At 62.9% G+C, this 55326-nt stretch carries 54 protein-coding genes and 3 pseudogenes (2 of these 57 cut by a window edge); 37 read left to right on the forward strand and 20 right to left on the reverse strand.

Annotated elements, in window-relative coordinates; translation table 11 throughout:
- A protein-coding gene (locus ACE10Z_RS10455; RefSeq protein WP_375787846.1) for a bifunctional acetate--CoA ligase family protein/GNAT family N-acetyltransferase crosses the window boundary here: on the forward strand, window positions 1-532 show its 3' end. 2240 nt of this gene lie to the left of the window's left edge; only the last 532 of its 2772 coding nucleotides appear in the window; the start codon falls outside the window, past its left edge; the stop codon is at window positions 530-532.
- On the opposite strand, the gene ACE10Z_RS10460 is transcribed toward ACE10Z_RS10455, so the two are convergent.
- Entirely contained in the window at window positions 502-912 is a 411-nt protein-coding gene (locus tag ACE10Z_RS10460) for a hypothetical protein (protein ID WP_375787847.1), read from the reverse strand. The genes ACE10Z_RS10455 and ACE10Z_RS10460 overlap by 31 nt on opposite strands.
- 182 nt (window positions 913-1094) lie before the next feature.
- On the opposite strand from ACE10Z_RS10460, the gene ACE10Z_RS10465 reads away from it, so the two are divergent.
- The 3 genes from ACE10Z_RS10465 to ACE10Z_RS10475 are packed head-to-tail and all read left to right on the forward strand — an operon-like array spanning window position 1095 to window position 4070.
- The gene (locus tag ACE10Z_RS10465) at window positions 1095-2207 is read left to right on the forward strand and encodes an MlaE family ABC transporter permease (RefSeq protein ID WP_375787848.1); all 1113 of its coding nucleotides are present in this window, start codon (window positions 1095-1097) and stop codon (window positions 2205-2207) included.
- Window positions 2208-2209: 2 nt separating this feature from the next.
- Window positions 2210-2947: an ABC transporter ATP-binding protein gene (locus tag ACE10Z_RS10470; RefSeq protein ID WP_375787849.1), complete on the forward strand. Its 738-nt coding sequence runs from the start codon at window positions 2210-2212 to the stop codon at window positions 2945-2947.
- Window positions 2948-2963: 16 nt separating this feature from the next.
- Window positions 2964-4070: an MlaD family protein gene (locus tag ACE10Z_RS10475; RefSeq protein ID WP_375787850.1), complete on the forward strand. Its 1107-nt coding sequence runs from the start codon at window positions 2964-2966 to the stop codon at window positions 4068-4070.
- Between the two features lie 82 nt (window positions 4071-4152).
- Here the strand turns inward: ACE10Z_RS10475 and ACE10Z_RS10480 are convergent, their stop codons facing one another.
- The 3 genes from ACE10Z_RS10480 to ACE10Z_RS10490 form a co-directional block, all read right to left on the reverse strand.
- On the reverse strand, window positions 4153-5337 hold the full coding sequence (locus tag ACE10Z_RS10480; protein WP_375787851.1) for an acetate/propionate family kinase: 1185 nt from the start codon (window positions 5335-5337) through the stop codon (window positions 4153-4155).
- 28 nt (window positions 5338-5365) lie between these two features.
- Window positions 5366-7777 (reverse strand): phosphoketolase, encoded by a 2412-nt coding sequence (locus ACE10Z_RS10485; RefSeq protein WP_375787852.1) that lies wholly within the window; start codon window positions 7775-7777, stop codon window positions 5366-5368.
- A gap of 260 nt (window positions 7778-8037) precedes the next feature.
- On the reverse strand, window positions 8038-8295 hold the full coding sequence (locus tag ACE10Z_RS10490) for a hypothetical protein (RefSeq protein WP_375787853.1): 258 nt from the start codon (window positions 8293-8295) through the stop codon (window positions 8038-8040).
- 193 nt (window positions 8296-8488) lie between these two features.
- Between ACE10Z_RS10490 and ACE10Z_RS10495 the strand changes: the two genes are divergently transcribed.
- Window positions 8489-8737: a hypothetical protein gene (locus ACE10Z_RS10495; protein WP_298365122.1), complete on the forward strand. Its 249-nt coding sequence runs from the start codon at window positions 8489-8491 to the stop codon at window positions 8735-8737.
- Window positions 8738-8964: 227 nt separating this feature from the next.
- On the opposite strand, the gene fixJ is transcribed toward ACE10Z_RS10495, so the two are convergent.
- The 4 genes from fixJ to ACE10Z_RS10515 form a co-directional block, all read right to left on the reverse strand.
- On the reverse strand, window positions 8965-9573 hold the full coding sequence (fixJ, locus tag ACE10Z_RS10500) for a response regulator FixJ (protein WP_375787854.1): 609 nt from the start codon (window positions 9571-9573) through the stop codon (window positions 8965-8967).
- On the reverse strand, window positions 9570-11000 hold the full coding sequence (locus ACE10Z_RS10505) for a PAS domain S-box protein (RefSeq protein ID WP_375787855.1): 1431 nt from the start codon (window positions 10998-11000) through the stop codon (window positions 9570-9572). The genes fixJ and ACE10Z_RS10505 overlap by 4 nt, the downstream gene beginning before the upstream one ends.
- 100 nt (window positions 11001-11100) lie before the next feature.
- Window positions 11101-11262, reverse strand: a complete 162-nt coding sequence (locus tag ACE10Z_RS10510; RefSeq protein WP_207835330.1) for a hypothetical protein — start codon at window positions 11260-11262, stop codon at window positions 11101-11103.
- Window positions 11263-11329: 67 nt separating this feature from the next.
- Window positions 11330-11686, reverse strand: coding sequence for a hypothetical protein (locus ACE10Z_RS10515; protein WP_375787856.1), 357 nt, complete (start codon window positions 11684-11686; stop codon window positions 11330-11332).
- 598 nt (window positions 11687-12284) lie between these two features.
- On the opposite strand from ACE10Z_RS10515, the gene ACE10Z_RS10520 reads away from it, so the two are divergent.
- From ACE10Z_RS10520 to ccoS, 13 genes are all read left to right on the forward strand, one after another.
- Window positions 12285-12413, forward strand: a complete 129-nt coding sequence (locus ACE10Z_RS10520) for a hypothetical protein (protein ID WP_375787857.1) — start codon at window positions 12285-12287, stop codon at window positions 12411-12413.
- Window positions 12414-12543: 130 nt separating this feature from the next.
- The gene (locus ACE10Z_RS10525) at window positions 12544-13293 is read left to right on the forward strand and encodes a CBS domain-containing protein (protein ID WP_375787858.1); all 750 of its coding nucleotides are present in this window, start codon (window positions 12544-12546) and stop codon (window positions 13291-13293) included.
- Window positions 13290-13499: a hypothetical protein gene (locus ACE10Z_RS10530; protein WP_375787859.1), complete on the forward strand. Its 210-nt coding sequence runs from the start codon at window positions 13290-13292 to the stop codon at window positions 13497-13499. The genes ACE10Z_RS10525 and ACE10Z_RS10530 overlap by 4 nt, the downstream gene beginning before the upstream one ends.
- A 215-nt stretch (window positions 13500-13714) precedes the next feature.
- Window positions 13715-13942: a hypothetical protein gene (locus tag ACE10Z_RS10535; protein WP_375787860.1), complete on the forward strand. Its 228-nt coding sequence runs from the start codon at window positions 13715-13717 to the stop codon at window positions 13940-13942.
- A gap of 110 nt (window positions 13943-14052) precedes the next feature.
- Window positions 14053-14550, forward strand: coding sequence for a hypothetical protein (locus ACE10Z_RS10540; RefSeq protein WP_375787861.1), 498 nt, complete (start codon window positions 14053-14055; stop codon window positions 14548-14550).
- Between the two features lie 26 nt (window positions 14551-14576).
- Window positions 14577-16199 carry a cytochrome-c oxidase, cbb3-type subunit I gene (ccoN, locus tag ACE10Z_RS10545; RefSeq protein WP_375789800.1) on the forward strand — a complete coding sequence of 541 codons (1623 nt, stop codon included), beginning with the start codon at window positions 14577-14579 and terminating at the stop codon, window positions 16197-16199.
- Window positions 16200-16207: 8 nt separating this feature from the next.
- Entirely contained in the window at window positions 16208-16942 is a 735-nt protein-coding gene (ccoO, locus tag ACE10Z_RS10550; RefSeq protein ID WP_375787862.1) for a cytochrome-c oxidase, cbb3-type subunit II, read from the forward strand.
- Between the two features lie 10 nt (window positions 16943-16952).
- Window positions 16953-17117 carry a cbb3-type cytochrome c oxidase subunit 3 gene (locus ACE10Z_RS10555; protein ID WP_375787863.1) on the forward strand — a complete coding sequence of 55 codons (165 nt, stop codon included), beginning with the start codon at window positions 16953-16955 and terminating at the stop codon, window positions 17115-17117.
- Window positions 17118-17123: 6 nt separating this feature from the next.
- Complete coding sequence (gene ccoP / locus ACE10Z_RS10560) at window positions 17124-17996, forward strand: cytochrome-c oxidase, cbb3-type subunit III (RefSeq protein WP_375787864.1); 873 nt, start codon at window positions 17124-17126, stop codon at window positions 17994-17996.
- A 96-nt stretch (window positions 17997-18092) separates the two neighbouring features.
- Complete coding sequence (gene ccoG, locus ACE10Z_RS10565; protein WP_375787865.1) at window positions 18093-19550, forward strand: cytochrome c oxidase accessory protein CcoG; 1458 nt, start codon at window positions 18093-18095, stop codon at window positions 19548-19550.
- A 15-nt stretch (window positions 19551-19565) separates the two neighbouring features.
- Window positions 19566-20066 carry a FixH family protein gene (locus ACE10Z_RS10570; RefSeq protein ID WP_375787866.1) on the forward strand — a complete coding sequence of 167 codons (501 nt, stop codon included), beginning with the start codon at window positions 19566-19568 and terminating at the stop codon, window positions 20064-20066.
- A gap of 11 nt (window positions 20067-20077) precedes the next feature.
- Complete coding sequence (locus ACE10Z_RS10575; protein WP_375787867.1) at window positions 20078-22264, forward strand: heavy metal translocating P-type ATPase; 2187 nt, start codon at window positions 20078-20080, stop codon at window positions 22262-22264.
- Window positions 22264-22431 carry a cbb3-type cytochrome oxidase assembly protein CcoS gene (ccoS, locus tag ACE10Z_RS10580; protein WP_212313114.1) on the forward strand — a complete coding sequence of 56 codons (168 nt, stop codon included), beginning with the start codon at window positions 22264-22266 and terminating at the stop codon, window positions 22429-22431. Before ACE10Z_RS10575 ends, ccoS begins: the two co-directional genes overlap by 1 nt.
- Window positions 22432-22839: 408 nt before the next feature.
- Here the strand turns inward: ccoS and ACE10Z_RS10585 are convergent, their stop codons facing one another.
- The 4 genes and pseudogenes from ACE10Z_RS10585 to nthA all read right to left on the reverse strand — a co-directional run bounded on the left by ACE10Z_RS10585 (window position 22840) and on the right by nthA (window position 24856).
- On the reverse strand, window positions 22840-23112 hold the full coding sequence (locus tag ACE10Z_RS10585; RefSeq protein ID WP_375787868.1) for a hypothetical protein: 273 nt from the start codon (window positions 23110-23112) through the stop codon (window positions 22840-22842).
- 324 nt (window positions 23113-23436) lie between these two features.
- Window positions 23437-23560 (reverse strand): annotated as a pseudogene (locus tag ACE10Z_RS10590) (nitrile hydratase accessory protein); the annotation flags it as partial.
- A gap of 1 nt (window position 23561) precedes the next feature.
- Window positions 23562-24218: a nitrile hydratase subunit beta gene (nthB, locus tag ACE10Z_RS10595; protein WP_375787869.1), complete on the reverse strand. Its 657-nt coding sequence runs from the start codon at window positions 24216-24218 to the stop codon at window positions 23562-23564.
- A complete protein-coding gene (nthA, locus tag ACE10Z_RS10600) occupies window positions 24218-24856 on the reverse strand; it encodes a nitrile hydratase subunit alpha (protein WP_375789801.1) in 639 nt (212 codons plus the stop codon). The genes nthB and nthA overlap by 1 nt, the downstream gene beginning before the upstream one ends.
- Before the next feature lie 442 nt (window positions 24857-25298).
- Between nthA and ACE10Z_RS10605 the strand changes: the two genes are divergently transcribed.
- Entirely contained in the window at window positions 25299-26477 is a 1179-nt protein-coding gene (locus ACE10Z_RS10605; protein ID WP_375787870.1) for an NnrS family protein, read from the forward strand.
- A gap of 22 nt (window positions 26478-26499) precedes the next feature.
- Here the strand turns inward: ACE10Z_RS10605 and ACE10Z_RS10610 are convergent, their stop codons facing one another.
- Window positions 26500-27075 (reverse strand): hemerythrin domain-containing protein, encoded by a 576-nt coding sequence (locus ACE10Z_RS10610; RefSeq protein ID WP_375787871.1) that lies wholly within the window; start codon window positions 27073-27075, stop codon window positions 26500-26502.
- A 103-nt stretch (window positions 27076-27178) separates the two neighbouring features.
- On the opposite strand from ACE10Z_RS10610, the pseudogene ACE10Z_RS10615 reads away from it, so the two are divergent.
- Together ACE10Z_RS10615 and ACE10Z_RS10620 are read left to right on the forward strand one after the other, a co-directional pair.
- Window positions 27179-27418: pseudogene (locus ACE10Z_RS10615) on the forward strand (filamentous hemagglutinin family protein); the annotation flags it as partial.
- Window positions 27411-27533 (forward strand): hypothetical protein, encoded by a 123-nt coding sequence (locus ACE10Z_RS10620; RefSeq protein WP_375787872.1) that lies wholly within the window; start codon window positions 27411-27413, stop codon window positions 27531-27533. The pseudogene ACE10Z_RS10615 and the gene ACE10Z_RS10620, both read left to right, overlap by 8 nt.
- Before the next feature lie 51 nt (window positions 27534-27584).
- Here the strand turns inward: ACE10Z_RS10620 and ACE10Z_RS10625 are convergent, their stop codons facing one another.
- Window positions 27585-29894: a tetratricopeptide repeat protein gene (locus ACE10Z_RS10625; RefSeq protein WP_375787873.1), complete on the reverse strand. Its 2310-nt coding sequence runs from the start codon at window positions 29892-29894 to the stop codon at window positions 27585-27587.
- Between the two features lie 385 nt (window positions 29895-30279).
- The gene (locus ACE10Z_RS10630; protein ID WP_375787874.1) at window positions 30280-31575 is read right to left on the reverse strand and encodes an MFS transporter; all 1296 of its coding nucleotides are present in this window, start codon (window positions 31573-31575) and stop codon (window positions 30280-30282) included.
- 95 nt (window positions 31576-31670) lie between these two features.
- On the opposite strand from ACE10Z_RS10630, the gene ACE10Z_RS10635 reads away from it, so the two are divergent.
- Window positions 31671-32267, forward strand: coding sequence for a TetR/AcrR family transcriptional regulator (locus ACE10Z_RS10635; protein WP_375787875.1), 597 nt, complete (start codon window positions 31671-31673; stop codon window positions 32265-32267).
- A gap of 66 nt (window positions 32268-32333) precedes the next feature.
- Here ACE10Z_RS10635 and fabF read toward each other — a convergent pair.
- Window positions 32334-33597, reverse strand: a pseudogene (gene fabF / locus ACE10Z_RS10640) (beta-ketoacyl-ACP synthase II).
- A gap of 214 nt (window positions 33598-33811) precedes the next feature.
- On the opposite strand from fabF, the gene ACE10Z_RS10645 reads away from it, so the two are divergent.
- The 3 genes from ACE10Z_RS10645 to ACE10Z_RS10655 all read left to right on the forward strand — a co-directional run bounded on the left by ACE10Z_RS10645 (window position 33812) and on the right by ACE10Z_RS10655 (window position 37203).
- The gene (locus tag ACE10Z_RS10645; protein WP_375787876.1) at window positions 33812-36595 is read left to right on the forward strand and encodes a UPF0182 family protein; all 2784 of its coding nucleotides are present in this window, start codon (window positions 33812-33814) and stop codon (window positions 36593-36595) included.
- Between the two features lie 139 nt (window positions 36596-36734).
- Window positions 36735-36941, forward strand: coding sequence for a hypothetical protein (locus tag ACE10Z_RS10650; protein ID WP_375787877.1), 207 nt, complete (start codon window positions 36735-36737; stop codon window positions 36939-36941).
- Complete coding sequence (locus ACE10Z_RS10655; protein ID WP_021077090.1) at window positions 36922-37203, forward strand: BrnA antitoxin family protein; 282 nt, start codon at window positions 36922-36924, stop codon at window positions 37201-37203. The genes ACE10Z_RS10650 and ACE10Z_RS10655 overlap by 20 nt, the downstream gene beginning before the upstream one ends.
- Before the next feature lie 205 nt (window positions 37204-37408).
- Here ACE10Z_RS10655 and ACE10Z_RS10660 read toward each other — a convergent pair whose 3' ends face one another.
- Complete coding sequence (locus tag ACE10Z_RS10660) at window positions 37409-37852, reverse strand: hypothetical protein (RefSeq protein ID WP_375787878.1); 444 nt, start codon at window positions 37850-37852, stop codon at window positions 37409-37411.
- A 376-nt stretch (window positions 37853-38228) separates the two neighbouring features.
- On the opposite strand from ACE10Z_RS10660, the gene ACE10Z_RS10665 reads away from it, so the two are divergent.
- Window positions 38229-39536: an ABC transporter ATP-binding protein gene (locus ACE10Z_RS10665; RefSeq protein ID WP_375787879.1), complete on the forward strand. Its 1308-nt coding sequence runs from the start codon at window positions 38229-38231 to the stop codon at window positions 39534-39536.
- A 1-nt stretch (window position 39537) separates the two neighbouring features.
- The gene (locus tag ACE10Z_RS10670) at window positions 39538-41031 is read left to right on the forward strand and encodes a radical SAM/SPASM domain-containing protein (protein ID WP_375787880.1); all 1494 of its coding nucleotides are present in this window, start codon (window positions 39538-39540) and stop codon (window positions 41029-41031) included.
- 226 nt (window positions 41032-41257) lie between these two features.
- Here ACE10Z_RS10670 and ACE10Z_RS10675 read toward each other — a convergent pair whose 3' ends face one another.
- Both ACE10Z_RS10675 and ACE10Z_RS10680 read right to left on the reverse strand, forming a co-directional pair.
- The gene (locus ACE10Z_RS10675; RefSeq protein ID WP_375787881.1) at window positions 41258-41524 is read right to left on the reverse strand and encodes an HGGxSTG domain-containing protein; all 267 of its coding nucleotides are present in this window, start codon (window positions 41522-41524) and stop codon (window positions 41258-41260) included.
- The gene (locus ACE10Z_RS10680) at window positions 41521-42180 is read right to left on the reverse strand and encodes a hypothetical protein (protein ID WP_375787882.1); all 660 of its coding nucleotides are present in this window, start codon (window positions 42178-42180) and stop codon (window positions 41521-41523) included. Before ACE10Z_RS10680 ends, ACE10Z_RS10675 begins: the two co-directional genes overlap by 4 nt.
- Window positions 42181-42499: 319 nt before the next feature.
- Between ACE10Z_RS10680 and ACE10Z_RS10685 the strand changes: the two genes are divergently transcribed.
- The 4 genes from ACE10Z_RS10685 (at window position 42500) to ACE10Z_RS10700 (ending at window position 48603) form a co-directional block, all read left to right on the forward strand.
- On the forward strand, window positions 42500-43816 hold the full coding sequence (locus ACE10Z_RS10685) for an ISNCY family transposase (RefSeq protein WP_375783413.1): 1317 nt from the start codon (window positions 42500-42502) through the stop codon (window positions 43814-43816).
- Window positions 43817-44186: 370 nt separating this feature from the next.
- Window positions 44187-46508 carry a molybdopterin guanine dinucleotide-containing S/N-oxide reductase gene (locus ACE10Z_RS10690; RefSeq protein ID WP_375787883.1) on the forward strand — a complete coding sequence of 774 codons (2322 nt, stop codon included), beginning with the start codon at window positions 44187-44189 and terminating at the stop codon, window positions 46506-46508.
- Between the two features lie 150 nt (window positions 46509-46658).
- Window positions 46659-47702 (forward strand): alpha/beta fold hydrolase, encoded by a 1044-nt coding sequence (locus tag ACE10Z_RS10695; protein ID WP_375787884.1) that lies wholly within the window; start codon window positions 46659-46661, stop codon window positions 47700-47702.
- 25 nt (window positions 47703-47727) lie between these two features.
- Window positions 47728-48603 carry a PhzF family phenazine biosynthesis protein gene (locus ACE10Z_RS10700; protein WP_375787885.1) on the forward strand — a complete coding sequence of 292 codons (876 nt, stop codon included), beginning with the start codon at window positions 47728-47730 and terminating at the stop codon, window positions 48601-48603.
- Window positions 48604-48608: 5 nt separating this feature from the next.
- On the opposite strand, the gene ACE10Z_RS10705 is transcribed toward ACE10Z_RS10700, so the two are convergent.
- Window positions 48609-49121 (reverse strand): helix-turn-helix domain-containing protein, encoded by a 513-nt coding sequence (locus ACE10Z_RS10705; RefSeq protein WP_298366994.1) that lies wholly within the window; start codon window positions 49119-49121, stop codon window positions 48609-48611.
- A gap of 208 nt (window positions 49122-49329) precedes the next feature.
- On the opposite strand from ACE10Z_RS10705, the gene ACE10Z_RS10710 reads away from it, so the two are divergent.
- The 6 genes from ACE10Z_RS10710 to ACE10Z_RS10735 all read left to right on the forward strand — a co-directional run.
- Window positions 49330-49968, forward strand: a complete 639-nt coding sequence (locus ACE10Z_RS10710; RefSeq protein WP_375787886.1) for a 2-hydroxychromene-2-carboxylate isomerase — start codon at window positions 49330-49332, stop codon at window positions 49966-49968.
- Between the two features lie 86 nt (window positions 49969-50054).
- Window positions 50055-51569: a class I adenylate-forming enzyme family protein gene (locus ACE10Z_RS10715; protein ID WP_375789802.1), complete on the forward strand. Its 1515-nt coding sequence runs from the start codon at window positions 50055-50057 to the stop codon at window positions 51567-51569.
- A 52-nt stretch (window positions 51570-51621) separates the two neighbouring features.
- Entirely contained in the window at window positions 51622-52359 is a 738-nt protein-coding gene (locus ACE10Z_RS10720) for an SDR family oxidoreductase (protein ID WP_375787887.1), read from the forward strand.
- 12 nt (window positions 52360-52371) lie between these two features.
- A complete protein-coding gene (locus ACE10Z_RS10725) occupies window positions 52372-53553 on the forward strand; it encodes an acyl-CoA dehydrogenase family protein (RefSeq protein WP_375787888.1) in 1182 nt (393 codons plus the stop codon).
- Window positions 53554-53624: 71 nt separating this feature from the next.
- Complete coding sequence (locus ACE10Z_RS10730; protein ID WP_375787889.1) at window positions 53625-54755, forward strand: acyl-CoA dehydrogenase family protein; 1131 nt, start codon at window positions 53625-53627, stop codon at window positions 54753-54755.
- Between the two features lie 16 nt (window positions 54756-54771).
- Window positions 54772-55326 carry the 5' end (the start) of an acetyl-CoA C-acyltransferase gene (locus ACE10Z_RS10735; protein ID WP_375787890.1) on the forward strand. Its footprint extends 633 nt past the window's final position, so only the first 555 of its 1188 coding nucleotides appear in the window; it begins with the start codon at window positions 54772-54774; the stop codon falls past the right edge of the window.

Below are 55326 nucleotides of genomic sequence, written 5' to 3' on the forward strand. Positions count from 1 at the left end.
GCGGCCGGAAGATGAGCCCATGGTCGAGAGCTTCTTCAAGCGAGTGAGCGCCGAGGATCTCAGGCTTCGCTTCTTTCAGGCGATGAAGAATTTTTCGCACGCGTTTATTGCGCGGCTGACCCAACTCGACTACGCGCGTGCGATGGCCTTTGCGGCGCTGGATCCAGGTACGGGTGCTATGGTCGGAGCGGTCCAGCTTCATTCGGACTCGCTCTATGAGAATGCCGAGTATGCTATCCTGTTGCAGTCTGATCTCAAGGGCAAAGGACTTGGATGGGCGCTGATGCAGCTCCTGATCCGTTATGCGAAGTCGGAAGGGCTGAAGCGGCTGTCCGGCGAAGTACTGGCCGAGAACGCCACCATGCTGTGCATGTGCCATGAGATCGGGTTCACCGCGGCCACGGAGCCGACCGATCACAGGATCGTCAATGTCGTCCTCGACCTCTCTCTTCCGGCGGTGGATGCCTTGGGCGTCGACATCCTGATCCGGCGCAGTCGCGATCAAAGCGGCGTGACGGCAACGACACGATAGGGATGCATGCCATCCGCCTCGCGGACGGAGACATACTCGCCGAGCCGGAAGCGCTCATTGCCGAAATGATAGCCGGCTTCATCGGCTGTCGAACCGGTCACGTCGTAATGGAAGCGCCAGTTGCCGCCCGGACCATGAACGAGGTGACCGAGCTGGTCGTCTTCCGCGGGGCGCTGACGAACGACGCGGCACGCCTCGCGGTGGGCTTTCCAGGCTTCGACATCGATCCGCGATGCCGTGTCGAGCGGGGCGACGATGATATAGCCGATCGCGGACGTGCCTTCGGGGTGATCATGCTCGCGCGCGCGTTCGAGCCGAACCTGCCTGAACGAGTGCGGCAACGCAGTGTTTTGCAGAGGCGTGAAGGCGGCGCGATTCATCAGAAGTCTCCCTGAACATGCCCGAGGCTGCCGGGCAACCTATCCAATTCTAGTGCCGCGGCTCGCCAAGCCGTTGATTTGGCTCAAGCGCATGTCCGGGGGGCACCGCGAGGCCGGTTGCGCTGGGTCAAACACAGCCGTCTCCAGCAGCCTAAGGTGAACTGCAAATTGGAGTCCGAATCTTGCTCAACGCCCCGGCCCTGACAGCGAATGCGGACGATCCGCGCGTGCTTACCGCATGTGGGGCCTGGAACGTTGCCAACGTCGAAGCGCTGGAGCGGCTGTGTGCGAACGCCGCGCGTACCGATATCGGCTCGATCGATGTACGTCGCGTCACCGCGCTCGATACCGTCGGGGCTTGGCTTCTCGAAAGGCTGGCCCGCGGCGGTGCGGCCAGGGCAGCGCTCACCGGAGCCGATGGTCCATATGGCGACCTGCTGGAAGAGGTGCGCGGGCTGAACCGTTCCGGCCCCGGCGAACGCAGATCAGTCAACCCGTTGCTGCAGAGGCTCGACCAGCTCGGCCGCGGCAGCAGGCGGCTGGCGTCCGATTCGGCGGCATTCCTGCATATGCTCGGCGCCTTCAGCGCAGCGCTGCTCGGCATTCTCAGGCATCCGCGATCGTTCCGATTGACGTCGACCGTCTATCAACTCGGCCGGGTGGGCTGGCAAGCGGTGCCGATCATGGCGCTGATCACATTCCTGATCGGCGCCATCATTGCTCAACAGGGGATCTTCCATTTCCGCCGCTTCGGCGCGGAATCCTACGTCGTCGACATGGTCGGCATCCTCGTGCTGCGCGAGATTGGCGTGCTGATCGTGGCCATCATGGTGGCCGGACGCTCGGGCAGTGCCTATACCGCCGAGATCGGTGCGATGAAGATGCGCGAGGAGATCGATGCGCTCAGCACCATGGGGCTCGATCCCGTCGCAGTCCTGATCCTGCCGCGAATCCTGGCACTGGTGGTGGCGCTGCCGATCCTCGCCTTTCTCGGCTCGCTCGCGGCGCTCTATGGCGGCGGGCTCATCGCCTGGCTCTATGGCGGCATGAGTCCGGCGATCTTCATCGCACGCCTTCACGACGCGGTTTCAATCACTCATTTCGACGTCGGCATCATCAAAGCGCCATTCATGGCACTCGTGATTGGGCTTGTCGCGGCGGTGGAGGGATTGAGTGTCAAGGGCAGCGCGGAATCGCTGGGACAGCAGACGACAGCCTCGGTCGTAAAATCGATCTTCCTGGTGATCGTACTCGACGGGTTGTTCGCGGTCTTCTTCGCCTCGATCGGGATGTAACCATGGCCGACACGCCAGCGATCCATATCCGCGACCTCGTGGTCGGCTTCGGCGAGAAGATCATCCTCGATCATCTCGATCTCGACGTGAACGACGGCGAAATTCTCGGCCTCGTGGGCGCGTCGGGCGGCGGAAAGTCGGTGCTGATGCGGACATTGGTCGGCCTGCTTCCGAAGCGGAGCGGGCAGATCGATTTCGCGGGCGACGGCGATGACGAACGTCGCTGGGGCGTGCTGTTCCAGCAGGGCGCGCTGTTCTCGGCCTTGACGGCTCGCCAGAACATCCAGTTTCCGCTGCGCGAGCGCGCGCGGCTGTCGCCAGGGCTGCTGGACGAAATTGCGGACGCGAAGCTCGAGATGGTCGGGCTTTCGCGCGAAGACGGGGACAAGTATCCGTCCGAGCTCTCGGGCGGCATGACCAAGCGGGTTGCGCTCGCGCGGGCACTGGCGCTCGACCCCTCGCTCCTGTTTCTCGATGAGCCAACGTCCGGGCTCGATCCCATCGCTGCGGGCGAATTCGATACCTTGATCCGGACGTTGCACCGGACGTTGCGTTTCACCGTGTTCATGGTGACGCACGACTTGAACAGCCTGCAAGCCGTCTGCGACCGCGTCGCCGCGCTTGCCGACGGCAAGATCGCAGCAATCGGGCGGCTGTCATCGGTACTCAAGTCCGATCACCCCTGGGTCCAGGCTTACTTTCACGGAGCCCGGGCGCAGAAGCTTGGCCTCGGCAATTAGGCAGAGAGAGACGCATATGGAAATCCGCGCGCCCTACATTGTCATTGGTGCATTCGTATTATCGGCAATCGTCGCCGTGTTCGGCTTTGTCTACTGGCTGAACAATTTCGGTGGAATCGGAAAGCGGGAGACGTATCAGCTCGTCTTTACCGATCCCGTGCCGGGTCTGCTCGTCGGGGCAGGTGTTCTCTTCAACGGTATCCGCGTCGGCGAGGTCACAGCCCTTGAACTGGTTCCGGAACGCCCGCGCGAGGTTCGCGCCAGGATCGCAGTCGCCGAGCGGACGCCGGTGCATACCGACACGCGTGTCGGCCTCGATTTCCAGGGGTTGACCGGTGTCCCGGTGATCGCGCTGGAAGGCGGTGACGATCTCCAGGCGCCGCCGGCGCGCGAACCGCTGGTGGCTGAAAAGGGGGCCGGGCGGAGCATGACGCAGGCTGCGCGCGATGCGCTACGCCGGGTCGATACCGTCCTGTCCGAGAACGCCGCGCCGCTGCACAGCACGATCGACAATCTCAGCACGTTCGCCGAAGGGCTTGCGCACAACACGCCGAAGCTCGATGGAATTGTGGCCGGACTTGAGCGCATGACCGGCGGTGCGCCCGCGCCGCGCAAGGTGGCGTACGACCTTCACGCGGTGGACAGCTTCGGCGCGCAACGCCATGCGAATCTGCCCGAGCAGCTGGTCATGGCGGAGCCGACCGCGATCGCCCGCCTCCAGACCCAGCGCTTTTTGTTCACGCCGGATGAGGAAACTCAGGGATTCGAAGCTGCGCAGTGGAGCGACAGTCTCCCGGTGCTGGTGCAGGCACGGTTGCTGCAGAGCTTCGAGAATTACGACGTCGAGCATGCGCCACTGCGCGCCGACAGCGGCGTAGAAGGCGCGCTGCGTCTGCTGATCGACCTGCGCCGGTTCGAAATTGTGCAGGGACCTCAACCGCGCGCGACGATCTCCTTGTCCGCGAAGATCGTGGATCGAAATGGTCAGGTCAAGGCTGCAAGGCTTCTCGAGCAATCTGAAGGAATCAACTCGCTGACGCCGTCCGAGGCGGCCGCCGCATTCGATAAGGCTTTCGGGACCCTCGCAAGGGAGCTCGTGACGTGGATTGCGGCGACGGACTGAACCAGACCGTTGCAGCGTCGCACAATGATCATCCTGGACCAGACTTGCCCGGCGGCAGCCGCCAAGCCAAGGTCGTCGCGACCTAACGACCTGTGACCAGCAGGCTGCGGCAGTGCCGCGCAATACTGACTTCCTCATTGGTCGGAATGATCAGTACATCGACCGGGCTGCCCTTCGCGGCGATACGCTGCGCGCCCTGAGCATTTGCGGCCGTATCGATGCTGACGCCGAGCCATGAGAGGCGATCGCAGACGCGCTGCCGGATTTCCACGGCATGCTCGCCAATGCCGCCGGTGAACACGAGGCCATCGAGGCCGGCAAGCGAATTCGCCATCACGGCGACTTCTGCGGCGACACGAAATGTGAAGAGATCGACGGCTTCGCGAGCCGCAGGATCGTGGCTAGCCAGCAGGGCGCGCATATCGGCTGACACCCCGGAGACGCCGAGCAGACCCGAACGTTCGTACAGCAGGTGCTGCACGTCATCGACCGACATTTTCTCTTGCTGCATGAGATAAAGCAGCACGCCGGGGTCGATCGTTCCACAGCGTGTCCCCATCACGAGACCGTCGAGTGGGGTCAATCCCATGGTGGTGTCGACGCTGCTGCCCTTCTGCAAGGCACAGAGGCTCGCGCCATTGCCGAGATGCGCCACGACGACGCGCTTGTCGGCCCATTCCGGCGCGATCACAGCGATCCGGCTCGCGACGTATTCGAAGGAGAGGCCGTGGAAACCGTAGCGGCGGATGCCGCGCTGCTCAAACTGCCGCGGGATGGCAAAGCGGCTCACCGGCGGCGTCAGGCCGTGATGAAAGGCCGTGTCGAAGCAGGCGATCTGCGTCAGCCTGGGTTGCAGTGACTGCACGGCCCGGACCGGCACCAGGCAGCGCGGCTGGTGCAGCGGCGCCAGCGGCGTCAACGCCTCGAGCGCGGCGAGGGTCTGCCCTGTGATGACGACCGGCCCGTAGAACTCGCGGCCGCCATGGACGATGCGATGGCCGACGGCGGCGAGCCTGCCGCCGTCGAGATAGTCCTCGATCCAGGCAAAGATATCGCCGAACAGGCCGTTGTCTTCCGGCGTGCCGCTCGCGCGGCGCTTCTCGAACAGCTGCCCGCCCGAAGCGTCGCTCACCACGATGCGTGGGACTTTCTCCTGCTCGTCAAGCAGGCCTTTGCATTGCAGCTTTGGCTCGGCCGGCGCGATGTCGAACAGGCCGAACTTGATGCTGGACGAGCCGGCGTTGAGCACCAGGACGCTGTCGGACATAGACGGTCTCTCTCGCGTGTTCGCTGTCTCAGTCAACGGATTTGTGGTCTGTTGTGCCGTAGGGCCAGACCCAGTCACGGATCTGCGGCATGTCCTCGCCATGCTCGCGCACGTAGCGCGTATGCTCGATCAGGGCGTCACGGAATTGCTGCTTGACGTGCGCGGCTGCGATGTCGAGCCCCGGCACCCGCTCGATCGCTTCGATGGCGAGATGGAAGCGGTCGAGCCCGTTCAACACCACCATGTCGAACGGCGTCGTGGTGGTGCCTTCCTCCGCAAAGCCCCGCACGTGCATTCCATCGTGATTGGTGCGGCTGTAGGTCAGGCGATGGATCAGATAGGGATAGCCGTGATAGGCGAAGATGACAGGCTTGTCGCTGGTGAACAGGCTGTCGAAGTCGCGGTCGGACAGCCCGTGCGGATGCTGCTCCGCCGGCTGCAGCGTCATCAGGTCGACCACGTTGACGACGCGGATCTTCAGGTCCGGCAATGTCTTGCGCAGCAGGTCGACGGCGGCGAGGGTCTCCAGCGTCGGAACATCGCCTGCGCAGGCCATCACCACGTCGGGCTCTGTGTCGAGAAGCTCGGTGCCGGCCCAATTCCAGATGCCGATGCCGGCTTCGCAGTGGGTGATTGCTTCGCGCATCGACAGCCATTGCGGTCCCGGCTGCTTGCCCGCGACGATCACGTTGATTCGGTCATAGGTACGCAGGCAATGATCGGCGACCCAGAGCAGGGTGTTGGCATCCGGCGGGAAGTAGACGCGGACGATGTCGGCCTTCTTGTTGGTGACGAGATCGACGAAGCCGGGATCCTGGTGGCTGAATCCATTGTGATCCTGGCGCCAGACATGAGAGGTGAGGAGATAGTTCAACGACGCGATCGGCCGCCGCCAGGGCAACTCGCGCGAGACCTTCAGCCATTTGGCGTGCTGGTTGAACATCGAATCCACAATGTGGATGAAGGCCTCATAGCACGAGAAGAAGCCGTGGCGGCCGGTGAGCAGATAGCCTTCAAGCCAACCTTGGCAGAGGTGTTCGCTCAGGACCTCCATCACTCGCCCGTCATGAGCCAGATGGACGTCATAGGGCTCGATGCCCTCCATCCAGACCCGGTCGGTGGCCTCGAAGACTGCGTCGAGCCGGTTGGATGCGGTTTCGTCCGGACCCATGATGCGGAAATTGCGCGCCTCCGCATTCAGCTCCACGACTTCGCGCAAGAACTTGCCGAGTTCTCGCGTGGCTTCGGCGACGGCGTCACCCGGAGCGGTGACCTCGACCGCATACGCACGGAAATCCGGCAGCTTCAGCTCCCGCTTCAGGAGGCCCCCATTGGCGTGCGGGTTCGCCCCCATCCGACGGTCGCCTGCGGGCGCAAGGGCTTGCAGTTCAGGTACGAGCCGGCCATTCGAATCGAACAGCTTGTCGGGCTCGTAGGAGCTCATCCAATGTTCGAGCAGTTTCAGGTGCTCGGGGTTGCCGCGCGCGTTGGCGATCGGCACCTGATGTGCACGCCAGAAGCCTTCGACCTTCAGCCCGTCGACTTCCTTCGGTCCGGTCCAGCCCTTCGGGCTGCGCAGCACGATCATCGGCCATCGCGGCCGCTTGAGGCCGCCGGCCTGCTGGCGCGCGGCTTGTTGGATCGAGCGGATGCCGGCGAGCGCGGTGTCGAGCGCGTCGGCCATCAACCGATGCATGGCACGCGGATCGTCGCCTTCGACGAATAGCGGCTCGTAGCCGTAGCCGATGAAGAGGCTGCGGACTTCCTCGTCATCCATCCGCCCCAGCACGGTGGGATTGGCAATCTTGTAGCCATTGAGGTGCAGGATTGGCAGCACTGCGCCGTCATGTACCGGGTTCAAGAACTTGTTGGAATGCCAGGACGCCGCGAGCGGGCCGGTCTCCGCCTCGCCGTCGCCGACGACGCAAACGGCAATCAAATCGGGGTTGTCGAACACTGCGCCATACGCGTGAACCAGTGCATAGCCGAGCTCGCCGCCTTCGTGGATCGAGCCGGGCGTCTCAGGCGCCGCGTGGCTCGGAATACCGCCGGGGAAGGAGAACTGGCGGAACAGTTTGCGCAAGCCATCCGCGTCGCGCGTCACCTCCGGGTAAACTTCCGTGTATGTGCCTTCGAGATAGGTGTTGGCGACCATGCCGGGACCGCCATGGCCGGGACCGCAGATGTAGATGACGTCGAGGTCGGAAGCGCGGATTGCGCGATTGAGGTGGGCATAGATGAAATTGAGCCCCGGCGTGGTGCCCCAATGTCCGAGTAGGCGCGGCTTGATGTGCTCGGGCTTCAGCGGCTCTCTCAACAGCGGATTCGCCAGCAGATAGATCTGTCCAACGGAGAGATAATTGGCGGCTCGCCAATATCGATCGAGCAGCTCAAGATCATCCGTGCGTGCTGGCTCGTTTGGAGTGGTCGCAGATTGCATGTCGTTCTCCCGGGATTCGAAGATGACCTCGGACGCCGCTATCGGTTCCACGTTAGAGGGCGAATATGACGGGAATGGCTTGAGCCAGCTCAAAGATGCAGGCCAATTCCGGCCGCAACGTCCACAAAAAGATGCCCGGCAAGGGCCGGGCATTGAATATCGAGACAACCTCACGGGAGTATGGGGTGCTCGTCTTAGTATGCGAGCATGCGGCGGCCCGCGGCGTTTTGATCCAGCGCAAGAAATCGCAAGATTGCCCCTCACCGCAAATGGGGAGCGGATGGTTCTTGCTCCAGGTCATTTGGCACCATGCCATATGTCCTCAGCACGGTCGTTTTCGTCTCCGGATGGCCGGTACGGACGATTGCCGCAGCACCAGCGTGGCCGAACGTCTTCCATAAGTGTTTGGCGTGCTCAATCGCCGCGGCTGGGCTGGCGCATTTGGTCTGCTGGCCCGGAACGAGCCCGCCATCGGCCCGGTCGTACGGCAGGGCAATGAAATGCGTGATCTCGTCCATCGATGCCCCTTTCTCGTTCGCTCAACCTCACCAAGCAGAGCATTGTGTGGTGGCGGCTATCTTGATCTGCCTCAGCTCATTTCGTTTGATCCGGATCAAGGCGAAACAGGCGCATCTCGTTTCTGCTGGTGGCTCGTAAGGGAGCTTGCTTGCCATTGAGCTTCCTCCTCTCGAATATGGGCTGGTCAGGGCAATGGGAAACCTCGTGCACTTTCCGGAATCGCGTCGGGCGAACCGCGAAGAGGTGGCGTCGGGAGCGGACATTCGCCATTCCTTCCGTCAAGTGTTGTTGATGCTCGAACTGCAACTGCTCCAGATCAGCGGCTTGGTCGCCGGGTGTCCGGCCGGAGCGGTCAGGACGAAGCTGCAGCAGCAGCACGACCAGCTACTCGGTCGCCTTGCGGTCGCGCGACAGCATGCACGAGCGCTGATCGGCGATTGATGTCGGCCCACATGGTGGGCAGCCCCATTAGCCCGCACATAACGCTCACTTTCGCGGAAATGACCGATGTCGGCATAGGCCTGCAGTTCGAGCGCGGGCGGATGCAGAGAGGCCGTCGAAAAGCATTTGCTGTAACTCGATTGGGCGATCCGCGGATTATTGTACCGGCGGCGCCCAATTGAAATGACGTACAATTACTTATGCCTCGGGAAGCGTTGGCTGCTCGGCTAGAGTCCGGCAGCGATCGCGATCCGCATCAGCTCCGACATGCTGCGGACATTGGTCTTGGCCATCAGGTTCGCCCTGTAGACTTCGACCGTGCGCGGGCTGATGCCAAGGTCGTGGGCGATCACCTTGTTGATCTTGCCTGCAACGAGCCCTCGCAGGACGTCACGTTCGCGCGGCGAGAGGTCCACCAGACGAGCTTCGGCCTCGCGCTTGACCGTACCGTCGGCCGGTCCCGCCGACTGCGTTTGCAGGGCTTCGCCGATCGCACGCAACAGCGCTTCGTCCTCGAACGGCTTTTCGATGAAGTCAACCGCGCCAGCCTTCATCGCCTCGACCGCGAGTGCGACGTCGCCATGGCCAGTCATCAGGATGACGGGGCATGCCGCTGCGTCAGCCTTGAGTTTGCGGACGAGCTCAAGGCCGCTCATGCCGGGCATGCGGATGTCGGATACGATGCAGTCGACCGTGCCATTGGCGAAATGATCGAGAAATTCGGTTGCCGTTTCGTAGGTCGTGACGGCAAAGCCGTTGACATCGAGCAGGAAGGCCAGTGAGTCCCGCATCGCCGGATCGTCGTCGATGACAAGAATTGTACGCCGCGTCGTCATGCTTCTTCTCCGTCCTCCGCGAACGGGAGGATGAACTGAAAAACCGTGCCGCCTCCAGAATTTGGCATCACATCGATGCGTCCACCATGGGATTCGATGATGGTCCGGCAGATCGAGAGGCCGACGCCCATGCCATGCTCCTTTGTCGTGATAAAGGGCTGAAACAGGCGGTCGGCGATGTCAGGGCTGATGCCGGGACCGGTATCGGCAATGGTGAACGTCGCTACACCGTTAGCCTTGGTGACGCCGACGGTCAATTCGCGGCGCGGGCTGGAGGCCATCGCCTCGATCGCATTGCGAACCAGGTTGAGCACGACCTGCTGAATCTGGATCTTGTCGACGATAATCGAGGGCATGTCCCGGTCGCTGCGGATCGCCACCCGAATCCCCTGCTCCTTGGCGCCGAGCAGCGCAAGCGCGACGGCCTCTTCGAGCAGGGTGGCGGGGCTCTCCAGGGAGTGTTGCGTTTCGCCCTTGGCGACGAATTCGCGCAGGCGCTTGATGATGTCGCCGGCCCGTAGCGCTTGCTGCGCGGCCCGCTCGAGCGCGTCGCGGATGCGGGCAGCTTCCGGCGTTTCCGGCGCCAGCAGCGCCCTCGCACCGCGCATGTAGTTCGTGATGGCCGAGAGCGGCTGGTTGATCTCATGCGCGATTGAGGACGCCATCTCCCCCATGGCGGTCAGTCGCGACACATGGACCAGCTCGGACTGCAGCTCCTGAAGCCGCCGTTCCTGCGCGCGGCGCTCGGTGAGATCGCGGATAAAGCCGGTGAAAAAGCGCTCTCCGCGTACCTTGGCCTCGCCGACGGCGAGCTCCATCGGAAAGGTCGAGCCGTCGCTCCGTTCTCCGACCACGATGCGGCCAATGCCGATGATGCGCCGTTCGCCCGTCGTAAGGTAACGTTCGAGGTACCGGTCGTGCTCGCCGCGATACGGTTGAGGCATCAGGCTCGAAACGTTCTGTCCGACGACCTGGTCCGCCTTCCAGCCAAACAGGCGCTCGGCTGCCGCGCTGAAGGAGCGAATGATACCGTGGTCGTCGATGACGATCATGGCGTCAGGGACCGTGTCCAGAATCGATTGCAGATGGGCCTGTCGATTTCGCGCCTGATCGCTTTCCCTCAACAGCCGGTCGCCCATGAAGCCGAGGACCGGGCCGAGGATGGCAAAGCAAGCGATATCCATCAGATTCGCGGGTTCAGTGACCAGGCTTTTGCCGAGGAATTTGGCGCTGACGATGAGGCAGAGCAGGGTGGTGAGGATCGCCGGGCCACGGCCGCCAGTGAATGCCGCAAACAGTACGGCGGGCACGAAGATGATCGTGAAGGTCCGGTCTTCGAAATAATTATCGAGCCCCGCGCGCACCGCGAATACGAGCGCGGCCGCTGCCACGGCAGTGCCATAGCGGTACCAGATGCGATCGGACATATTTCCCCGGCGAAGCCCTCAGCTGGATCGATACTACAACGTTCGGACGGCCGAAGCCATCGGCGCTCGGCACGAGCCGGCCACGGCGGCGGGGACAGGTCTATCTGATCCAGGCACGCCAATGCGTCGGCTGCACCATGATGCGTTCGGCGGTCTCCGCCTTTACCCAGCCGCCCGGGATGCGGCGGCATGGAAAGACGAGCTTGTGAATGGCGTTGCCCTCGATCACGGCGAGTTCAAGATCTCGACCGAAGGGGGCCATCGCGACCCCCTCCCATGTCGCGCTGACGCCTGCCTCAGGGCGTTCGGGAGCGTCGCGTGCCGGCACGTCAGGCGGCCTTCTGAGCAGCCTCGTCGAGACTGCTGGTCTTTCGTGCGAGCAGGTTCAGCTCGATCGTGCCCAGCGAACGTGCGGTCTCGATCGCGTACGTCGCGTCGTTCGCGCCGCGCGCGGTGACGCCCTTGGCCCAGTCCTGCAGAGCCGTGATCTTCTCGGCCACCGAGGCGGTGGAATTGAACTTGCGGAAAAGCTCCCAGGCTTCGTTCGATTCGATCTGCATCTGCTCGAACCAGTGCCGGTTTGCCTCGATCAGTTTCTCCGAGAATTCCGACTGGACCGCCATCGCCCGCTTCGCGTAGCTCTGGATGGCGTCGGAGACGGGACGGGCTTCGCTATGGTCTGTCATGTCCAACATCCTTCGTTGAGGGAAGTATTGTTTCTCATCCGGGCGGCGCCTGCGCGTTGACGCGCGTCAACTTGATGGCTTCCGGCCTGCGCTGGTTCTCGCGACCAGGCTAGTGTGCTGAATGCGAAGTTCGTGCGATTTCGCGGCAGCCGCTTTCACGAACTTCGCATTCATAAAGCACACTAGAATCATAAATTTGCTAGTGTCCTTATCGAATCCGAAGTTCGCTCCGAAGGTGCGGCGAATGATACGAACTTCGGATTCGGGACACTAGCTGCGCTTGGGACTGACGACGGCACCGGTTCGCAGATTGATGAAGTGGACGCCGTCGCAGGCAGCGCAGGAGATCGAGTGCAGCTCGTCAGCCAAGGGCTCGGATGCGTCGTCGGGTAGCAAGCCTTGAACTCGATCGCCGGTATTTGGACACGAGAAGATGATGGGGCGCCAAGCCCTTATGTCTGCCATTTGCACGATCCTGACGGATGAGCATCTTAACGGTGGCGCGGCGCTCCGTTTTGACGCAGGTCAAAATTCCGGTCGGGTGGTCGGATCGGGGCAGGCGGCGGCCTAGAACGGTCGGCGCCGACGGAGCTGGTGGGTGCTTGACCTGGCGGGCTGCCTTAGCGGCCGCCTTGGCGGCAAGCGCATCCTGGCGAACGTCACGACGACAATCGCCAGCACTCCCATCGAGGCAAGCAGGTTCTGCAACATGATTTCGATCTCCTGACAGGACGTCAGCATCGTCGATCATCGGTCGCGTCGCCTTGATTCCCGTCAAGCGCAGGCGTTGAGGGAAATCAAAGCAGATGAGCCGATTGCGTGTGACCTTGGTGGCAGGCGATGGAAGGAGAACAGCAATGCGTGCACATCAGATCATGGCGAGACACGTCATCACTGTCGGAACCGAGACATCCATTCTCGACGCCGCGAAGCTGATGATGGATCACCATATCAGCGGCTTGCCGGTGGTCGATGCGGCTGGAAGGCTGGTCGGAATCCTGTCGGAGAGCGATTTTCTGCGGCGAAGCGAGATCGGCACGCAACGCCGGCGTGGCCGCTGGTTTCAGTTCCTTCTCGGCTCCGGCCATGCAGCCGCGGACTTCGTCCACGAGCGCGGGCGGAAGGTCGGAGAGATCATGTCGTGCGATCCCGTCACCGTGACGGAAGACACGCCCTTGCCTGATCTGGTCGATCTCATGGAGAAGAAGGGCGTCAAGCGGCTGCCGGTGATGAACGACGGGCGGCTCGTTGGCCTCGTGACACGCGCGGACCTGCTGAGGGCAGTAGCGTCCATCGCGCACCAGATTCCGGATCCCACGGCGGATGACGAGCACATCCACGATCGCATCGTACGGGCACTCGACGGTGCAAACTGGTGTCCGCTCGGACTGCAAGTCTCGGTGCGCGACGGCGTGGTGCATCTCCGTGGGGTCATCATGGATGAGCGGGCGAGGCAGGCGGCGATCGTCGCCGCGGAGAATGCCGCCGGCGTCAAGGAAGTGCACGATCATCTGTGCTACGTCGACACCTATTCCGGCTTCTATATCCAGTCTGCGGAGGACGAGCGAGCGGCTGCCGCCAAAGCGGCGAAGGAGATGGCAGGATGATCGTTCGCCCCGCATTCATACTGATCCCGTTGATCGCGACCGCGGTGGTCAGCGCCGATGTCGTGGGATTCGCCGCAACGCTGCTTGCGATCTGCGCGATCGTGGGCTTCGCGATCGTTGCCGCCGGATGGACCGTTAGCCGAAAGGCGACATCAATACCGGCAGTCCAGCCGTCATCCGCAAACTGGAAATCTCGCCACAAATAGTACCTCGTCCGGTCCGGTTGTCGTTCCTGATCACCGTGAGCCGCACGAAATGCGCGTGGTCCGCGCGATCGAGATCGTTCAAGGCTCTGCTCGCCGTCGATATTCTCTGCAAAGAGACATCCGCAACACAGAGCAAGCCGTTGCGACAGATCAATACGGGCGTGCCGCACTGATGGCAGCGTCAGCAACAGGGAATCAGCCCATGCGAGGGTGCCATGCCATCATTTGACGTTCGCTTCATCAAAACGGTTTGCGACGATACCGGCCACGAACATCGCGCCTGCCAGGCAGCGTTCAAGGTCGACGCTGCCTCGCTTTCTGCGGCCGCACAGCTGGCCGAGGCCGACTTCTGCAGACAGAAGGGTGTTCGCGACTGGACGATCTTTGCCGACTCCATGGAGCTTCGAACGCCGCCGGCATTGCAATCAGCCTGGGGCGGCTAACGATCTTAGGCGGCGGTCGCGATCGATTGCCGCGACAACGCGCGTTTGACCAGGATCAAATCGGAGATCGGGTCCTTCCGCTAGAGGTAGACCAAGATGGGGCTTGAGAAATGACCGACCGATCAGCTGGCAATCGCTCGCCGCAATTCGAGAATCTTCTAGCCCGCTTGCGAGCATTTCTTGCTCGGCGACACGAATTCGATCTGATGACTCCTCGAGAGGTCGACGAGATCGCTCACGAGCTCAATCTCTCGACGTCGGACCTTCGTTTGCTTGCCCGCGAGCAAGGCTCGCCGGAGTTGCTGAGCAAACGTCTCGAGCACGCAGGTCTGTCCGAGCAGATGCTCGCGTCTTCCCATTGCGATGTGTTGCGTGATCTGCAGCGGGTGTGCGGTCTATGCCGTGAGAAGGCACGTTGTGCCGAGGATCTCGCGCGGGAGCGGCGGGCCAGCCCGGCAAAATATTGTCCGAACGAATTGACCCTGACCGCGCTGAGCCGCGGCGCCACCGGCACGCGGCATGGCGCGGGAATTGATACCGATCAAGCGGCTGGCAGGGAGATTGTGGTTTCCATGACGTCATCGCAGCCAAAGAAAGCCTCCACATGACAGGTCCATCATCCGTTTCAAAGTCGATGACGATGGGCGAAGCCGGCTTGACGTCGGCACTCGCAGTTCTCGCCTTCGTCAGCTTTCTCGGCGCGGCGATGGGGCACGATGCGGCGTTCAGTTTTCACGCGTCGCTTGCTTGCGTCGCCAGCCTGATCTCCGTGATCGTGATTGGCAATCGCTACCTTGACCGGCCGGCCCAGCTGCCTCCGGCGGAGATCGGCGGGCGCCCCAATTACAATCTCGGCCCGATCAAGTTCGCTTCCGCCATGGCGATGTTCTGGGGTATCGCGGGTTTCACCGTCGGTCTCATCATCGCGATGCAGCTGGCGTGGCCGGCGCTCAATTTCGACCTGCCCTGGACGACATTCGGCCGCCTGAGGCCGCTGCATACGTCGGCCGTGATCTTCGCGTTCGGTGGTAACGTCCTGATCGCGACGTCGTTCTATGTCGTGCAAAAGACCTGCCGCACGCGCCTTGCAGGCGACCTGTCGCCCTGGTTCGTCGTGGTCGGCTACAACTTCTTCATCCTGATCGCCGGCACCGGCTACCTGCTCGGCGTGACCCAGTCGAAGGAATACGCCGAGCCGGAGTGGTACGCCGACCTCTGGCTGACGATCGTCTGGGTGACGTATCTGCTCGTGTTCCTGATGACGCTGGTGAAGCGCAAGGAACCGCATATCTTCGTCGCGAACTGGTTCTACCTCGCGTTCATCATCACGATCGCGGTGCTGCATCTCGGCAACAACCCCGCGCTGCCGGTCTCCTTCCTCGGCTCGAAGTCCTACATCGCCTGGGGCGGCGTGCAGGATGCGATGTTTCAGTGGTGGTACGGCCACAATGCGGTTGGCTTCTTCCTGACCGCCGGCTTCCTGGCGATCATGTACTACTTCATTCCGAAGCGGGCCGAGCGTCCGGTTTATTCCTACCGGCTTTCGATCATTCATTTCTGGGCGCTGATCTTCCTCTACATCTGGGCCGGCCCGCACCACCTGCACTACACGGCGCTGCCGGACTGGGCGCAGACGCTCGGCATGACGTTCTCGATCATGCTCTGGATGCCGTCCTGGGGCGGCATGATCAACGGCCTGATGACGCTGTCGGGAGCCTGGGACAAGCTGCGCACCGATCCCGTCCTGCGCATGATGGTGGTTTCGGTCGCCTTCTACGGCATGTCGACCTTCGAAGGCCCGATGATGTCGATCAAGGTGGTCAATTCGCTGAGCCACTACACCGACTGGACCATCGGCCATGTGCACTCCGGTGCATTGGGCTGGGTCGGTTTCGTGTCGTTCGGCGCGCTGTACTGCCTCGTCCCGTGGCTCTGGAATCGCCAACTCTACAGCCTGAAGCTCGTCAACTGGCACTTCTGGATCTCGACGATCGGCATCGTGCTCTACATTTCCGCGATGTGGGTGTCGGGAATCCTGCAGGGCCTGATGTGGCGTGCCTACACCTCGCTCGGCTTCCTCGAATACTCCTTCATCGAGTCCGTCGAGGCCATGCATCCCTTCTACATCATCCGCGCGGCCGGCGGCGCGCTGTTCCTGGTCGGCGCCCTGATCATGGCCTTCAATCTCTGGATGACGGTCAATGCTGGCCGAGCCAGCGAAACCGAGGGCGCCGCTGCTCTCCAGCCTGCCGAATAGGTCACGACATGTCTCTCTGGAACAGACACAAGATCTTTGAGAAGAACTCGATCATCCTGATCGTCGGCATTCTCGTCGTCATTGCCATCGGCGGCTTGGTCGAGATCACGCCGTTGTTCTACCTGAAGAGCACGATCGAGGCGGTCGATGGCGTACGCCCCTATACGCCGCTCGAGCTCGCCGGCCGCAACATCTACGTCCGCGAGGGCTGCTATCTCTGCCATTCGCAGATGATCCGGCCGCTGCGCGACGAGGTCGAGCGCTACGGCCACTATTCGCTCGCTGCCGAGAGCATGTACGACCATCCGTTCCAGTGGGGCTCCAAACGCACCGGACCGGACCTTGCGCGCGTCGGCGGCAAGTATTCCGACGACTGGCACGTCACGCACCTGATCAATCCGCGCTCGATCGTGCCGCAGTCAGTGATGCCCGGGTACCCGGCGCTCGCCAAGACGGAGCTCGACCCGTCCGACGCTGCGGCTCATCTGCGGACCAACCGCGCGGTCGGCGTGCCCTATACCGACGAGCAGATCGCCAACGCGGCCGCCGATCTGAAAGCACAGGTCGATCCCGACGGCCCCGGCTCCGACGCGTTCCAGAAGCGCTATCCGAAGGCGGTGGTCCGTAACTTCGACGGCAAGGCCGGCAATCCGACCGAGCTCGACGCGCTGATCGCCTACCTGCAGATGCTCGGCACGCTCGTCGACTTCAAGCTTTACAACGAAAAAGCCAATCTGCGCTGAGGGCACGAGCATGAAAGCGATCATTCAAGTCGAGAATATTGCATCGAGCCTGGTCGGCACTCTCTGGACGCCCATCTTCGTTGGAATCTTCATCGCCATCGTCGCCTACGCGCTGTGGCCCCGCAACAAATCTCTCTTCGACGCCGCAGCCCGGATGCCGCTGCGGGAGGACTGACCGATCATGAGCGAGCACAATGAGATCGACCGCGTTTCCGGCCGCAGCACGACCGGTCATGAGTGGGACGGCATCAAGGAGCTGAATACACCGCTGCCACGGTGGTGGGTCCTGACATTCTATGCGACGATCGTCTGGGCGATCGGCTACTGGGTCGTCTATCCGGCCTGGCCGCTGGTCTCGGGCTACACCACCGGTCTGTTCCAATATTCCACCCGTGCCAGTGTCGCGACCGACCTTGCCGATCTCGAGAAGCTGCGCGGCGAGAAGATGGCGGTGCTCGGCAACGCGTCGCTGGCCGACATCGAGAAGGATCCGGCCTTGCTGGCGCTGGCGCGTGCCCGCGGCAAGACCGTGTTCGCCGACAATTGCGCTCCCTGCCACGGCAGTGGCGGCGCGGGCGCAAAGGGCTATCCGAATCTGAACGACGACGACTGGCTGTGGGGCGGTTCGCTTGACCAGATCATGCAGACCATCCAGTTCGGCGCACGCTCGGGACACGCAAAGGCCCACGAAGGGCAGATGCTGGCATTCGGCCGCGACGGCGTCCTCAAGAGGGACGAGATCGTGACCGTCGCCAACTATGTGCGCTCGCTTTCCGGCCTCTCCACCGCGCCGAAGTTCGACCCCGCTACCGGAAAGAAGATATTCACCGAGAACTGCACCAGCTGCCACGGTGACAACGGCAAGGGCAACCCGGAACTCGGCGCGCCGAATCTGACCGACCAGATCTGGCTCTATGGCTCCGACGAGGAGACGCTGGTCGAGACCATCACCAACGGCCGCGCCGGCGTCATGCCGGCCTGGGTCGGCCGGCTGGACCCGGTCACCGTCAAGGCGCTGACGGTCTATGTGCACTCGCTGGGGGGCGGCAAGTAGCCGCCACCGCGAGGGAGTCCGGGTTCATTGACCGAGGTCAAACCCGGACATGGTGCGGGGATGTAGGTTTCAACCAGAGCCTCACTCGAGCAACCCATGAACAAGCCCGTGCCGCCTGATGAACTCATAACCGACGAAGACGGGCCGCTCTACGCGCCCCGCAAGAAGGTATATCCGCAGAGCGTCTCGGGCCGATTCCGCTCGATCAAATGGCGGCTGATGGCCGTCTGTCTCGGCGTCTACTATCTGCTGCCGTTCGTGCGCTGGCATCGGGGCCTCGGCGCGCCCGACCAGGCGGTCCTGATCGATTTTCCAAACCGACGCTTCTATTTCTTCTTCATCGAGCTGTGGCCGCAGGAAATCTACTATTTCACCGGCCTTTTGGTGCTGGCGGCGCTCGCCTTGTTCCTGATGAATGCGCTGGGTGGGCGGATCTGGTGCGGCTATCTCTGTCCGCAGACGGTCTGGACCGATCTGTTCTATGCGGTCGAGCGGCTGGTCGAAGGCGACCGCCGCGCGCAGATGAAGGCCGACGCCGGCCCAATGACCGCTAAGCGAGCCGGTCGCCGTGCGTTGAAGCACGCAATCTGGCTGATGATCGCCTGGTGGACGGGTGGCGCCTGGGTGCTCTACTTCGCCGATGCGCCGACCCTGGTGCGCGACCTTGCGACCTTTCAGGCGCCGGCGATCGCCTATGTCTGGATTGCGATTCTGACCGCATCGACCTATCTGCTGGCCGGCTATATGCGCGAGCAGGTCTGCGTCTATATGTGCCCGTGGCCGCGGATACAGGCCGCGCTGACCGACGAGTGGGCACTCAACGTCACATACAAATACGATCGCGGTGAGCCGCGTTGCTCGGTCAAGAAGGCGTTCGACATTCGCTCGCTCGGCGAGAAGGCCGGCGATTGCATCGATTGCAACCAGTGCGTTGCCGTGTGCCCGACCGGAATCGACATCCGTGATGGCGCGCAGCTTGGCTGCATCCAGTGCGGCCTGTGCATCGATGCCTGTGACGCCGTCATGACCAAGGTCAGCCGCAAGACCGGTCTGATCGGTTACGACAACGATATCAACGTTCAGCGGCGCGTTGCCGGCAAGCAGGAGATTTTCAAGCCCGTTCGCGCCCGTACCGTCGTCTACGCCAGCCTGATCACCATCGTCTGCGCCGTGATGCTTTACGCGTTGATGTCGCGGACCCTGCTCGACGTCAATGTGCTGCACGACCGCAACCCGATCGCGGTGCGTCTCAGCGACGGCTCGATCCGCAACGGATACACGCTGCGCTTCCTCAACAAGCGCGGCTTTGATCGCGTGATCGCGATCGATGTCGATGGACCGGCCGACGCGAAGCTGCACGTCATCGGTGCGGACTCAGTGACGCCAGACCGTCCGATGATCGTCCTTGGCCGCGACACCACCACCGAACTTCGCGTGCTGGTGACGGCACCGCTGGATGAAAAGGCGGAAAAGTCGGTGCCGGTCACGTTTCGCGTCACCGACATCGGTCTCGGAGAGGTCGCCTCCGCGACCGACCACTTCGTCCTTCCATAACGATGGAATCTACCCATGGCAGCCTCAAGTCCAGTCGCGCGACCCATCACCGGACGTTTCGTCCTGATCACGACGATCGCGTTCTTTGCCGTCGTCATCGGCGTGAACATGGTCATGATGCGCCTTGCCATCACGACGCTTCCGGGCACTGAGGTCGACAGCGCCTACAGCGCCAGCCTCGCCTATCAGCGCGAGATCGATGCGGCAAGACAGCAGAACGAGCGCGATTGGCAGGTCCAGGCGCATATCGATCGGCGGCCTGATGGGACGGCCGGAATCGCACTCGAGGCGCGCGACCACGCCGGCGCACCTCTGACCGGATTGAGCTTCCTCGCTCGCCTCGAACGACCGATCGATCGTCGCGCCGATCGGGCGATCGAGATCGGAGAGGCGGGCGTTGGCACCTATCGCGGCCGCGCCGACGGCGTCGCCGCGGGGCAGTGGGACCTCGTGATCGAGGGCGACGCGGATGGCCGCCGCATGTTTCTGTCGAAGAACCGAATCCTCCTGAACTGAGGGTGCATCCCATGCAGGCGGATATCGATTTCTCTCACTATCTGAAGAGCGCGGGCACCGGGCTCATCCATCTCGATCTCGCAGTCGAGGGCATCAATTGCGCGGGCTGCATGGCCAAGATCGAGCGCAACCTTTCGACCATACCGGACGTCACCTCGGCCCGCGTAAACCTGACCGACAGCCGCCTGGCACTGGAATGGAAGGCGGGTGCACTTGATCCGGCGCTGTTCGTAAGCCGGCTCGCGGAGCTCGGCTACAAGGCCTATCCGTTCGAGCGGAATGATGCCGAAACGCTGGAAGCGCAGCGCGCGCAAGGCTTGCTGCGACGACTGGGCGTCGCGGCCTTTGCCGCGATGAATGTCATGATGCTGTCGGTCCCGGTATGGTCCGGCAACGTCTCCGACATGCTGCCGGAACAGCGCGACTTCTTTCACTGGCTGTCGGCGCTGATCGTGCTGCCGGCCGCCGCCTATTCGGCGCAGCCCTTCTTTTCGTCGGCGCTGTCAGCACTGCGGGCGCGCGGCGTCAACATGGACGTGCCGATCAGCATCGGCATCGTGCTCGCGCTGGCGACCTCGGTGATCGAGACCCTCAATCACGCCGAACACGCCTATTTCGATGCCGCTATCATGCTGATCGCATTCCTGCTCGCTGGCCGCTACCTCGACCAGAACATGCGGCGGCGTACCCGTGCCTTTGCCGGCAACCTGGCTGCCCTCAAGGCGGAGACGGCGACGAAGTTCATCAGTCCGACCGAGATCAGAACGGTTCCGGCGGCTGCGATCCGGCCCGGCGACATCGTGCTGCTGCGGCCCGGCGAACGCTGTTCGGTCGACGGCAACGTGATCGAGGGCCGCTCGGAGATCGACCAGAGCCTGATCACGGGCGAGACCTTGCCGGCGATGGCGACGCCTGGCAGCGCTGTGTTCGCGGGCACGCTGATCCGTACCGGAACATTGCGCGTCCGTGCATCGGCCGCCTCGGGCGGTACATTGCTGGATGAGATATCCCAGCTGCTCGATCGCGCGCTGCAGGCGCGCTCGCGCTATCTTCGATTGGCGGAGCGGGCTTCGAGGCTCTATGCCCCGGTGGTGCACGCGACCGCGTTGCTCACGATGCTGGGCTGGCTGGCCTATGGCGCGAGCTTTCATGATTCGATCGTGACAGCGATTGCCGTCTTGATCATCACCTGTCCCTGCGCACTGGGTCTTGCCATTCCGGCGGTGCAGACCGTCGCGTCCGGCGCGCTGTTCGGCTCTGGCGTGCTGCTCAACGCCGGCGATGCGATCGAGCGGATTGCCGAGATCGACCGGGTGATCTTCGACAAGACAGGTACATTGACGCTGCCCGAACTCGATGTCGCCAATCTCGCGGAAATCCCGGACGATGTCGTGAAGCTTGCAGGCCGGCTGGCGCTCTCGAGCCGTCATCCGGTCGCTGCCGCGGTCGCGCGCAAGGCGGGTGCGGCCTCACCGTTGCCCGATATCCAGGAAGAGCCGGGGCAGGGTGTCTACGGTCTTTACGAGGGGCGTCCGATCCGGCTGGGCCGCCCGTCATTCTGCGGCGCCGATGATCTCGCCAACGAGATCCTGTGCCACGATACGGAAGCATCCGTCGTCGCATTCAGGTATGGCGAGAGCAGATATGCCTTCGCGGTTCGGCAACGGCTGCGGCCGGACGCGGCCGAGGTGGTGGCAGGGCTGGCGCGCATGGGGATCGCCGTCGAGATCGTGTCCGGAGATCGCGAACCCGCGGTCCGGCTCGCGGCCGAGGTGCTCGGCGTGCATGAATGGCGTGCCGGGGTGTCTCCGGTCGACAAGATCGACCGGATCGAGGAGCTGGCGCGCCAAGGCTGCAAGGTACTGATGGTCGGCGATGGCTTGAACGATGCGCCGGCGCTGGCTGCCGCACACGCCTCGATGTCGCCCGTTACGGCGACGCATATGAGCCAGGCGGTCGCCGATGCGGTCTTTCTCGGCGAACGTCTCGCGCCAGTGCTGGCCGCCGTCAAGGTGTCCCGCAAGGCGCTGCGGCTGATGCGGCAGAATCTCTGGCTTGCCGTCGTCTACAACGTGCTGGCCGTGCCGATCGCGATCGCCGGCCTGGTCACACCGCTGATCGCCGCGGCGGCGATGTCGGGCTCATCGGTGATCGTGATGCTGAACGCGCTGAGAGCACGAACGACGGAGACGGGCTGATGGAAGTTCTGGTCATTCTGGTGCCGCTGGCGCTCGCGCTTGGCTTTGCCGGGCTACTCGGCTTCCTGTGGTCGCTCAAGAGCGGCCAATATGACGACCTCGATGGCGCGGCATGGCGCGCCATCGCCGACGATGAGCCCGTCAGCGGTCAGGGTCAGTCCAAATAATGAAAATACACGAGTGAAACCGCCGATGCGATGGTCAACGCGGTGCAGGCGAGCGCCAGCAGGAGTGTCCAGTCCGTCCGCCGCGATTGCGGCACCCGAGACCGCAGGAGCAGGACCGCGACCAGCCGGTTGATGGCACCAAACCGCGCCATTATCAGCAACAGCACATCGGCAGCACGTCAGGCTGCCAGTAGCGCCAGTGTGTCGCGGACACTGTGACGGGTTGCATCGTGGTGGCATCGAACCATCCGTCAGCCTGCCGGACACAGGGGAAACCGAGCGGATGTTGATCGTCATCGATTACGGCAAGCTGGATCGCGCAGCCGAACGGGGCGGACGCGATATCCCGCCATCCCAACAAAGTCAGCGCTCGAATCGTCGAGGTCAAGAGCCTACGCATATCGCAAGTCACTCCGCTGAAGCATTGATCGTGACACGCTCACTCGCTGGAACGGTTGACGTGGCGCAATTGCGCAGCTGGAATCCGACGCTTTCGATGAAACGATTGAGGCTTTGCTCGAGCATCTCGGCTGCGAAGGCGCCGCCACAGCTTACCTGGTCCGGTAATTCGGCCCGCAATGTCCCCAAAATGGGGAAGTCCCCCAAGCCTTGTGCCAGGTCAATGCGCTTCCATCGATCCGCGATAGATTGACATTCTAGTTCGACCAATTCCCGTTCCATCGCTGGAACCTGTCGTCTCAAATAACGAGGCTCGTCAGGCACGTCGAGAGAGTGATGATACTGCTAGCCGATGCCGAAGCAATACTCGACGAAATTGAGCGCGACACTGCCGAGTTGCTATCCGCTGAGCTTCGGCAATCAGTGCGGCAATACGTCGACGAACAACGCGCAGCCCTCAAAGTGCTTCGCAAACTCTATCAACAGGAGCGTGGCTCGACCAAGCAGAGGTACACGTGGTCGCGCGTTGGAGGCGACTGAAGCTTGTCGCGCAGGCAGGCGCACGAAGGAACAGGTTGAAAGAGCGGTCGAGCAACAACATCTCTCTAGCGCCATGGCGAAGGCCTGCGGCCTCCCAAGGTTCACGGAACACCGGCCCTTCGGCGGCGCACGGGATACCGGGTATTGCCAGCGTTGCGCGCTCCGCGGCGGCCGGATCGATGGATGTCATGTCACGCCGGATCGAGATAAGGCTCGAACGCGTCGATCGTGATCGTGATCGTCGGGTCGGCGTCGGGGCCCCACAGTTCCTGGCCGATAAACACCACGGTGTAGAGCCACTGCGGATCAACGCCACGATCGGCTGCGAAAGAGTCGGGATAGACTTGGCAGCCGCGGCAACTCTCGATCACGCCGAGCTTGTCGCGCGCATAGCGAGGCAGCCGCGTGTGGGTGACGGGGTGGAGGTTTCTGGTACGAACGCGATCACCCGGCTTGAAGCGCTGCGGAGCCTGCTGTTGCCGATGGAACGACGGGCGCGCCAGACCGGCGCTGACCACATCGAGGGTTAACTTGCGCTTGAGTGGCTTCCCTGGTTGCAGTGCGTGGCCGGTGGCGAGTTCTTCGGCCGTTACGTACCCCCGCTCCAGTAGGTACTTTTCCATCCCCAGTTGCCAGCGCTGGTAATAGGACGCGCCCAGATAGGTCGTCGGCGGGAGCCGCTCCTGTGCAAAGCGGGAATGGTCGGCGCTGTACACGCCGGCGTATCCCATCGAGCGCGACATCGCCAGCACGCGGCCCTCCCAAGGCGCGTGGAAGACAGGCTCGCCCCGCTCGGCCTCGACTTTGCCGAAGCCGTCCATGCCGCCCATGTCGTGAACACCGTCCATCAGGGCTTCTCCCCGGGATTGAGGGCGAGGCCGGTGCCGATCATCGAATTGCGCGTCACCAGATCGGCGAGCCGTTCTGTACTCCAGCCTTCAGTGCCGGCGGGCCGCATCGGCAGCACGATAAAGCGCGTTTCGGCGGTCGAATCCCACACCCGAATTTCCGTGTCGCTCGGCAGCGTAACGCCGAAGTCGGCCAGCACGCTCCGAGGGTCCTTGACGGTGCGGGAGCGGTACGGCGCGGACTTGTACCAGGTCGGCGGCAAGCCGAGCAGCTCCCACGGGTAGCAGGAGCACAGCGTGCACACGATCATGTTGTGGCGCTTCGGCGTGTTCTCGACCGCCACCAGATAGTCGCTGACCCCGCTCAGATAGCCCATCGAGGCGACCGCTTGGGTGGCGTTATCCAGCAGCGCCTTCTTGAATGCCGGATCGGCCCAGGCCTTTGCGATCACCGCGGCGCCGTTGCGCGGACCGATCTTGGTCTCATAGGCCTCGACGATGGCGTCCATGGCCGCCGGTTCGATGTAACCTTTCTCGGTCAGCACCGTTTCCAGCGCGCGAACCCGAAGCTGGGTCTCGGACAGCTCCGAGCCGTGCTGGTGGTGATGTTCGTGATCGTCGTCGTCGCCGCTCGCCATGGAAAAATCCATCGCCGTTGGTTCGATCTCAATTTGTATAGCATCAAAACGCTCGCAGGTCCGAATCGGATCATTTTCGACGGCTTCAGCGGAGATTGTCGGCTGGCTGATGTCCGCTTCTACCCCGTGAGCGTCCAACCGGGGCCTGCCCGGAAGCGTTGCGTCTGACCAGACTCCTGTGATTCAAACTTCCAAACTGGGGGCTCGAATCATGCGCTACGAACTCGCCCAGCCAGTCGGGATGGCATCGATGTTCTGGATCTCGACGGTCCGGCCGCAGCGCCTGCAGGCGACCCGCAACAAGTTCTGAGGATGTCGGCCAGCCGCAGCGTCCGCTGGCCAGATTGACCCAGATCAATTCAGGGCTCGCGGCGACGCGATTAACTTGCATCGTGTATCGCGTCAGCCCCCCGCTGACAGCCGCTGAACAAGGAAGACGTCCATGGCGACGATGCAAAGGTTAAGGGGCTACCGGGGTCTGGCACTGTTCTCCTACGGCTTTCGGCCGTTCTTTCTGTTCGGCGCCATTTACGCCGGTGCGATCGTTCCCCTGTGGCTGGCGATCTTCGCAGGAGATATCAGCCTTCCAACCGCGTTCGCGCCACGGGACTGGCATGTGCATGAGATGCTGTTCGGCTATGTGGGTGCGGTGATAGCAGGCTTCCTGCTGACCGCCGTTCCGAACTGGACAGGACGCCTTCCAATCCAGGGCGGTCCGCTCGGCGCCCTGTTCGCCACCTGGCTTGCCGGAAGGCTGGCAGCGACATTCTCAGGCATCATCGGCTGGCAATTCGCGCTTGCGATCGACGCTGCGTTCTTGCTCTTGCTCGCCGCCGCAGCCGCCCGCGAGATCATCGCTGGACGAAAGTGGGGCAATCTGAAACTGGTGGGCATCGTGTCGCTGCTTGCGGCCACCAACATCGCTTTCCATGTCGAGGCACATTTCAATGGCGTCGCGGACTATTCAGCGCGAGCCGGTGTTGGTCTTGTCGTTACGCTGATTTGCGTGATCGGAGGGCGGATCGTTCCGAGCTTCACGCGCAACTGGCTCTCGCGCCAAAAGCCGGGCCGGCTGCCCGTTCCCTTCGGCCGATTCGACGCGGCGACGATCGCTTTCGGTGCGTGCGCGTTGGGTGCATGGGCGGTGGTTCCTTCCGGTCGCGCGCTCGCAGGCGCCCTGGGAATTGCTGGAGTGCTCCACGTCGTCCGCCTTGCTCGCTGGGCGGGTCATCGAACGATATCGGACCGGCTCGTCCTGATCCTCCACGTTGCCTACGCGTTCGTGCCCGCCGGGTTTTTCCTGGCGGCGCTATCTTCACTAGACCTCGTCGCCCCCAGCGCAGGGATCCATGCCTGGACCGGCGGCGCGATCGGTTCGATGACGATCGCGGTGATGACACGGGCGTCGCTCGGTCATACGGGGCAGGCGCTTTCGGCATCCCCTGCCACTCAGGCCGTTTACGCCTCGATCACTGTCGCAGCGCTGGCGCGGATATGCGCGGCTGTCGATCCGACCTATTCGATCCCGCTGCTCGCGATCGCGGGTATCGCATGGACGGGTGCATTTCTGGGATTCGCGCTCGCTTACGCCCCGCTCCTGTGCAGCGCTCGCAAGCTCTGAGACGGCGATGACAGATCGGGGATCAATGCTTGACTTGGTGTCGTTCCGCTTCAGCTTCTTGCTCTAGTCGCAGAATGTGCGCTCTTAAGGCATCGAAGGTTTCTTCGGCGGCGTCGCTAAATAGCGGATCTTCATGATCGGTTAGGGCTGAAGCGACCTCCGCCCAATCCTGGGGCAGTAGGGCCTTGAGGGCTGCCGGGAAGAAATCGCGCTCTTCCACCATCATATGGTGGCGCTCGTTCACTATAAAATCTCGCATAATGTAGCCGACCTCCTGTCGAGGAAGCTCGCGATCCGCGCGAACGCCGTCGATCGCTTCAGCGAAGCGGCGCAAACGCTCGGCTCCGTCTGCGTGCTCACGTGCGAGATTACCGACGTTTGCAGCCGCGTCCGGATCGCGAAGCGTTAACTTGGAGAAGATCAAGTCTTCCTGGGGATGATGGTACACCTCCGGGTAGACTTCGAAATAGCTGATAATTGCCCGAATAACCTCATAGTCGGGGCGACGCCCGTGCTCAAAGAGCTCAAGTTCTCGCTCAAGGATCGTGAGGAGCAAATCAATATTGCGATGCTCTCGGCGCAAGAGATCGATAATCACTGCATCGCCCTCCTCAGAGGAGACACCCCGGTAGCCAAGGTAGGCCGAAGCCAGTTTCGCCTTTTTGCGCCAGATCAAACCTGAGCCAACAAAGTGCGGCGCCTCCAAGACGACCCAGGTCTATACGCCGCCGAAGCGCGTCCATGACAATTATGGACGGGTGACATTGTCTCCCAGCGTCCCCACCACCGGCGCGGGCATCGCAACGCTCAACCCGATCCCCGAGGTGCCGCCCGGCAATGTCGATTTGATCGCGCCGCTCGGCACCATCGATGCGGGTGAAGCCGGCATTCGCGTGTCGGGCAACGTCAACCTCGCGGCGCTGCAGGTCGTCAATGCATCGTGAGCGGCGCAGCCAAAATCCCGACAGCGGCTATCAGGTGCTGGGAGCCGGGGAGATGACGATCGACGAAGCGAAGCAGCTGATTGCGGATCGACGCCGTCAGATGCAGCCGTAGTCGAGATGTCGTTCGACAGAATGCTGGTTCGGACGCCGGGAGCTTGACCGATCACGCCGGGACGACGATATGGTCCGGCGCCATGCCCGCCCGGTGACGCTCATGCATCGCGGTGTAAGCGGCCTCGATGTGCCGGGTGAAACGTTTGGTATCGAACAACGGTGCCGTCGGCCGGTTGGCCGCCAGCCTGGCGCTGAGCGCCGCGAGCTTTTCCGGATGGGTCGCAAGATCGACCGCCATGTGCTCGTAAGCCTCCGGCGATTCCGCAACAAGCTCGGGCAGGCCGATCGCGTGGAGCAGGCTCGCCGCGACCCGGCTGGCAAACGTGTCGCCGAGAATGGTCAGCACCGGCAGGCCGGCCCATAGCGCGTCGCTGGCGGTCGTGTGGGCGTTGTAGGGAGTGCTGTCGAGGAACAGGCCGGCGAGGCGATGGCGGGCGAGGTGGTCGGGTATCGACAGGCGCGGTGCGAACACAAGGCGCTCCGCAGCGACGCCGCGCGCGACCGCCTCCTTGCGCAGATTTGCGGCAGCGCGCGCGTTGCCTTCGAGCAGCCACAGCATGCTGCCCTGGACACGGCCGAGAATCCTCATCCACCGCTCGAACATGTCGGGCGTGATCTTGTGGTTGTTGTTGAAGCAACAGAACACGAAGCCCGTCGGTGCCAGCCCGACCTCGCCGCGCGTAAACACGCGATCGGCAATGATCCGCTTGTCGTCGTTGGCCTGATAGCTGCCCGGCAGAGCGACCACCTTTTCGCTGTAGAATTCGCGATGATGATCCGGGATCACCATACGATCGGCGATGATGTAGTCGATGAACGGGGCACCGAGCGTTCCCGGGTAACCCAGATAATTGACCTGGATGGGGGCAGGCCGGCGGCCAAGGACCCGGGTGCGGGATCCCGCGGTAAAGCCTTTCAAATCAACCAGGATGTCGATTTCCAATCGTCGGATCAGGTCGGCGACCTCATCGTCGTTTATCTCACGGACCTCGACAAATCGATCGAACGACACCTCGAGCCGTCGGCGCATCTCCGTAGGGTCGTTGGGCGACCATGAGATTGCCACCGTCTCGAATTTCGACCTGTCGTGGCACTCGAACATCCCTGCCATCAAGAGCGATGTCGCGTGGTTGCAAAAATCCGACGAGAAATAGCCGATGCGAATTCGATCGTGATGGTAGCGCTCGCCCCGCCAGCGCTGTCTTTCAGACGGTGGATGATTCTTCGCGGTCCATCGCGTGGCGCAGAGCAGTTGGTCGGCAACCGATGAAGGAACGTTACAAAACAGGAATGGCGGCGTCGCCGCGTCCCGATTCCTGATCGACTCGATCAATTGGCTGCACTCGGCATCGAAGTCGACCCAGTCGCACATGTGGGATTTGGCGTGCAGACGATAGCCTTCGATCTCGGCCTGGTCCGGTTTGAGCGCGATAGCCTTGTCATAGGCAGCGAGTGCCGCGTCATAGCGCGCCAAAGTGGATAGAACCTTGCCGCGGTTGGCGTAGGCAGCCGCATCGTCGCCCTTGTACTGGATCGCCTTGTCGATGCTGGCGAGCGCCGCCTCATGCTGCATGAGCTTCAACAGCGCCGTGCCGCGGTTGTTGTAGGCCTCGGCATAGTCGGGCCGCAGTGCGATCGCTTGGTCGTAACTCGCGATCGCCTCTTCGAGACGATCCAGTTTGATCAGCACGTTGCCGCGGTTGTAACACGCGCCGGCAATTCCCGGCGCCCGGTCGTAGCTCGCGAGCGCATCATCGAACCTTTCGAGGTCATTGAGCACGTTGCCACGATCGTTGTGTGCACCGCCATCGTTGGGCTTGAGCGCGATCGCCCGGTCCAGGCTCGCCAGGGCCTCCTCGAGCCGCTCCAGCTTTCTCAGCGTCGCGCCCCTGTTTCGATGGGCGTCTGCATGGTCTGCCACGAGCGCGATCACGCGATCGTAGCTTGCGAGCGCCTCCTCGTGGCGTCCAAGCTCCGCGAGCGTAAGTCCGCGATTGTAGAGCGCCGGCGCAAGGTTTGGCTTGAGCGCGGTTGCCCTGTCGAAGCTCGCGAGCGCCTCGTCGAGGCGACGCAAATCGCGCAGCGTGTTGCCCAGGTTGTTGTGCGCGTCCGCGACGTTGCCGTTGAGCCTGATCGCTCGCCGGATCAGGTCAGCGCCGCGCTGGCTACGGCCGGTCTGTGCGGAAATCAGGCCCAACAGATGCAGCGCATCGAAGTTGTTTGGCTGCTGTCGCAGAATGTCTTCGTAGATATTCTCTGCTGCCGCCAACTGTCCCCGCTGATGCAGCGCGACAGCCTGCGCGAAGGCGAGCTGAAGGGCGGTCGAATTGGATTTTTGAGGTTCACCTGTATCGGGCATCGACTTCTTCACGCGCTCCGTGTCCGATCCGGGTCTTCAGAAGCAGTTGCAACAAGCGTGTCAGTAGCTTCAGGCCTTGGCCCTGACGCTACCAGACAAGTCGGATGCCCCGCGATAGGGATCGCCCGTCTATGAAAGGTTGAAAAACTGGCAGATCGCCCTCGATCGCGCAACGGCTTCAAGCAATAATTCGAGGAATGGTCGGGCTGAAACCGGTGGTCCCTGGCCAGCCTGCCGGCTGCCTGCCAACTGATATCTGTTCTGCCTCGAAGGCAACCGGCGGACGTGGGACACCCATTCGCAATGGGCGACCTGCGCGTCCGCCGGAAAACCGGGATGCTTCTCAATTGCAGTTCGTCGATACGCCAACGAGGTCAGCGCGTGTTCACGCTGCCACGAGGACCGGTTGCGCCGGCCGTCGGATGATCATCAGTGACAGGACGGCCGCGACGATGCCGGTTACGCCGGCGATCATGAAGGCCTGCAGATAATCGCCCTGGGCCGAGCGCATGAAGCCCGCGAAGAACGCGGCGCAGGCGGCGCCGAGCTGATGGCCTGCGACCACCCAGCCGAACACCATCGGCGCATTCTTGTCGCCGAACGCCTCGTTGGCGATCCGCACGGTCGGCGGCACGGTCGCGATCCAGTCGAGACCATAGAACACCGCGAATACCGACAGGCTGACGAGCGAGAAATCCGAGTAGGGCAGGTAGATCAGCGACAGGCCGCGCAGCCCGTAATACAGGAACAGCAGCTTGCGCGGATCGAAGCGGTCGGTGAGCCAGCCCGAGAGCGTGGTGCCGAACAGGTCGAAGAAACCCATCAATGCGAGCAGGCTCGCCGCCTGCACCTCGACGATGCCATGGTCGCCGCAGAACGCGATCAGATGGGTGCCGACCAGGCCGTTGGTGGTGAAGCCGCAGATGAAGAAGGTGGCGAACAGGAACCAGAACGCCCGCGTCTTCGCCGCCCGTGCCAGGTTGCTGAACGCGGCGGTGAACGGGTTGCCTTGTGCCGGCGGCGCGGCATGATCGTCGTGCTGGCTGCCGAACGAGCGCAGGCCGACCGACGCCGGCCGCTCGGGCACCAGAAAATACACCAGCGGAATCAGCGCCGCGCAGCAGGCGGCCACCGTCAACACCACCGGCTTCCAGCCGCCCCATTCCACCAGCGCCGCGAGGCCCGGCATGAAGATCAGCGTGCCGGTCGCGGTACTCGCCGTCAGCAGCCCCATGACGAGGCCGCGATTGGTGGTGAACCAGCGATTGACGATGGTGGCGCCGAGCACGTTGGCGACCGCGCCCGAGCCGATGCCGGAGAGCAGTCCCCAGCTCAGGAACAATTGCCACGGCGCGGTCATGAAATAGCTGGCGCCGGTCGACGCCGACATCAGCACGAGTGCGCCCAGCACCGTGCGGCGGATGCCGAAGCGCTGCATCACGGCCGCGGCGAACGGGCCCGCGAGGCCGTAGAGGAAGATGCCGACCGCGGCGGATGAAGAGATCACGCCGACGTCCCAGCCGAAGGCGTGCTGCAGCGGCAGCATCAGCACGCCGGGCGTCGCGCGCAGGCCGGCGGAGGCGAGCAGCGCAAGGAAGATCACGGCGACGACGACGAACGCGTAATTCTGGCCGAACGGCCGTCTCGAGGTGGGGGCGGCTTGAATGGATGGTTCTGGCATGTTACTTACCGGTACGTATTGCGATGCGGCATGTATACGTACCGGTCAGTAACATTGTCAAGCGTGCCGTGCGCGGGAGGATGCGGAGAGCCGTCATGAAGAAAACCGTCGAACCATCCGCGGAACGCCCGGTCCGGGCTGCCGACCGGATCCGCGCCTCCGCGAGCGAGCTGTTCTATCGCGAGGGCATCCGCGCCGTCGGCGTCGACGAGGTGGTCGACCGGGCCGGCGTCACCAAGCCGAGCCTCTATCGCAGCTTCGCCTCCAAGGACGATCTCGCCGCCGCCTATATGCGCGACTACGAGCACGACTTCTGGGAGCGGTTCGAGAAGCCCGGCGGAAAATCCTACGGCGATGCGCGCGAGCACGTGCTCGCCTATATCCGCGAGCTGTCGACGCGCGCCGTGCGCAAGGGCTATCGCGGCTGCGGCCTCAGCAACGCGACCGTGGAATATCCGGCGCGCGACAATCCCGCGCGGCAGGTCGCCGAGGCGCACAAGAAGGTGTTTCGCAAGCGCCTGCGCGAGCTCGCAGCCGGCATGGGCGCGCGTCATCCCGCCGTGCTCGGCGATGCCCTGCTGCTGCTGATCGAAGGCATCTATGTCACCGGCCAGCAGTCGGAAGAGGGGCCGGCGCAGTCGGCGCTCACGGTGGCCAAGCTCGTGATCGATGCGAGCGTGGCGAAGGCGTGAGCTGGATGACCCGCGGAAGCGGGTGAGCGCGCCTGAACTGACAGGTTTGCGGAACCGCCTGCCGGTTCAGGACCACCGTCGAAACACCAGGCTGGCGTTGACGCCGCCAAATCCGAAACCGTTCGAAATCGCGTGTTCGATGGCCATCGGCCGCGCGACGTTGGCGACGAGGTCGATGCCCTCGGCAGCCGGATCGGCGTTCTCCAGGTTGAGGGTGGGCGGCGCGACCTGGTCGCGCAGCGCCAGGATCGTGAAGATCGCCTCGACGCCGCCGGCTGCGCCGAGCAGATGTCCCGTCGCCGACTTGGTCGCGCTGACGGCAACGCTTCCCTCGCGCCCGAACACGCGCTTGATGGCCTCGAGTTCGCCGAGATCGCCGACCGGCGTCGATGTCGAATGCGCGTTGAGATGCTGGATCTGGCCGGGTCGCAACCCGGCCTGCTGCAACGCCGCCTCCATGGCGCGCCGGGCGCCGTCGCCGTCTTCGGGACCTGCGGTGATGTGATACGCGTCCGCCGTCGTGCCGTAGCCGATGATCTCGGCGATCGGCTTCGCGCCGCGCCGCAGCGCGTGGTCGAGCTCCTCGATCACGAGCACGCCGGCGCCTTCGCCCATCACAAAACCGTCCCGGTCGCGGTCGAACGGCCGCGACGCCCGCTCCGGCGTGTCGTTGAACGACGTCGACAGCGCCCGCGCCGCCGCAAAGCCGCCAAGGCTCACGGGATCGATGCAGGCCTCCGCGCCGCCGCAGATCGCGACATCGGCTTCGCCGGACCTGATCAGCCGCGCGCCGTCGCCGATGGCTTGCACGCTCGCCGCGCAGGCGGTCACCGGCGCGCCGATCGGACCCTTGTAGCCGTAGCGGATCGAGATGTGCCCGGCCGCGAGATTGGCCAGGAAGGAGGGAACGGTGAACGGCAACAGCCGGCGCAGCCCGCTCTTTTCCGCGGTGCGCACGGCGTCTGCGATCGCGGGAAACCCGCCGATCCCGGATGCGATCACGGTCGCGGTGCGCTCCTCGGCCCGCGCCTCGGCCGGCATCCAGCCGGCCTGCGCCACGGCTTCCGCCGCGGCCAGCAGCGCGAACAGGATGAACCGGTCCATCTTCTTCTGGTCCTTGCGCGGCGCCGCGGAATCAGGATCGAAGCCGCCCTCGGCATCCCCGGGCCTTGTCAGGGACCTGTCCTGCGATGCGCCCCGGCAGCGCGGCCGCCCACGCCGGCAATGCGCCGAGCCCGGAACGCCCCGCAAGCAGCCTCGACCAGACCAGTTCGGTGCCACAGCCCAGCGGGGACACCGTCCCCAGGCCCGTCACAACAATTCGACGCATGGTTCTCCTGTCGCGCCCTTGGTGCGAACCGGCATGGCCGGGATCCGCAACCGCCCGGGGCGTCGGGTTTGTTTTATATTATGAACATCATCTATTGTCTCGACCGGGCGGACGTCAAGGTATTGACTTCCCTCGGAGCGCTCCCTTCGCCTGGCGGGCAATTTGTCCCACGAAACAAGCGGCGCGCGTTCCTCATTTCCGCTATGATCAAGCCATGACGATCGGGATTACCGGACCCGGCCGGAAGGTGCCACGGCAGAGCGGCGTGGTCAGGCTGATCGTTGCGGCCGTCGTCATCGCGATTTGCCTGGTCCTGGTCTCGCTCGCGAGCGACTTCCTGGTCGATTGGCTGTGGTTTTCCTCGATCGGCTACCTGCAGGTTTTTCTGACCGCGATCGGCGCCAAGGCGATCGTCGTTTTCGCCGTCTTGGCGGCGACCACCGTCGTCCTCTCGTTGAACGGAGTGCTGGCGGCGCGGTTTGCCATGCAGCAGCCGCGACAGAACCCGGCCGCCCCGTGGCGGGTGGCCGGTATCGCGCTGTCGCCCGATCCGTCCGCAATGCTGCGCGATCGACTGACCCGGCCGTGGTTTATCGCGCTCGGTGCGGGTTTGCTCGCCGTGCCGGTTGCCGCAAGCGAAGCCGGTAATTGGAGCATCTTCCTGCAGTTTCTCTACCAGGTGCCCTATGGCGCGGAGGATCCGCTCTACAACAAGGACATCGGCTTCTATCTCTTTGCGCTACCCGCCTATCTCGCGATCAAGAACTGGATGCTGCTCGCAATCGTCCTCAGCGCGCTGTTTGCCGGAGCGATCTACTGGGCGCGCGGCGACATCGAGTACGACCTTCACAACCGATCAATCTCGCCGACGGCGATCGCGCATGGCTCGGCGCTGGTAGGCCTTCTGTTCGCGGTGAAGGCCTGGTCCTATGGGCTCGACCGCTATCTGTTGCTCTACGGCGACAATGGTGTCGTGGTCGGGGCGAGCTACACCGACGTCCATTTGGGGCTGCCGGCCCTGTGGCTGATGATCGTGCTTTCGATCATCGCGGCGTTCATCGCATGGGCCAATCTGCGGGCCCGCACTTACCGGCTGCTTGCCGCCGGCTTCATCCTGGTCGGCGCCGGCTCTGTCGTGCTGTCGAGCGTCGTCCCTTCGCTGTTCCGGCACTTCGTCGTCAAGCCGACGGAGTTGCAGCTGGAGAAGCCCTACATCGAACGCAACATCGCGCTCACCCGGCAGGCCTACAATCTCGACCGGATCGCAGCCAAGCCGTTTGCCGCCGAACAGAGGCTGACCTTCAAGACGCTGGAAGCGAACAAGGCGACCATCGACAACATCCGGCTCTGGGACTGGCTGCCGCTGTCGAATACCTACGCGCAGCTGCAGGAGATCCGCACCTACTACAAATTCCACGATCTCGACGTCGACCGCTACTGGCTCGACGGCGCCTATCAGAGCGTGATGCTCTCGGCCCGCGAGCTGCGGGCCTCGCTGTTGCCCGCGAATGCGCAGACCTGGGTCAACCGCCACGTGCTGTTCACGCACGGCAACGGCGCGGTGATGAGCCCGGTCACCCGCAAGAGCACGGAAGGACTGCCGTTCTTCTATTTGCGCGATATTCCGCCCGTTGCCGACGGCGGTCCCAAGATCGACGAACCGCGCATCTATTTCGGCGAAGAGAGCGACGACTACGTCGTCGTCAAGGCCAGCATCCCGGAGTTCGATTATCCGAAGGGGAAGGACAACGTCTATGCAGCCTATGACGGCACTGGCGGCGTGCCGATCGGCGCATTGGGATGGAGAACGCTGTTCGCCTACTACTTCAACGACGCGAACCTGGTTCTCTCGAGCTACATCACGGCCGACAGCCGGATCATGATCCGGCGCAATATCACGGAACGGGTGCGCACGATCGCGCCATTCCTTAGGCTCGATCATGATCCCTATCTGGTCGTCAGCAACGGGCGAATGTTCTGGATGCAGGATGCCTACACCACGAGCTCCTATTTCCCCTCGGCGCAGCCCGTGCCGGAGCTCGATCTCAACTACATCAGGAATTCGGTGAAAATTGTCGTCGATGCCTATAACGGGACGGTCGATTTTTATCTGATCGACCCGCGCGACCCCATCGCAGCGACCTACCAGCGCATCTTTCCGGGCCTGTTCAAGCCGTTCACGGCCATGCCGGCGGATTTGCAGAAGCACATTCGCTATCCGGAGGATCTGTTCCTGATTCAGGCGCGGCTGTATCAGACCTACCACATGGAGCAGGCCGAAACTTTCTACAACCGCGAGGACTTCTGGCAGTTTCCGCGGCAGCCGGGTGGCGACGGCACTTCGGTGATGACTCCCTATTACATCATCATGCGGCTGCCCGGCGAGCCGCAGGCCGAGTTCTTCCTGATGGTTCCGATGGTGCCGAGCCGTCGCGACAACATGATCGCGTGGCTCGCTGCGCGTTGCGACGCGCCCGACTACGGCAAGCTGATCGTCTACGAATTCCCCAAGGACAAGCTGGTCTACGGGCCGTTTCAGATCGAGGCGCGGATCAATCAGAATACCGAGATCACGCAACAACTCACGCTGTGGAACCAGATGGGCTCGCGGGTGATACGCGGTGCGAACCTGCTGGTGATTCCGATCGAGAACTCGATCCTTTATGTCTCGCCGCTCTATTTGCGCGCCGAGCTCGGACACCTGCCGGAACTGAAACGCGTGATCGCGGCCTACGGTGAGCATGTCGTGATGAAGGAGACGCTCGCCGATGCCCTGACCGCATTGTTCGCGGAGCCCGGTGCGGGGCCAAAGGTTCTCAACGCGACAGAAGCGGTGTCCCCCGCAGGCGTGACGGCGAGCCCGGCGCAGCAGGCGCTCGATCGCTACAACCAGGCGGTGGAGCGATTGAAGGCCGGAGACTGGCAGGGGTTCGGCACCCAGTTCGATGGCCTGCGCGAGCCGCTGGAGGAAATGAACCGACGCTCCGTCGGCCACTGACGGCGCGCCCGGCAATGATCTGTTCGCATAAATGAGGCTCGCTCAGCGCTTGACATCAAAGTATTTTGTAACTACGAAATAATTCGTGAAGATCATTTGGGACGAACCGAAGCGCCGCGCCAATCTCGACAAGCACGGGATGGATTTCGCTGATCTCGACGAGCGGTTCTTCGATACGGCTCTGGTTCGCAAGGCCAGGCTCAATCGATATCAAGCGATCGGCGTCAACATTCGCGGCGTGATTTCGGTGGTCTTCGCGGTCTACGGCGTGGAAGCCGTCAGCATCATCAGCATGCGGGCCGCCAGCAAGGCAGAAAGGGACCTGTATGAAGAAAACCGTCGCTAAAAAAGCCTACACAAAGGCGGATATGCGCGCTGTGAGCGACAATCCGGAATGGACAAAGGCCGACTTCGCGAAGGCTGTTCCCTTTGATGAACTCTTGCCCAAGCTCAGGAAGGGCCGCGGTCCCAACAAGGCGCCAACCAAAAAGCAGGTCACGCTGCGGCTCAGCCCTGTTGTCCTCGAGCATTTTAAGGCGAAGGGCAAAGGGTGGCAGAGCCAAATAGACGAGGCTTTGGTGAAGATCGTAAAGCGGAAGGCCGGCTAGGCGCCCCTGAGCCTTCCTATAATCGGCCAAGACCCTCGCTTCGTTCTTCGCAATTGCGGTGACAGTCTACTCAAATATCTGTCGTTGCTGCGATCGATCTCGATCACGGCTCTGCTCAACACGTGTGGAGCGGATCACGCTCGGATGACATCTCACCTGCGCGCACAAATTGGTGCATGTCACCGTAATTCGAACGGATCAAACGTCACGGCCTGGCTTCACGCAGATAGCGGGCCTGAAGAAGGATCATTTCCGGGCGCGTAATCCGCTCCGCGCGTACCAGGCCGACGAGCAACCGCTCGATCTCGTCCAGCTCGACCGTATCCCCGGCCAGGCGCGAGATATGATGGGCCAAGCGGTCGTTTGGACCCTCGGAATAGGACACGTGGAACGTCCGGGCGAGGGCCCGGATGTGCTCTGCGGTCGAGGAGGCGGTTACCTTGTCCATCTCGACAATATAGCACGATCCCATGAACGAAAAGGCAGCTGAAATCAGTAAGTTGAGGGATGCTTTTCTTTGGGCTATCGATCTGAATTGCGATGACAATGCACTCAAATACGTGTCGTTGCTGCGATCGATCTCAATTGGGGTTTTCGGCTCGACACGTGTGGGGCGGATCACGCTCGGATGAATCTCACCTGCGCGCATAGATTAGTGCACTGTCAACGTAACGCCCACGGCAGCGCGAGCGGATCGCTGCGACGCGAGTCGGGGACGCAAAACCGCGGCTTGCCGATGTCCTCGAATTGTTCGAACTGATGCGTTGACTACAGTCTGGGTTTGCACCGATGCCAGCAGGATGTTGGCGATCGTGACCACCCGAATGCCTTTGCGACCGGAGAGGACGCGGAGTTGTAAAACAGCAACACTCATTGGTTAACGGCCGAGAAATTGCCCTCTTTGGGCAATGCAGCGCAGAGTTGATCTAAGGGCGTCTTGCTAGCTCCTTGCTTTTCATGCATGCGAACAAACTGGCTGCACAATCAGTGGTATTGTGTAACCGTTATTTGTTTCAGGGTGCGCGATGAGCATTGTCGATTTACCAGGTCTGTCGGGCCGCCTGTCAGTCGCTAACAGAGCAGAACCAGCGATTGTCGTTCGGAATCTTGCAAAGGCCTACAATCTTTATCCAAAGCCCCTAGACTTTTTGAAGGAAGCCCTCCTTGGAGGAAAGCATCACGAGAGCATTTGGGCTCTTCGGGACGTCAGCTTTGAGGTAGGAAAGGGCGAGATCCTCGGCATTCTGGGCTCTAACGGCTCTGGTAAGAGCACGCTCCTTCGTATCATCGCTGGCCTGTTGGACTCGACATCGGGGACCGTTTTCACCAACGGTCGAATTTCAGCTATCCTTGAACTTGGAACCGGCTTTCATCCAGACGTTACTGGGCGAGAGAACATCATCATGGGCGGCCTGTGCATCGGATTCAGCCGCGCCGAGATCGAGAAGAAGGTTCCGTGGATAATCGAATTCAGTGAACTGCAAGATGTCATCGATCAGCCGTTCCGAACGTATTCGAGCGGCATGCAGGCAAGACTAACCTTCGCCACAGCAATCAGCGTCGATCCCGAGATTTTCATCGTAGACGAAGCTCTGGCGGCCGGAGACCCCTACTTTGTCAGAAAGTCGCTCGCTCGCATCCGAGAAATCTGCACGTCAGGGGTGACGGCTCTGATGGTCACCCACTCCACAGGGTTGATCGAAGAGCTATGCTCCAAGGCCCTCTGGATCGAAAAAGGTTCCATGGTCAACTACGGGCCAGCGAAAGAGGTTTGTGCGGCCTATGAATTGGAACTCGAACGCCGCTACACCGAAAATTACGGTACGAGGGCCGCTACTACTTTCAACGCGACTCTCTATGGCGGCGAATACTCGTTCGCTAGGGCTCCTATCAAAATCTCGCAAGTGAGATGCTGCGACAGCGCAGGCAACGATGTTGCCGTTGTGCGCCAAGGTGATGATCTCTCGATCGAACTCACGGTCGATGGCCAATGCGAAGACCCCGTGCACTTGGTCGTTGGCATCCGGACGGCTGCCGGCATTCCTGTTGTGGGGATGAACTCGCTTGAATCTGGCACAACGCTCACCATGAGCGGCACCAAGCAGGTCATGCGTCTCGAAATTCCGGATATGAAACTCGGGTTGAACGAATACGAGATCAGCTGCGCAATTGTCCGCAGCTACGCGGCTCAGGAGCTTGAGGAAGAGCTGTTTTTCTGGCGCAAGGCCGCGAGTTTCTCGGTGAGGAGACGACTGCCCCGTCCGTACACCTATCTGTATGAGCCCGACCACATATGGTCATTCCACGACGCTGGTGGAAAGCAGGATTGTTGAGATGTTGGCTACCGCACTTCGCAGGCTGATGTTTCCTGCCCGATTTTCTTCTCCCCCCGCCATTGTCGAGGCTGAAATGCTCGTTCGTGCGAGGATTAGCGCCTCGTCGGGCGACCCGAAGGAGACAGAAAAGAACCGGATCAAATTGATCACAGCCAGCCTGGTCGAGGCCGGCGCCTCATCCGTAGAGGTCGCCTGGCCAAATGGGTCAAATGTCGTCCATTCGACTGGACTCGATAGGGCCAAGGAATTTGTCGATATCGCATGCACTTCGGGCGACCTGCATGTGACGAGCAGTCACGTCAAGCGTCTTGTGGCTGCCGCGCTCGAAAGCAAGTCGAACGTACGCTTCGATTTTGAGAAGGCCATGTTCGTGTATAGCATGGGACTGGCCTTCGACGTCAGCGCTCGTTACTCTGGTGGAGATGCGGTTCCATCAGAGAAATTGCTTCCCGTCACAGATGACGATGTCCTCGATGCATATCGGGTATTTGCCGACACGCATCTTCCGAACACCGTCATTCTCGAGCTGAACAGCACCTGCAACTTCAAGTGCGGTTATTGTCCCTTCCACGGCGATGATCAGACTGACCCGCGCTATCTCGGGAAGGCCAAGGCGACAGAGATGTCGCTGGAGAATTTCGAGAAAATCGTAAAGCAGATTGCAGCGTGGCCAAGGAAATATTCCGAACACGTCGTAACTATCGCGCCATTTTCCCGCGGTGAATTCTTCCTGTCCCATGACTGGAAGCGTGCGCTTGAGATCATCCATGAGGCCGGTCTCAGGTCTTACGTCTGTTCAAATGCCTCCATCCTCTCCACAGAGATATTGGATACGGTGATGAAGGATGGGCTCCTTGATCACCTGACGATCAGCCTGGACGCGACCACGAAAGAGGAAAACTATCGGACGAGGCGCAATACAAAATTCAACAAGATCATCGCCAATATCGAGCACGCAAGCCAATTGCGAAAAAATGGCTCTCCCACCTTCCTTCAGCTCAACTGCACAATCACGGAGACCAACAAGGACTCAATCGATGAGTACACTCGCGGGTGGATCGATAAAGTCGATATCATGCTCATAGGGCCAACGCACGTCCTCAATCGCGCGACGAAGCACGTGACGTATGACTACCAATATAGCACATCGGGTCCGGATCATGGTGTCGAGTCGCACGAGGTGCCGTGTTCTTTCCTGTTTCAAACGTTGGAAATCTATTCGAACGGAAACATCAGCCTTTGCGCCGCATGTGGATCAGAACGGATTCCTATTGGGAACGCGTTTGACGAGGAAGACATTTTTGCGGTCCGCTCGCGGAGCAAGCTGTTTAACAATGTTCGGAACGTCTTCATCAGTGGCCAGGGGAACAACGGCCATCCGTATTGCGCGAATTGCCTGATGTACAAAGGGCATTTTGCGCGAACGGAGAAGCGAGACGGCGCGCACTATCGGTTCGATCACAGTTCATGGATCGTGCAGAATACTAAGTGATGATAGGCCGTGCCCTTATCTCAAAATTGCCCGATGCCAGTTCGGCGTCGGGCACAGCGCAGCGCGGCGGGACCCGGGCGCTTTTCCCATCCATCATATTTTCGTCGCTTAGCGATACAGATCGAGGGCTTCGCCAGAAGCAAGAATTGCGGTGACAGCGCGAAAGCGGATCACGCGCGGAATCTTTCAATGGCGCAGATCATTAGTGCGCCGTCCCCGAAACTAATCACCTCATTCCCTCCAGCACCCTCCGCACATCGCCTAACAACGCCCGAATCTCCCTCCGCTCTGCGATCGCGTCCCTCGTGAACAGGCCGTGCTTGCGTGCGTTCCGGTTTGCCCTTGGCGCGCCGGATCCCTCGGCGCCGCCGTGCATGCGGCAGCGCGTCTTGTCGCGTACAGCCGGCGCGCGGCACGCGCCGCCGGTGCGGGTCTTGGCGCCGCAGCGCCGGCTCGCCAGCATCGCTCCGGTGGTTCTGATGTGATCGCTCATGCCGGTGCGTCCGGCCCGGCATCCGCGGCATCATGCCGTCGCCTGGCGCGCGCGGGCCTCAGTGCCCGCGTCGCCGCTGCCCGGGTCTGGTCGGAAACGATCACGCTCGCATGCTGGGTGACGTTGCCGACGATGGCGTTGCCGCCGTCCTCCACTTTCACGTTCTGCACGGTGATGGCGGGCTCGCGCTGGCTGCGATAGCGGGTCAGCGCGTCGATCTGGGCGGGAAAGGTGCGGGTGAGCCGGCCGAGCGCGCGCGCGGCGCTGTCGTGCTGGGCGAGGTCGTCGGCATGCGCGAGGTGATGGGCGCAGCGCATCGCCATCACATGGACCGAGACCATCTGCGCCACCAGCATGGCCTCGACGGAATCCCGCGGCTTGAGGCTCTTCACCATCGAGATCATGAAGGCGAGGTTGACCTCGCAGGGCTTGCCGCCGCTCACGCTGGCCTTGACCAGTTGCCGCAGGATGCCGTCCATCGCGTCGCGATCGGCGGCCCCCAGCGCGTTCGCCATCAGCGCTTCGCCGAGCTTCGGGTCGGGGTGGTCGATGGCGTATCCGCGCCGCGAGAGCTTTATGCGCGGCGTCGCGGTGGCGTGGCTCTGGCCGGTTGCGGCGGGCATCGTCGGCACGGTGATGTCAGGTGCAGTCGTCATGTCGATGGTCCTTGGGGCGCGCGCGGCATGCGCGCAGGCGATCGCTCGCTGCGCCAGCCGGTGCGATGTCGATTGTTGGGAGGGGTTCGGCCGCAAGCGCGATCGTCGCGCCCGCTGCTGCGGAGAGGGGGCACTTGCACGATTTCGGAATATTGGAAATTTACCCCTGATTTGCCCGACGTGTCAAGTTGCCTCGTCGAACGTGTCAGTAGCTCGTGATCTGTCGCCTGTTTGTAGCTCGTGAAGTGTCGTGTTTTCGGTGCCCCGGAACAAAGGGGGCACGATGGGCACGGCATCCATTCACGAGGGTGTACGACGGATGCGGTTTTCAAGTTTGTTGGAGCGGACGGAGGCCAAGGAGCTGACGCAGGAGGCGGCGTCAGAGGTTCTGGGGATCAGCGTGCGGACCTTTCAACGTTGGGCAGAACGCTTTGAGGCGGAGGGCGATGACGGGCTTGTCGACCGGCGGATGGGTCAGCGCTCGCCGAGGCGGGCGCCGGAGGAAGAACTGGAGCGGATGCTGGGGCTGTTCCGGGACAAGTACGCGGACTTCACGGTGAAGCATTTCCACGAGCAGCTGCAAAAGCGGCATGACTATATGCTGGGCTATACGGTGACCAAGCTGGCCTTGCACGCGGCGGGGTTGGTGCGGAAGGCGCCGAAGCGTTCGGCGCACCGCAAGAAGCGCCCACGCCGGCCGCTTCGGGGCATGCTGCTGCACCAGGACGGATCGCGCCACGTCTGGATCGAAGGTCTGCCCGCGAAGGACCTGATCGTCACGATGGACGATGCGACCAGCGAGATCTACTCGATGGTGCTGGTCGAGGAAGAAGGAACGGCCTCGACCTTCCAGGCCTTGCGCGAAGTGATTGGCGAGCACGGCCTGTTCTGCGCGCTCTACACCGACCGCGGCAGCCATTATTTCCTGACCCCAAAAGCTGGCGAGAAGGTCTCCAAGACGCAACAAACCCAGGTGGGACGGGCTTTGTCGCATCTTGGGATCGAGCATATCGCAGCCTATTCGCCGCAGGCGCGCGGGCGCTCCGAGCGGGTGTTCGGCACGTTGCAGGATCGGCTGCCGAAGGAGCTGCGGCTTGCCGGGATCACGACGCTCGAAGCCGCCAACACGTGGCTGAAGACGCATTACATCGCCGGGCACAACGCCGCGTTTGCGATCAAGCCCGAACAGGACGGCACGGCATTCGTGGCCGACCGCCATGAGGCCTGGCGCGAGGCGCTGTGCGTGATCGAGGAGCGAACCGTCGCCAACGATAATACCGTTGCATGGAACGGTCGGCGGCTGCAGCTGCCGCAGAGCCGGCTCAGGCCTCACTTCGTCAAGGCTGTGGTGCGCCTACATGAGTATCCCGATGGCACCGTCAGCGTGTTCCTCGGACCGCATCGGTTGGCGATGTTCAGCGCCAACGGACACCAGATCAGCCCCGACGCGCCTCAGCCTGGCAGCGTGCTCGGAGCCGTCAAGGACAAGCCCTTGCGGGCGCGCAAGCGCGCGTCCTTGACCGCTCCTGCGCGCGCCGCCGTCGAGACAGCGCGGGTCGGGGCGGAGAAACGGGCTTCAAGTCGAACAAAGAAACCGACCCGGAGGGCTAAAACCGCCGCAACAGCCATGGCATGATCAATCAGGGAAAGCCGTCCCCGCCTTCCGGCTCCCCTGCAAATCTGAAACGAAGGCGACAGATCACGAGCTACAAAAACACGACATCTTCACCCGCTACGGACAGTTGCCTCGTCGAACGCAGTTGCCTCGTCGAACGCCGGCAGCCGGCCGCTTACTGTGCATGGGGTTGTTTTCGATATTTTGGCCGCGCGCCCCCGCGGCGGGGAGTTCCGTCACCGTTAGGCGCAGTCATGCCGGCACGGCACGGGCGGATAACCGGCTGGCGGGTATCGCGTGCCGACTGGATCACTATACTGGCCCGAGCGTTGCGACCGGCGCGGCCTTGGCGCCGGCCCGCGGATGAAGGACACTCGATGAGCGAAACCCGATGAACGAAATCTTGGGCTACCCCGATCCCGGCCTCGATCTGTCCGATGGTTTCAAGCCGCATACCTCGCATTGGGGCGTGTTCTCGGCGCGGCTCGGCAAGCAGGGTCTCGAAGTCCGGCCCTATGGCGGCGATCCCGATCCGAACGGCATCATCAATAACTTCCCCGGCGCGCTGCGCCACCAGGCGCGCATTGCCCAGCCTGCGATCCGCCGCGGCTGGCTCGAGCGCGGCCCCGGGCCCGACGATCGTCGCGGCCGCGACGAGTTCGTCTCGGTCAGCTGGGAGCAGGCGCTCGATCTGCTCGGCGGCGAGCTCGCGCGGATCCGCGACACGCTCGGCCCGGGCGCGGTGTTCGGCGGGTCCTATGGCTGGTCCAGCGCGGGCCGCTTCCATCACGCGCAGAGCCAGGTGCACCGCTTCCTCAACATCGCACTCGGCGGCTATGTCCGTTCGGTGAACTCCTATTCCTCAGGCGCGTCCTCGGTGCTGCTGCCACAGATTCTGACAGGCTACGAGGACATCACCAAGCGCAACGTCACCTGGGAGCAGATTGCAGCCGAGACCGACATCGTGCTGGCGTTCGGCGGCATGGCGCTGAAGAACTCGATGGTGGCCGGCGGCTCGATCAGCAAGCATGTCGAGCGCGGCGCGATGGAAGCGGCGCAGCGGCGCGGCTGCCGGTTCATCCTGGTCAGCCCGCTGCGCGACGATCTGCCTGTCGAGGCCGGCGCCGAATGGCTGACGGCGACACCCGGCACCGATACCGCGCTGATGATCGGCATCGTCCACACCCTGGTCAGCGAAGGCCTGCACGATCAGGCGTTCCTCGATCGCTACACCGAGGGCTGGCCGGAGTTCCTGCGCTATCTGACCGGCGAGAGCGACGGTGTGCCCAAGAGCGCCGAATGGGCCGCCGCGATCTGCGGCATCGACACTGAGGCGATCAGGACGCTCGCGCGTCGGCTTGCCGGGCGGCGTGCGCTGATCACCGTGTCGCATTCATTGCAGCGCGCCGAGCATGGCGAGCAGCCGGTGTGGATGGGCATGGTGCTGGCGGCAGCGCTCGGCCAGATCGGCCTGCCCGGCGGCGGCTACGCCTATTCGCTCGGCGCGATCGGCTATTACGGGCGTCGCGTCAATGCGGTGCCGGGACCGACGCTGGGGCAAGGCCGCAACGGCGTCGCCGACTTCATTCCGGTGGCGCGCATCGCCGACATGCTGCTCAATCCCGGCACCAGCTATCGCTACAATGGCGAGACGCGGACCTATCCGGATATCCGCCTCGTCTATTGGGCCGGCGGCAATCCGTTCCACCATCACCAGGACCTCAACCGCCTGCGCAAGGCCTTTGCGCGGCTCGATACGCTGGTGGTGCATGAGCTCGCATGGACCGCCACCGCGCGCCACGCCGACATCGTGCTGCCCTCGACCATGACGCTGGAGCGCGAGGACATCGGCTATTCCAGCAACGATCCGCTGATGGTCGCCATGCACCGGATCGCCGAGCCGTTCGGCCTTGCGCGCGACGACTACGAGATCTTCGCCGATCTCGCCGAGCGGTTAGGGGCCCGCGAGCCCTTCACCGAAGGGCGCACGTCGCGGCAGTGGCTCGAACATCTCTATGAGCCGACCCGTAAGGCGCTCGCCGCGCGCGGGCTCGAGGCCCCTCACTTCGAGGAATTCTGGGAACGCGGCAGCCTGGTTGTGCCGCAGCATCTCGACGACGGGGGCTCGCTGCGCCGCTTCCGCGAGGACCCCCTCGCGCGGCCGTTGCCGACACGAAGCGGCCGCATCGAGATCTTCTCGCAGAAGATCGCGGATCACGGCGATGCCGATTGTCCGGGCCATCCGGTCTGGCTCGAGAAGACCGACACGCCGACATCAGGTGCGCCGTGCTTCCTTGTCGCCAACCAGCCGGTGACGCGCCTGCACAGCCAGCTCGATTTCGGCGGCCATTCGCTAGGGGCCAAGCATCGCGGCCGCGAGGTCGCGTGCATGAACCCGCGCGATGCGACCGCGCGCGGCATCACTGAGGGCGACATCATCCGCATCTTCAACGCGCGCGGCGCCTGCCTTGCCGCGGTGCATGTCACCGACGGCATCGCGCCCGGCGTGGTGCAGCTGCCGACCGGCGCCTGGTACGATCCGATGGACCCCGAGGAGGAGGCCTCGCTCTGCGTGCACGGCAATCCGAACGTGCTGACCCGTGACATCGGCACGTCATCCTTCGCACAGGGCTGCACCGGCCAGCTCACGACCGTCGAGGTCGAGCGTTTCAACGGCAATCTGCCGCCGATCCGGGCGTTCGATCCGGCGTAGAGCATGATCCGGAAAAGTGCGAAGCGGTTTCGCGACAAACGCGTCGCGTTTGCGCGGAGATCACGAACAAATCATCGCTGGGCGCTGGATGGCGCCCAGCCGTTCGGCTACGGCATCACGAAGTTGTCCCTGAGTTCTGGATTTGCTGAGATGTACCTGAAAGCCCTGCTTCATCTTGCCGTCACTGCGATTATCGTGCTCGGCGCGTCCAGCGCATTCGCGCAATCGGCCGCCGAACCGGCCTATGGACCGGAACTACAGGGCTTCGACTATCCCTATCCGGTCGAGCATTATCGCTTCAGCTCGCAGGGGCAGGAGCTCGATATGGCCTATCTCGACGTCAAGCCGGCGACGCCGAACGGCCAGACCGCGGTGCTGCTGCACGGCAAGAATTTCTGTGCCGCGACCTGGGACGGCACCATCAAGGCGCTCAGCGGCGCCGGCTATCGCGTGATCGCGATGGACCAGATCGGTTTCTGCAAATCCAGTAAGCCCGAACGTTATCAGTTCACCTTCCAGCAGCTCGCCGGCAACAGCCGCGCGCTGCTGGCTTCGCTTGGGATCGAACACGCGATCATGGTCGGTCACTCGACCGGCGGCATGCTGGCGATGCGCTACGCCCTGATGTATCCGGAGGCCACCGACCGCCTGGTGCTCGTCGATCCGATCGGGCTGGAAGACTGGAAGGCCAAGGGCGTGCCCTGGCTCAGCCTCGACGGCTGGATGCAGCGCGAGACCCGCGTCACCGCGGACAGCATTCGCGCCTATGAGCGCGCCACTTACTATGCCGATACCTGGGATCCATCCTACGAGACGTGGGTGCAGATGCTGGCCGGCATGTATCGCGGGGAGGGCCGCGCCGCCGTGGCGTCGAGCTCGGCGCGGCTCTACGACATGATCGCGACCCAGCCGGTGTTCTACGAATTCGAGCAGATCAAGCCGCCGACCTTGCTGTTCGTCGGCGACAAGGACACCACCGCGATCGGCAAGGACACCGCGCCGCCGGAGATCCGCAAGACGCTCGGCAATTATCCGGTGCTGGGCAAGGAGGCCGCGAAGCGGATTCCGCATGCGCAGCTGATCGAATTCCCTGACCTTGGCCACTCGCCGCAGATCCAGGCGCCGGCGCGCTTCCACGCGGCGTTGCTCGGCTGGCTGCAGCATCCGGAAACCGGAGCGACGCTGGTCAAATAGCAACGCGAGACAAGCGGGCGACATCATGACGACAGCCGAGATGGTCAGCGTGTTCACGGTGGATGGGCAGGGCGGCAATCCCTGTCCGATCGTGGTCGATGCGAGCGGCATGAGCGCGTCCGAGATGCAGGACGTTGCCCGCCGCCATGGTCACGAGTCCGGATTCGTGTTGCCAGCGCAGAGCGACGATTTCGACGCCACGTTCCGCTTCTTCGTCCCGAACCATGAAATGGAGATGTGCGGCCACGCCACCATCGGCGCGCTCTGGCTGCTGGCGCGCCATGGCAAGCTGCCCGGCGATACGATCCGGATCTCGACGCGCAGCGGCCCTGTCACCGGCTTCATCAGCCGGGATCGCAACGGCGAGCCGAGTGTCGAGATCACCCAGCCGGCCGGGAAGACCGTTCCGCTCACCGATGGGCAGCGCGATGACGTGCTTCGGGCGCTCGCGGTCGGGCCGGATGCGATCGGCGCGCCAACGCCCTGCAATGCGGTCACATCGCGGATCAAGACCCTGATTCCGATGCGCTCTCCCGAGGCGCTGAATGCGCTGGATCCCGCCGCCGAGGCCGTCGAAGCGGTCTGCGGCCGGATCAGATCGACCGGGCTCTATCCATTCGCGGTGATCGACCAGAAGGCGCGTCTGTTCGAGGCGCGGCAATTCCCGCGCGCGTCCGGTTATCGCGAAGATGCCGCAACCGGCATCGCGGCCGCGGCGCTGGCGTTCGGTCTGCTCGATTATGGTCTGGTCGCGCCGAACGACGACGAGATTCGAATCCTGCAGGGCCGGGCGATGGGGCGTCTGTCGGAGATCCGCGTCCGCATCGGCTTTGCCGGCGGCCGTCCTGTCGGTTGCCTGCTCGGCGGCAATGTCGCGCTGATGGCTGCGCCGTCACACTGAATGAGCTAGCTCGATTCCGCGGCGCGCTTGGCGCGCTCCCGCGCGCTGGCGTGCACCGGCGACGATTTCCGAGCACCGGGGCCCGGATGCACATGGACCGCCTTCGCGCTCAGCGGCTCGCCGCATTCCGAGCAGACCATGACAGGGTCGAACATCTTCCCGCAGGTCTTGTGTTCGTGCAGCAACGGCCGGCCGCGCGCATCGACCATGTGGACGTTGCCCCAGTGCACGATCGACATGATGATCGGATAGAGATCGAGACCCTTCTGCGTCAGGATGTATTCGTAGCGCTTCGGCGCCTCCTGATAGGGAATCTTGCGCAGCACGCCGAACCGCACCAGCTTCTTCAGCCGGTCGGCGAGCAGATGCCGTGTGATCCCGAGCGATGCCTGGAAGTCATCGAACCGTCGGATGCGCAGGAAACATTCGCGCAGGATCAACAGGCTCCAGCGGTCGCCGATCACGGCCACTGTACGGGCCAGCGAGCACGGCTCCTCCTCGAGGGTATCCCATTTCATCGGCGTCTCCTGCGATCTGCGACGGCATCGCACATAAAATTCTAAAACAGAACTTACGTCATTTCAACAGGATGCCTACGCAATGGCCGCCACTCGGTCATTGGATGACAAATATCATATTGACAGTTCTAAAATAGAACTTATGGTCCGGGCCACGATCAACCGGGCGGCAACAGGCATTGCCGCCCATCGAAGGGAAGGGCGTTCCATGGCTGCTCCGCTCAAGGTCGAATTCCACTTCGATTTCGGAAGCCCCAACGCCTATCTCGCCGAGCTCGCGCTGCCCGGGATCGAGAAGCGCACCGGCGTCAAGTTCGACTACGTCCCGGTGCTGCTCGGCGGCGTCTACAAGGCGACCGGCAACATGTCGCCCGGCGAGTCGCTGCGCGGCATCAAGAACAAGCCCGAATACAACGCGCTCGAGACCGAGCGCTTCCTGCGCCGTTACAACATCACGAAATTCGCCATGAACCCGTTCTTTCCGGTGAACACGCTGGCGTTGATGCGCGGTGCGGTGGCCGCACAGTTTGAAGGCGTGTTCGAGCCCTATTTTCGCGCGGCTTACAACCACATGTGGGTTGAGCCCAAGAAGATGGACGACCCGCAGGTCTTCCGCGAAGCATTCCTGTCCTCGGGGATCGACATCGATCGTCTGATTGCCCGCGCCCAGCAGGACGACGTCAAGAAGAAGCTGATCGACAACACCAGCGACGCGGTCGCGCGCGGCTCGTTCGGATCGCCGACTTTCTATGTCGGCAACGAGATATTCTTCGGCAAGGACAAGGTACGCGAGGTCGAGGAAGAAATCGTCGCGCAGCTGGCTGCGGGGCAGCGCAAGACCGCGTGAGTGGAGAAATCCTCAACACAACAAGCCCGAAGGGTAGCGACAGGGAGGTTTCAGTGCAGGCGCCGATCCGGATTATCGAAGGAAGTGTGGAAGGCTTGCCGAACCGTATCCACGAGGTGATCGATCACCACGTCACGGCGACGCCGGATCATCCTGCGCTGGTCGACGACAACACGCAGTTGACCTATCGCGAGCTCGATCGAACGGTCGGCCGTGTCGCCGAGGCATTACAGGCGCTGGGCATCCGTGCCGGCGACCGCATGATGATCGTGAGCGAGAATTCGATTCCGCTGGCCTGCCTGCTGCTGGCGGCAAGCCGGCTCGATGTCTGGTCAATCGTGGTCAATCCGCGGCTGTCGCCGCGCGAGCTGGATCAGATCAGGGATCACAGCGGCGCCCGCCGTGTGTTGCTGACTGCCGATGTATCCCAAGAGGCGGCCGCGCATGCTGCGCGCTATGAGGCTGTTGTGCAGGATGTCGGCCCGCTCCGCGGCGTTGCCGTCACTGGCCTGAACCTGGCGACCACGGTTGAGCCGGTCGAGGCCGACGGCGCCAACCAGGTCGCGGTCCTGATCTACACGTCCGGCACCACGGGCACGCCGAAGGGCGTGATGCTGACGCATCGCAATCTGCTGTTCAGCGCCCGCGGCACCGCCGGCTTCCGCAAGATGGCGGCCGACGACGTGCAATATTGCGTGCTGCCGATCTCGCATATCGTCGGCATCTCGCTGCTGACGATGACCTTGATGGTCGGCGCCACCGTGCGGCTGGTCGCCAAGTACGACCCGGCCGCGCTGGTCAAGGCGATGGCCGAGGAGGGCATCACGATCCTGAACGGCGTGCCCGCCACCTATCAGCGTCTGCTCGAATACCGGCGCAATGCCGGCCTGCCGAAGCTCGATCGCGGCCGGTTGCGGGTGATCTCGGTGGCCGGCGCGCCACTCGACCTCGAGCTTAAATCCAGGGTCGAGCAGGAACTCGGGCTGCCGCTGCTCAATGGCTACGGCATCACCGAATGCTCGCCCGGCATCTCCGGTGTCCGGCCCGATAACCCGCGAGCCGACCACGCGGTCGGCGCCGTGATGCCGGGCCTCGAGGCAAAGCTGGTCGGCCGCGACCTCAAGCCGGTCGCGCCGGGCGAAGTCGGCGAGCTCCATGTTCGCGGCCCGAACGTGATGCGCGGCTATTATCGCGCGCCCGATCTGACCGCCAAGGCGATCGACCCCGACGGCTGGTTCAACACCGGCGATCTCGCTCGCTTCGAGAATGACATCCTCTACATCGTCGGGCGCACCAAGGAGATGATCATCCGCTCCGGGTTCAACGTCTATCCGGCCGAGATCGAGGCGGTGCTGAGCACGCACGACGCCGTGGTGCAGTGCGCCGTGGTCGGCCGCCCGGTTGAGGGCAATGAGGAGGTCATTGCCTTTGTGCAGCTGATCAAGGGTTCGACCGCCACCGTGCAGGACTTGATGGCCCACATCGCACCGCAATTGACCTCGTACAAGCGCCCGTCCGAGATTATCCTGATGGACGCGCTGCCCGCGACATCGACGGGCAAGCTGCTGAAGCACAAGCTCGCGGAATCGTTGCGCAGTTGAGCCTGCCGCGTCGCCCGCAACATCGTTCACTCGAACAAGACCGGAGTACACCATGCAGAAGAGAAACAAGACGGTGGCCGTCATTGGTGCCGGTGATTTCATCGGCGGCGAGATCGCCAAGAAATTCGCCTCCGAAGGCTTCACGGTCTTCGCCGGCCGCCGCAACGGCGACAAGCTCGCGCCGCTGGTCAAGGAGATCGAGGCTGCCGGTGGCGAGATTCATGCGCGCTCGCTCGATGCGCGCAAGGAAGAGGAAATCATCTCGTTCCTCAACGACGCCGACAAGCATGCGCCGCTGGAGGTCTGCATCTTCAACATCGGCGCCAACGTCAACTTCCCGATCCTGGAGACCACCGAGCGCGTGTTCCGCAAGGTCTGGGAGATGGCCTGCTATTCCGGCTTCCTGGCGGGGCGCGAGGCGGCGCGGCTGATGACAGCGCGTGGCGAGGGCAACATCTTCTTCACGGGGGCGACCGCGTCGCTGCGCGGTGGCAGCGGCTATGCTGCGTTCGCCAGCGCCAAGTTCGGCCTGCGCGCGGTGGCGCAGGCGATGGCGCGCGAGCTTGGTCCGAAGAACATCCATGTTGCGCATCTGATCATCGATTCCGGCGTCGATACGGCCTGGGTGCGCGAGCGCCGCGAGCAGCTCTGGGGCAAGGAGGCACTCGACAATCCCGACCTGCTGATGCCGCCGGCTTCGGTCGCGACGTCCTACTGGCAGCTCTACCAGCAGCCGAAGAGCGCCTGGACCTTCGAGCTGGAAATCCGCCCCTTCGGCGAGAAGTGGTAAGGAGCATTACAGATGGAGCTCGCGCTCTCTCCTGAAGACGCGGCGTTTCGTGACGAAGTCCGCGCCTTCATCAAGGATAACTACCCGGCGGAGATGCGCGTCCCTAATCCGGAGACCGATCTCTCCAAGGAGCAGATGCTGCTGTGGCATCGCATCCTTCACGAGAAGGGCTGGATCGCGCCGCTTTGGCCCAGGGAATACGGCGGACCCGGCTGGTCGATCACCCGCCGCTTCATCTTCGAGCAGGAGACGACGCGCGCCGGCACGATGCCGCCGCTGGCGTTCAGCGTCACCATGGTCGGTCCGGTCATCTACACCTTCGGCAACGACGCGCAGAAGAAGAGATACTTGCCGCGCATCCTGTCCGGCGAGGATTGGTGGTGCCAGGGTTATTCGGAGCCGGGCTCCGGCTCCGATCTCGCCACTGTCCGCACCAAGGCGGTGCGCGACGGCGACCACTACATCGTCAACGGGCATAAGACCTGGACCACGCTGGCGCAGCATGCCGACTGGATCTTCTGTCTGGTTCGCACCGATCCGGCCGCCAAACCGCAATCCGGCATCTCGTTCCTCCTGATCGACATGAAGTCGCCGGGCGTCACGGTGCGGCCGATCATCACCATCGACGGCTCGCACGAGGTCAACGACGTCTTTCTGGAGAACGTCCGTGTTCCCGCCGAGAATCTGATCGGCGAGGAAAACAAGGGCTGGACCTACGCCAAATTCCTGCTCGGCAATGAGCGCACCAGCATGGCCGGCATCGGCCGCTCGACGCGCTACATCGCGCGGCTGAAGAAGATCGTGAAGGCCGAGATCCCGGAAGACGATCCGGCGCATCTCGAATTCATCAGGGACATCGCTCGCGTCGAGCTCGACGTGCTGGCGCTGGAGGCGACCGAGCTTCGGGTCGTCGCCCAGATGGCGCGTGGCATCGATCCGGGACCCACGGCCTCGCTGTTCAAGATCCGCGGCACCGAGATCTTTCAGAATATCACCGAGCTGACCCATCGCGCGATCGGCAATGACGGCCTTGCGATCCGCGAGCATCCGGTCAGCGCCAATCGCTTCATGCCGGGCCCGGATTACGGCCACACGGCATCGGAGAAATATCTCAATTCGCGCAAGCTCTCGATCTACGGCGGATCGAACGAGATCCAGCGCAACATCATCGCGAAGGCGGTGCTTGGGCTCTAGAGCATGATGCTCAAACAGGGACCCAGAGCGCATCTCATCGCGCTCTAGCAGTAGCGGCACGAGAGGATCGGATGGATATCCAGTTCACGGAAGAGCAGGAATTGTTGCGGTCCAGCGTGCAGCGGCTGCTGCGCGACCGGTATGACTTCGATGCGCGCCGCAAGATCGTCGCCAGCGAGGAGGGCTTCAGCCGCAAGCATTGGGCTGAACTCGCCGAGCTTGGCCTGCTCGCGGCACCGTTCTCGGAAGCCGTCGGCGGGCTCGGTGGCGGACCGCTGTCGACCATGATCATCATGCAGGAGTTTGGCCGCCATCTCGTGGTCGAGCCGTTCGTCGAGACTGTTGTCGTTGCGGGTGGCCTGCTCGAGCAGGCAGGCTCCGACGCGCAGCAGCAGGCCCATATCGCCGACATCATCGCGGGATCGAAGCTGTGGGCACTGGCGTGGACCGAGAGGGGCTCGCGCTTCGATCTCGCCACCGTCACCACGACGGCCCGCCGGGAGGGCAACGACTATGTCCTCACCGGCGAGAAGACGGCGGTGATGGCGGCGCCCTGGGCAGATTATCTGATCGTCTCCGCCCGCACTTCGGGCCATCGCCACGATCGCGGCGGCGTCAGCCTGTTCGTGGTCGATCGCCGCGCCGCCAATCTCGATCTGCAGAGCTTCAGGACGATCGATGGCCGCCGGGCGGCCGAGATCAGCTTGCGCGGCGTACGCGGCGAACTGCTCGGCCGGGAAGGCGAGGGCGTCGCGGCGCTGGAAGCCTGCCGCAACCGGGCCATCGGCGCACTCTGTGCCGAGGCAGTCGGCGCGATCGGCGAGCTGAACGACGCGACACTCGACTACTCCAAGACGCGCAAGCAGTTCGGCGTAACGATCGGCAGCTTCCAGGTGCTGCAGCACCGGATGGTCGACATGTTCATCGCGCATCAGGAGGCGTTGTCCCTGATGCAGCATCTCAGCCTCAGCCTCAACGACGATGAGGCGGGCATCTCCCGGCTGGCTTCGGGCGCCAAATCCAAGATCGGCTATGCCGGCAAGTTCGTGGCCGACCTGGCGGTGCAGCTGCACGGCGGCATGGGCATGACCGACGAGCTCAATGTCGGCCACTACTTCAAGCGGATTTCCTCCATCAACATCCAGTTCGGCGATCCCGCCTACCACGTGCTGCGCTTCGCGCAGCTCGACGCGGTCGCATAAAGCCAGAGAGGCAAGCATGTCACAGGATGCAGTCATCGTTTCCACCGCGCGCACCGGCGTCGGCAAGGCCTATCGCGGCGCGCTCAACAACACCGACGGTCCGACGCTGGCCGGCCATGTGATGGCCGAGGCCGTCAAGCGCGCCGGCATCGCGCCCGGCGAGGTCGAGGACGTGGTGATGGGCTGCGCCATGCAGCAGGGCACCATGGTGATGAACGTTGCGCGCAAGGGCGCGATCCGCGCCGGCCTCCCGGTCACGGTTGCCGGCACCACCATTGACCGGCAATGCGCCTCCGGCCTGCAGGCGATCGCGGTCGCTGCGCGTTCGGTGATGCTCGACGGCGTCGAGATCGCGATCGGCGGCGGCATCGAGTCGATCAGCCTGGTGCAGAACGAGCACATGAACCGGTTCCACGCCGTCGACGACGAGCTGATGGCGATGAAGCCCGAGATGTACATGTCGATGCTGGAGACGGCCGAGGTCGTCGCCGAGCGCTACGGGATCGGCCGCGACAAGCAGGACGAGTATAGCCTTGAATGCCAGCGCCGCGTCGGCGCCGCATTGCAGGGC

Source organism: Bradyrhizobium sp. Pha-3 (assembly GCF_042258615.1).
Taxonomy (GTDB): Bacteria; Pseudomonadota; Alphaproteobacteria; order Rhizobiales; family Xanthobacteraceae; genus Bradyrhizobium.

Excerpts from the sequence above, each read along its gene's own strand:
- ACE10Z_RS10460 (WP_375787847.1), bottom strand. The coding sequence starts at position 912 with ATGAATCGCGCCGCCTTCACGCCTCTGCAAAACACTGCGTTGCCGCAC.
- ACE10Z_RS10470 (WP_375787849.1), top strand. The coding sequence starts at position 2,210 with ATGGCCGACACGCCAGCGATCCATATCCGCGACCTCGTGGTCGGCTTC.
- ACE10Z_RS10475 (WP_375787850.1), top strand. The coding sequence starts at position 2,964 with ATGGAAATCCGCGCGCCCTACATTGTCATTGGTGCATTCGTATTATCG.
- ACE10Z_RS10480 (WP_375787851.1), bottom strand. The coding sequence starts at position 5,337 with ATGTCCGACAGCGTCCTGGTGCTCAACGCCGGCTCGTCCAGCATCAAG.
- ACE10Z_RS10485 (WP_375787852.1), bottom strand. The coding sequence starts at position 7,777 with ATGCAATCTGCGACCACTCCAAACGAGCCAGCACGCACGGATGATCTT.
- ACE10Z_RS10490 (WP_375787853.1), bottom strand. The coding sequence starts at position 8,295 with ATGGACGAGATCACGCATTTCATTGCCCTGCCGTACGACCGGGCCGAT.
- ACE10Z_RS10495 (WP_298365122.1), top strand. The coding sequence starts at position 8,489 with ATGGGAAACCTCGTGCACTTTCCGGAATCGCGTCGGGCGAACCGCGAA.
- fixJ (WP_375787854.1), bottom strand. The coding sequence starts at position 9,573 with ATGACGACGCGGCGTACAATTCTTGTCATCGACGACGATCCGGCGATG.
- ACE10Z_RS10505 (WP_375787855.1), bottom strand. The coding sequence starts at position 11,000 with ATGTCCGATCGCATCTGGTACCGCTATGGCACTGCCGTGGCAGCGGCC.
- ACE10Z_RS10510 (WP_207835330.1), bottom strand. The coding sequence starts at position 11,262 with ATGGCCCCCTTCGGTCGAGATCTTGAACTCGCCGTGATCGAGGGCAAC.
- ACE10Z_RS10515 (WP_375787856.1), bottom strand. The coding sequence starts at position 11,686 with ATGACAGACCATAGCGAAGCCCGTCCCGTCTCCGACGCCATCCAGAGC.
- ACE10Z_RS10525 (WP_375787858.1), top strand. The coding sequence starts at position 12,544 with ATGCGTGCACATCAGATCATGGCGAGACACGTCATCACTGTCGGAACC.
- ACE10Z_RS10530 (WP_375787859.1), top strand. The coding sequence starts at position 13,290 with ATGATCGTTCGCCCCGCATTCATACTGATCCCGTTGATCGCGACCGCG.
- ACE10Z_RS10535 (WP_375787860.1), top strand. The coding sequence starts at position 13,715 with ATGCCATCATTTGACGTTCGCTTCATCAAAACGGTTTGCGACGATACC.
- ACE10Z_RS10540 (WP_375787861.1), top strand. The coding sequence starts at position 14,053 with ATGACCGACCGATCAGCTGGCAATCGCTCGCCGCAATTCGAGAATCTT.
- ccoN (WP_375789800.1), top strand. The coding sequence starts at position 14,577 with ATGACGATGGGCGAAGCCGGCTTGACGTCGGCACTCGCAGTTCTCGCC.
- ccoO (WP_375787862.1), top strand. The coding sequence starts at position 16,208 with ATGTCTCTCTGGAACAGACACAAGATCTTTGAGAAGAACTCGATCATC.
- ACE10Z_RS10555 (WP_375787863.1), top strand. The coding sequence starts at position 16,953 with ATGAAAGCGATCATTCAAGTCGAGAATATTGCATCGAGCCTGGTCGGC.
- ccoP (WP_375787864.1), top strand. The coding sequence starts at position 17,124 with ATGAGCGAGCACAATGAGATCGACCGCGTTTCCGGCCGCAGCACGACC.
- ccoG (WP_375787865.1), top strand. The coding sequence starts at position 18,093 with ATGAACAAGCCCGTGCCGCCTGATGAACTCATAACCGACGAAGACGGG.
- ACE10Z_RS10570 (WP_375787866.1), top strand. The coding sequence starts at position 19,566 with ATGGCAGCCTCAAGTCCAGTCGCGCGACCCATCACCGGACGTTTCGTC.
- ACE10Z_RS10575 (WP_375787867.1), top strand. The coding sequence starts at position 20,078 with ATGCAGGCGGATATCGATTTCTCTCACTATCTGAAGAGCGCGGGCACC.
- ccoS (WP_212313114.1), top strand. The coding sequence starts at position 22,264 with ATGGAAGTTCTGGTCATTCTGGTGCCGCTGGCGCTCGCGCTTGGCTTT.
- ACE10Z_RS10585 (WP_375787868.1), bottom strand. The coding sequence starts at position 23,112 with ATGGAACGGGAATTGGTCGAACTAGAATGTCAATCTATCGCGGATCGA.
- nthB (WP_375787869.1), bottom strand. The coding sequence starts at position 24,218 with ATGGACGGTGTTCACGACATGGGCGGCATGGACGGCTTCGGCAAAGTC.
- nthA (WP_375789801.1), bottom strand. The coding sequence starts at position 24,856 with ATGGCGAGCGGCGACGACGACGATCACGAACATCACCACCAGCACGGC.
- ACE10Z_RS10605 (WP_375787870.1), top strand. The coding sequence starts at position 25,299 with ATGGCGACGATGCAAAGGTTAAGGGGCTACCGGGGTCTGGCACTGTTC.
- ACE10Z_RS10620 (WP_375787872.1), top strand. The coding sequence starts at position 27,411 with ATGCATCGTGAGCGGCGCAGCCAAAATCCCGACAGCGGCTATCAGGTG.
- ACE10Z_RS10625 (WP_375787873.1), bottom strand. The coding sequence starts at position 29,894 with ATGCCCGATACAGGTGAACCTCAAAAATCCAATTCGACCGCCCTTCAG.
- ACE10Z_RS10630 (WP_375787874.1), bottom strand. The coding sequence starts at position 31,575 with ATGCCAGAACCATCCATTCAAGCCGCCCCCACCTCGAGACGGCCGTTC.
- ACE10Z_RS10635 (WP_375787875.1), top strand. The coding sequence starts at position 31,671 with ATGAAGAAAACCGTCGAACCATCCGCGGAACGCCCGGTCCGGGCTGCC.
- ACE10Z_RS10645 (WP_375787876.1), top strand. The coding sequence starts at position 33,812 with ATGACGATCGGGATTACCGGACCCGGCCGGAAGGTGCCACGGCAGAGC.
- ACE10Z_RS10650 (WP_375787877.1), top strand. The coding sequence starts at position 36,735 with ATGGATTTCGCTGATCTCGACGAGCGGTTCTTCGATACGGCTCTGGTT.
- ACE10Z_RS10655 (WP_021077090.1), top strand. The coding sequence starts at position 36,922 with ATGAAGAAAACCGTCGCTAAAAAAGCCTACACAAAGGCGGATATGCGC.
- ACE10Z_RS10660 (WP_375787878.1), bottom strand. The coding sequence starts at position 37,852 with ATGCGCGCAGGTGAGATTCATCCGAGCGTGATCCGCCCCACACGTGTC.
- ACE10Z_RS10665 (WP_375787879.1), top strand. The coding sequence starts at position 38,229 with ATGAGCATTGTCGATTTACCAGGTCTGTCGGGCCGCCTGTCAGTCGCT.
- ACE10Z_RS10670 (WP_375787880.1), top strand. The coding sequence starts at position 39,538 with ATGTTGGCTACCGCACTTCGCAGGCTGATGTTTCCTGCCCGATTTTCT.
- ACE10Z_RS10675 (WP_375787881.1), bottom strand. The coding sequence starts at position 41,524 with ATGAGCGATCACATCAGAACCACCGGAGCGATGCTGGCGAGCCGGCGC.
- ACE10Z_RS10680 (WP_375787882.1), bottom strand. The coding sequence starts at position 42,180 with ATGACGACTGCACCTGACATCACCGTGCCGACGATGCCCGCCGCAACC.
- ACE10Z_RS10685 (WP_375783413.1), top strand. The coding sequence starts at position 42,500 with ATGCGGTTTTCAAGTTTGTTGGAGCGGACGGAGGCCAAGGAGCTGACG.
- ACE10Z_RS10690 (WP_375787883.1), top strand. The coding sequence starts at position 44,187 with ATGAACGAAATCTTGGGCTACCCCGATCCCGGCCTCGATCTGTCCGAT.
- ACE10Z_RS10695 (WP_375787884.1), top strand. The coding sequence starts at position 46,659 with ATGTACCTGAAAGCCCTGCTTCATCTTGCCGTCACTGCGATTATCGTG.
- ACE10Z_RS10700 (WP_375787885.1), top strand. The coding sequence starts at position 47,728 with ATGACGACAGCCGAGATGGTCAGCGTGTTCACGGTGGATGGGCAGGGC.
- ACE10Z_RS10705 (WP_298366994.1), bottom strand. The coding sequence starts at position 49,121 with ATGAAATGGGATACCCTCGAGGAGGAGCCGTGCTCGCTGGCCCGTACA.
- ACE10Z_RS10710 (WP_375787886.1), top strand. The coding sequence starts at position 49,330 with ATGGCTGCTCCGCTCAAGGTCGAATTCCACTTCGATTTCGGAAGCCCC.
- ACE10Z_RS10720 (WP_375787887.1), top strand. The coding sequence starts at position 51,622 with ATGCAGAAGAGAAACAAGACGGTGGCCGTCATTGGTGCCGGTGATTTC.
- ACE10Z_RS10725 (WP_375787888.1), top strand. The coding sequence starts at position 52,372 with ATGGAGCTCGCGCTCTCTCCTGAAGACGCGGCGTTTCGTGACGAAGTC.
- ACE10Z_RS10730 (WP_375787889.1), top strand. The coding sequence starts at position 53,625 with ATGGATATCCAGTTCACGGAAGAGCAGGAATTGTTGCGGTCCAGCGTG.